Raw genomic sequence first — 57,041 nt, 5'->3', positions numbered from 1 at the left:
GCTGGCGCAATAGAGCTGGCACGGGAACTGGGGCCGGGCAAGCGGATCGTGACGATCCTTGCCGATACGGGTTTTCGTTATCTTTCCACCCTATATAACCGGGAATGGCTGGAACAGAAGGGCTTGACGGTCTTTCCCTGGCTGGAGAAGAAGGACTGAACGTTCCTGTCTGTGCCCGCTGAGCATGAAGAAAGGCTCACATGATGCCCGATAGCCACCGGAAGGAAGCCATGCAGCGGATTCAGATCGGGCTTACCGGTCTGGCGGGTGTCGTTCTGCTTGTCGGGCTGGCCAATATCGTCATTCAAAAAGCCGGTGTGGATGACGATGTAGCGGCGACTGCTGCCGATGGCGCTCCACCACAACTTGTGGTGACCGACAATACGGTAGCGACTGCTCCAGACTCTGCACCTTCGCCAGCGCCGGAACCTCTGGCCGAACTGGGTGTGACTCCGCCTCAGCCGGAGAAGGCGACGGCACCCGAACAGGACAAGAATGTTCCTGGCCAGGTCGTGCCCGATCTTAAGCCAAATCCCGCCCTTAAAAAACCGATGGATCGTGAACCTTGATACCCGCCTGTTTGGCAGGATAATTGTTCAAGAGTGATGTGCTGTCCACGGCTGGGAAAGCGTGGGATCGATTGGGTAAATCGAGTCGCCTCGTGGGAATATTGCACTCTATTGGGAACATAATGGAAACAAATGCATGTTTATTCGGAAGATGTCTAAATAATAGCTGCCGAATTTGCTCGTTTTATCACAATTTCCCATAAAATCCCAAATTATCCCCTTTATTCCCATGCCGTCCCCTGATAGACTTTACTTCTATTGGGGCAGGCACGCCGTATGCGATTTTGTGAACCCTGGGGGCGGCAATGAGGCTGCTTCCTGGAACGGACGAGTCTGGCCTTGGCGATTAAAGGGGCAGGCGAGCAAATGTTGGAAGTCGGGTTATATTCCGGTCCTGCATTTACCGCGATGGACGGCAAGGGCCGTTTTTCCATCCCTGCATCCATGCGCCATGTCGTTCAGGCCAGCAGTGGCGGCCAGAACCGCCTTTGCCTTACCAAGCATGAAGATTTCAATTGCGTCATCGGTTTTGGTCACAGCTATCAGCAGGCCATGCGCGCCGACATCGATCGCGAGGAGCAACTCGCGTCGGCCCGGGGCGAGGGGTATAGTCGCGCGGCGGCGATGCAGCGCAAATTCGGCCTGTTGGAGGATGTGCCGTTCGATGAAGGCGGCCGCTTCTTCATTTCTCCCTTTCTCAAGAAATTATGCGGGATTGAGGACATCGTCTTCATCAATGGTTCGGGCGACTATTTCGAATTGTGGAATCCCCATGCCCTGATCGCCACCGACGGTGTTTATGATGCGCTGAAACTGGCCGCCGAATTCGCTCTGGAAGAATGGGAAAAGAACCCCAAAAATGTGCGGGGGTCGAAATGATCTCTGCGGCGCCGCATATTCCTGTTCTGCTGGATGAAGTGCTTGATGCACTCGCCATTGTTCCAGGCGAAATTCATGTCGATGGCACATTTGGCGCTGGCGGATACAGCATGGCGATGGTTCATCGGGGGGCGCAGGTTTTTGCCTTTGACCGCGATCCTGACGCCATAGCGGAAGGACAGCCGCTTGCCGCGGCCCATCCGGGTGCGCTCACACTGATCGAAGGCTGTTTTTCCAATATGGAACGGCTGCTGGAGGAGCGGGGCGTTGCCAGGGTTTCGGGCGTCACGCTCGATATCGGCGTTTCTTCAATGCAGCTTGACCGGGCCGAACGTGGTTTTTCCTTTCAGGCGGATGGTCCGCTGGACATGCGGATGAGCCAAGCGGGAGAAAGTGCCGCGGATTTCCTCAACACCGCTTCTGAACAAGACATAGCGGATGTCATCTATCGCTACGGGGAGGAGCATCGGTCCCGCCGTATCGCCCGTTTCATCGTTGAAGCGCGTCCGCTCAGCCGCACAGGCGAGTTGGCAGCTGTGGTCCGCAAGGCCGTGGGGTATCGCGCAGGCGACAAGAAGGACCCGGCAACCCGCACGTTCCAGGCGATCCGAATCTATCTGAACGGTGAGCTGGATGAGTTGGAAAAGGGGCTTGAGGCGGCCGAAGCCGTGCTGGAACCGGGCGGCCGGCTGGCAGTCGTCACCTTTCACAGTTTGGAGGACCGGATCGTGAAGCAGTTCCTGCGCCGCCGGAGCGGCAGTGAAGGGGCTGGATCACGGCATCGTCCGGTCAATGACGACCTGCCATCAGTCAGCTTCGAAAAGCCCGCGAAGGCAGTTCGCGCGGGCGACAGGGAAATTTCAGTCAATCCGCGCGCGCGGTCGGCCACTTTGCGCAGCGCGGTGCGCACAGCGGCTTCAGCATGGAGAACAGGACAATGATCGCGGTCAAACGTCTGCAAAGCATTTTCTGGGTGCTGCTGGTGGCTCTTGGTGCCATTGCCGTCTATCTGGTCTCCCTCCGGGTCGCATCGGAGCGGACAGAACTGGCGCGCGTCGAAGCGCAGATCCTGTCGACGAAACGGGACATGCGTTATCTGGAAACCGAATTCGGGGCGCGCGCCAGTCTCCGACAACTGGAACGTTGGAATAATGAGAATTTCCGTTTCTCAACGCCGACTGTCGCGCAATATCTGAACGGCGAAAAGGCGCTGGCCAGCCTTGACGGCATAGCCCCCGGCCACCCCGGTTATGTCGCAGCGCCTGTCATGACCGCCATGGTGGAAACGGATGACGATCTGCCCGCCGCAGTCGCAAAACCGGCTGTCGCTCCGGCCGCTGCGCAGGTACACGAACCCGCTGCGGTTGCGCGGCCATCGGAAGAGAAAGCCGAGCCAGGGATTGTTCGTACGGCTTCGGCGCGGGTCGCGCCTGAACCGCGGCGTGTTGAGCGCATGGCGATGTTGGAGCAAACATTGCTGGATGATCATACATTGGGTGACATTGCCCGCCTTGCAGCGCGGGAGAATGGGAGGATGATGCGCCGATGACGACGCTCGTCGCGCGTCCCGAACGAGTAAGAACGGCCAGTCAGCGCTATCAGTTGACGGCCGTTGCGCATTACCGCCTGATGCTTCTTCTTCTGCTGTTCCTCGCCGCCATCATGTTGGTGGGTGGGCGATTGCTATGGTTGGGCCTTTTTGCCGATGCAGCGCACGGGCGGCACGGGCCGGTCAGCCTGATTCCGATGCGGGCGGATATTGTAGACCGTAATGGCGTGCCATTGGCGCGAACGATGGATGCCTATTCGATCGCTGTCCGGCCCAGGGTGCTGCTGGGCGATCCCATGCAACTTGCCAAAAACCTTCATGACATTTTCCCCGATGAATCTGTTGCCCGATTTTATGCCAAGCTGACCAGCAAGGCGCGGTTTACCTATTTGCGTACCCGTGCGCTTCCCGAAGAGGTGAGCGCGGTCAATGCACTTGGCGAAATCGCCATCGAATTTCCGCGGGAGAAGGACCGACTTTATCCGCAGCGCACGCTGGCCGCCCATGTGCTGGGATTTGTTAATCGCGACGGCAAGGGTGCAATGGGTGTCGAGCGCGCCTTCGACAAGCGATTGACAGATGAAAAGTTGCGTTCGACGCCACTTGCTCTGTCCATTGACAGCCGGGTACAGGCCGCGCTGGAAAGCGAACTCTATTCCGGGATGAAAGCGCATCGCGCCCTGGGTGGCGCTGGCCTGATCCTCGACGTCAACACGGGTGAAGTGATTGCGATGGCATCACTGCCGGTGTTCAACCCCAACAAGCTGCGCAAGGGCAACATGGAGGCCCGTCGCAATGACGTGACGCAGGCGGTCTATGAACTGGGATCGACCTTCAAACCGGTTTCCATCGGGGCGGCCATGGATGCGGGCGTCGTTACCTCAATGAACAAGCGCTACGATGCGACCAAACCGCTTGCCATTGGCGGTTTTCATATTCGAGACGACCACCCGATGAAGCGGTGGCTCAATGTGCCTGAAACACTGGTGCACAGCTCCAATATCGCGACTGCCCGGATTGCCGATGACATGGGCCCTCAACGGATGCAGGATATATTCCGCAAGCTGGAATTCGATCGCCGCCCATCTATCGAACTGATGGAGCGTGGTTCGACCATCTGGCCGGCGAGTTGGGGGCGGCTTACCAATATGACGGTGTCCTATGGCCATGGCATTGCGGTCACGCCGCTGCACCTTGCCAGTGCCTATGCGGCGCTCGTCAATGGCGGGATCTGGCGCCCGGCGACGATACAAAAGGTGCAGGATGGGGAAGCGGCCAAGGGACGCCGGGTTTTTACCGCCGCGACCAGTGCGAGGATGCGGCAATTGTTGCGTATGATCGTGGCAGCCGGTACAGGGAGAAGCGCCGATGCGAAAGGATTTCGGGTCGGCGGCAAGACGGGTTCGGCTGAAAAGCCATTTCAGGGCGGATATGCAAGAAGTTCACTCGTGACGACATTTGCCGCCGCCTTCCCGATGGAAAATCCGAAATATATCGTCCTGACCATGCTGGACGAACCCAAAGGAACGCCAGAGACGTTTGGTCTGCGCACGGCGGCCTGGACGTCCGCCCCGATCGTGAAGAAAGTGATCGAACGAGCTGGCCCGATGCTGGGCGTCTATCCCGACCTGAACCGTGATGTGGATATTTCGGAACTCATGCCCTTGCTGTGGAAACCCAAGGAGGGGGAAGAATAATGCGCCTTGGCCAGATTGCGGGCGGCCGGATTGTTGGGGACGTGTCTGGCGATGTACAGGACAGCGTCGTGACGGGCTTTGCCATCGATCATCGCAAGGTCGCGCCTGGTACGGTATTCGGCGCCTTTGAGGGTGCTCGCTTCAATGGTGAGGACTTTATAGATGACGCCATTGCAGCAGGCGCCGTTGCCGTCGTCGCCCGACGGCAGGCGGAGGTAAAAGGTGCGGCTCATTTGGCCGACGATTGCCCGCGCCGCCTGTTCGCGCAACTGGCCGCAAAATTTTTTGCGCCCTTCCCCAAGACGGTTGTCGCGGTCACCGGCACCAACGGCAAGACGTCGACGGTTGAACTGACCCGGCAAATCTGGCGCATGATGGGTGAAAAAGCGGCCTCTATCGGTACGCTGGGCGTCACGACATCGGTGGATCAGGTGTCCACCGGCCTGACTACCCCCGACATTGTGACCTTTTTATCCAACATGTCGGGCCTTAGCCGTGAAGGCATTACTCACGCCGCGTTTGAAGCGTCCAGCCATGGACTTGCGCAATACCGGACCGAGGGTCTGCCGGTTCAGGCGGCGGCTTTTACCAATTTGAGCCGCGATCATCTGGATTATCACGGCGACATGGACAGCTATTTCGAAGCCAAGATGCGGCTGTTCGAAGAGGTGGTCGAACCGGGTGCCGCTGCTGTCATCTGGGCCGATGATGCGCGGTCGAACGATGTTATTGAACGAGCGAAAAAGCGCGGTCTGATCATTTGGACCATTGGTGAAGCGGGTGAAACGCTGCAACTTTTATCGCGCACGCCTACCCATTTGGGTCAGGTGCTGATGATCGAGGCGGAGAGCAAGACACATCGTGTCAACCTGCCCTTGATCGGCGCGTATCAGGCGGCCAATGCGTTGACCGCTGCTGCACTTGTTTTGGCGACGGGCGGAAAGCTGGAAGAGATTTTCGACTGTCTGGAGCGTCTTCAGCCGGTGCGCGGGCGTTTGGAGCGCGCGGCCATAAGCAAGGCTGGTGCGCCCATTTATGTCGATTATGCGCACACGCCCGATGGCCTGAACGCCGCGATCAAGGCGCTTCGTCCGCACACCAGGGGCCGTCTTATTGTCGTTTTCGGGGCCGGGGGCGACCGTGATACCGGCAAGCGCGCGGAAATGGGCAAGGTCGCGGTGGAGCTTGCCGACTATGTCATCGTGACTGACGACAATCCCCGATCGGAAGACCCTGCCGCCATCCGCAAGGCGATCATGGCGGCAGCGCCGGGCGCGATTGAAATCGGCGGACGGCGGGAAGCTATCGCCGCTGCAATTACACAGGCAGGTGCGGACGACATCGTTTTGCTGGCGGGCAAAGGCCATGAGCAGGGGCAAATCGTAGGAGCCGGAGAAAATCAGCGCGTTCTGCCCTTCGACGATGTTACCGTGGCGCGGGAATGCGCGGCATGAAGGCGGCTTCAAACAGGAAGGGGTTGGCATGATCGACCTCTGGACCTCATCGGAAATCGCGCAGGCGACTGGCGGCGCGGCTTCCGCGCCGTTTGGCGTTACCGGGGTTGCTTTCGACAGCCGGGAAGTGGGACCGGGCGACCTGTTCATTGCGCTTTCGGGGGAGGCAACCGATGGCCATCGCTTCGTCGAACAGGCATTCGCGTCGGGGGCGGCGGGAGCGATCGTCAGCCGTCCGGTCGAACATCCTCACATACTGGTCGTCGATACGACAGCTGCCCTGAATGCATTGGGCGTGGCAGCGCGTGCGCGAACACAGGCCAAGATCATTGGCGTGACGGGTTCTGTTGGCAAGACCGGAACCAAGGAGGCGCTTTTTCAAGCTCTTGATCGGTGCGCGCCGGGCCGGGTGCATCGTTCGGTCAAAAGCTATAATAATCATGTCGGCGTGCCGCTCAGCCTGGCGCGGATGCCGCGTGACGCGCTGTATGGCATTTTTGAAATGGGCATGAATCATGCTGGCGAACTGTCTGCGTTGACGGCTCTTGTGCGTCCCGATGTCGCCATTATCACCGCGATTGCCCCCGCCCATCAGGCCTTTTTCGAGAGCATGGAGGCTATTGCCGACGCAAAGGCGGAGATTTTCGAGGGGCTGGAGCCGGACGGAACGGCGATCATTCCCGCTGACAGTCCTTATGTGGAAAGGCTGACCGGCGCGGCGGAACATCATGGTGCAAAGATAGTGACTTTCGGTTTCCGCGAAGACGCGGATGTGCGCGCTGTCGATCGTGTAATATCGGCCAATGGCGGTACGCTGGTGACGGTCAAGCTGCCCGATGGAGAGCTTTGCCTGACCATCGCCGCACCGGGCGAACATTGGGTGTCAAATGCGCTGGCGGTATTGGCAGCGGTGGAGACTGTGGGCGGTGACCTCGCGGTGGCTGGTTTGGCGCTTGCCGAATTGCCGGACCTGCCCGGGCGTGGTGCACGAACGCGGATACCATTTGCAGATGGTGAAGCGCTGTTGATCGATGAAAGCTATAATGCCAATCCACTATCGATGGCCGCGACCTTGAAACAGCTTGGCCGCGAACAGGCTGTCCGTCGTCTGGCCGTGCTGGGCGCGATGAAGGAGCTGGGCGCAGAGAGCGAGGCATTCCATGCTGGTCTGGCCGAGCCACTGTGCGCGGCCAATGTCAATTTCGCCATTCTTGTAGGGCCGGAGATGACGCCGTTGGCGCAGCGGCTTGAAGGCAAGGTCGGTTTGGCGCATGTGGCGGATGCGGACGCGGCGACCACGCGCCTGCAATCGGAATTGCGCGCCGGTGACGCCGTGCTCGTCAAAGGATCGAACAGTGTCGGATTATCGCGCCTTGTCGCCGCGATGACCGGCGGAGGGAAATAATGCTATATCTGCTGGCCCAGGCACTGGACTTTGAAGGCGTTTTCAATCTGGTCCGTTATCTCAGCTTTCGCACTGGTGCGGCGGTGGCGACGGCGCTTTTTCTTGGCCTGCTGGTCGGTCCGAAATTCATTGGCTGGCTGCGTGTGCGTCAGGGGAAAGGGCAGCCGATTCGTGAAGACGGACCGCAAAGCCATTTTGCCAAGCGCGGCACGCCAACCATGGGCGGGTTGATGATCCTGACCGCGATTGCGGTGTCGGTGTTCTTATGGATGGATTTGTCGAACATCTATGTGTGGGCCTGCGTCTTTGTGACGCTGGGGTTTGGGGCTATCGGATTTCTCGACGACTATGACAAGGTCAGCAAATCCAGTCACAAGGGGGTGCCGGGCCGGGTTCGCCTGCTCGCGGAATTCCTGATTGCGGGTGGCGCCGCGTGGTTGATCATCAGTCAGACGGGCACTGCGCTCTATGTGCCATTCTGGAATGGCCCGGCGATTGATCTGGGTCCGTTTTATTATGTTTTCGCGGCCTTCGTGATTGTGGGCGCCGGAAATGCCGTCAATCTGACCGACGGACTTGACGGATTGGCGACCATGCCGGTGATCGTCGCCAGCGTCGCCTTCATGCTGATCGCCTATATTGTCGGCCGGGCGGACTATGCGCATTATCTGGGCATTCCGCATGTGCCGGGTGCGGGTGACCTGACCATCTTGCTGGGCGCGATTATCGGAGCGGGACTTGCTTTTCTTTGGTATAATGCCCCGCCTGCCGCCGTTTTCATGGGCGATACAGGCAGTCTTGCCCTGGGCGGAGCGCTGGGTGTGATCGCTGTTACGGTCCGGCATGAAATCGTTCTTGCCATCGTCGGCGGTTTGTTCGTGCTGGAGGCCGCGTCGGTCATCATTCAGGTCTTTTTCTTCAAACGCACGGGCAAGCGCGTTTTTAAAATGGCTCCGATCCATCATCATTTTGAACAGCTTGGCTGGTCGGAACCAACTGTGGTGATCCGTTTCTGGATCATTTCCATCGTTCTGGCGCTTGCGGGCCTATCCACGTTGAAGATCCGGTGATCGTCAGCCCCGCCTTTGCCGGAAAGAGATATGCCGTTCTGGGCCTTGCCCGCTCCGGCCTTGCAACGGTGGAGGCACTGGCGGCCAGTGGCGCGCATGTCGTTGCCTGGGACAATCGCGAAGAAGCGCGGCTGAGCGTTGTCGGCAAGGCGGAGATCGCTGATCCCCTCACCATGGACCTTACCGGTTTCGATGGCGTGGTTGTTTCCCCCGGCGTACCCCTGAACCGCCACCCGATTACGGGCAAGGCGCGGGAAGCCGAGGTGCCCGTCATTGGCGACATCGAACTGTTCGCGCTTGCCCGACCCAGCCTGCCGCCACATCATATTGTCGCTATCACCGGCACCAATGGCAAGTCGACATCGACAGCGCTTATCCACCATATCATCGGTGCCGCCGGTATCCCGACGATGATGGGTGGCAATATCGGCCTGCCGATCCTTGGCCAGGACCCGTTGCCCAAAGGCGGTGTCTACGTTCTGGAACTGTCGAGCTATCAGATCGATCTGACCTACAGCCTTGACGCGGATGTTGCCGTTCTGCTGAATATCACACCTGATCATCTGGACCGCTATGACGGCTTTGATGCCTATTGCGCCTCGAAGGAGCGGCTGTTTTCGATGCAATCGCCGCAGCATGTCGCCGTGATCGCGATGGAAGATGACCCAAGCCGCCTCATTGCCGCGGGGGTTCAAAGCCGCCTGGTGCCGGTCAATTCCGGCATGATCGCCGCTGCAGATCAGGCGCAATGGCCCGCCTTGCAGGGGCCGCATAACGCGCAGAATGCTGCTGTCGCCCTGGCCGTCGCGCATGCATTGGGGATCAACGATGCCGATGCCCGATCCGCGCTCAAAACCTATTCCAGCCTGCCGCATCGCATGGAACGCATCGCGGAAAAGAATGGCGTCCTGTACGTCAATGATAGCAAGGCGACCAATCCGGCCTCTACCGCGCCTGCGCTTGCAGCCTATCCGCCTGTCGATGGGCGTGCGCGTATTCACTGGATATTGGGCGGCCTCGCCAAGTCTGACGATCTGGATGAATGCGCGCCCTATTTCGCCAATGTCGCCAGTGCATATACGATAGGCGAAGCGGGACCGCTTTTTGCCGACATTCTGCGTCCGGTCATGCCCGTCGACGACAGCGAATTGCTGATTACCGCGGTACGCCGCGCCGCGCGGGTGGCGCGGTCGGGAGATGTCGTCCTGTTGTCGCCTGCCTGTGCCTCTTTCGATCAGTTCCGCGATTTTGAAGCGCGTGGCGATGCATTTCGCGCCGCCGTGGAGGCCATTGACTGATGGCTGAGGGCGATCCTGATATGACCGGCAGCATCAGTCAGGCAACTTCGATCGCGCCGCCGCCGCCGTTTGTGCGCCCCCGACGCGGGATCACGCTGCCACGCGACCGCACGCCATTGGGCCTCTGGTTCTGGGAAATCGACCGGGTGTTGCTTTTCCTCATCAGCATCCTGATAGCCATCGGCCTTGTCGCTGTGGCGGCGGCATCGCCCGTTGCTTCGCAAACGCTTTCGACGGACAGGGTCAGTCTTGACCCGCTTTACTATTTTTACAGACAGCTTCTCTGGGTCGGGCTGGGGGTGCCGGTGATGCTGGTCATATCGATGCTGCCCCGGATGCAGGCCCGCCGTCTGGCCATTTATCTGGCAATCCTGTTCACGATATTGCTGATCATGGTGCCGCTGGTCGGAACGACGGTCAACGGCGCGACGCGATGGCTGGGGAGCGGTATCTTCCGATTTCAGCCGTCGGAGTTTCTCAAACCCGCTTTTGTCGTCAGCCTCGCCTGGCTATTGTCGTTACGTAGCAAGGACAGGACCTTGCCCGTGATACCGATTTCGGCCAGCCTGACTGCTTTCATCTCCTTTCTTTTGATGAATCAGCCGGACCTTGGGCAGACGGTTATTTTCTGTTCGGCATGGCTTTCACTCATGCTGCTTGCCGGCATGTCGGCGCGGTGGATCAGTTTTCTCGTTGGGGTGGGTGTCAGCGGCCTGGTTGCGGCCTACCTCTTTTACCCGGTGGCGACGCAGCGCATCAACACCTGGCTGTTGGGGCAGGGCGATGCCTATCAGGTCGAAAGCGCCCGCACCGCAATAACCGGCGGCGGGCTGTTGGGGGTTGGACCTGGCAGCGGGGTCGCCAAATTCCGCCTGCCTGAAGCCCATACCGATTATATCTTTTCGGTGATTGGCGAAGAATTCGGCTTGCTTGCCTGCATTGCCATTGCCTGTGTCTACCTTGCCATCATTGTGCGAGTGTTCCTGAAACTTCTGGACGAAGAGGATAATTTTATCATTCTTGCCACTGCCGGTCTCGCCACGCAATTTGGGCTGCAGGCGATCATCAACATGGGCGTCAATACCCAGATTTTTCCGTCAAAAGGGATGACGCTGCCCTTTATCAGCTATGGGGGTTCCTCTATGATTGCCCTGTGTATCGGTATCGGGTTGTTGCTGGCGTTTACGCGGCGCAACCCCTATCTGGTGCGTTCTCCCTATGTCGTCAAATGGAGCGGACGATGACCCTTTCCCGCCACTATGTGCTGGCAGCCGGAGGAACCGGCGGCCATATGATCCCGGCACATGCGGTCGCGGTGGAATTGATGGAGCGCGGCCATCACGTCGCCTTGGTCACTGATGAACGCGGCGCAAAGATCCCCGGCATATTCGACCGTGGGCAAACGCACATCATTCCCGCCGGGCGGATGGCGGGCGGTCCGGTCGGCTGGCTGAAGGGATTGCGCAATATCAAGGCCGGACGTGATATGGCCCGGCGTCTTTATGAAACTTTTGAGCCTTCGGTCGTGGTCGGTTTTGGCGGCTATCCCGCGCTTCCCGCGCTATTGGCCGCATTGAAAGAGAATATCCCGACGGTTGTGCACGAGCAGAATGCCGTGCTTGGCCGGGTCAATCGTTTGCTGGCGCGCAGGGTCAATGCCATTGCGACCGCCTATCCCGATGTTGAACGGCTGGCCGACAAGTTTATGGACAAGGTGCATCTGGTCGGCAATCCGGTTCGTGAGGCGGTGCTGGCGTTGCGTGACGAGGCTTTTCCCACGTTCAACGAGGATAGTGTTTTCCGCTTGCTGGTGACCGGAGGCAGTCAGGGGGCCAGCATATTGTCAAGTGTCGTGCCGGAAGGACTTGGCCTTTTGCCCATCGCGCTGCGCCGCCGGTTGCAGGTGACACAGCAATGCCGGGTCGAGGACATTGAAAAGGTACGTGAACGCTATGCGGAGCTGGAAATTCCGGCCGACCTTGCCACCTATTTGCCCGATCTGCCCGAACGGCTTGGCTGGTCGCATCTGGTCGTCGCACGTGCGGGGGCATCGACCATTGCCGAATTGACGGCCGCTGGACGCCCCGCCATTCTGGTTCCGTTGCCCAGCGCGATGGATGATCACCAGACCGTGAATGTCCGCGAAATGGTCGCCAGCGGCGGCGCGCGGTCAATTCCGCAATCGAAATTCACCCCTGTGGAGCTTGCCAAACAAATGCAAAAACTGGCGCTGGAACCCGGCGCGCTTCAAAACGCCGCGCGGCGCGCAAAAAACTGCGGCCGTCCCAATGCGGCGCGCGATCTTGCCGATCTGCTTGAAAGCATTGGCTCTGCGCCGATCATGAACGATCCATTGCGTGTTCGTACACAGAAAATACGGCCTGCCATCAACATGCAGGGAATTCCGGCATGAGGGGCGTTGCGACGGACATAGGCACCATTCACTTCATCGGTATCGGCGGCATTGGCATGTCGGGTATTGCCGAAGTGATGCACAATATGGGTTACAAGGTGCAGGGTTCCGACATTGCCGAAGGGTATGTGGTGCAAGGCCTGCGCGACAAGGGGATCAAGGTGATGATCGGCCACAAGGCCGAAAATCTGGGCGATGCCACTGTTGTCGTCACTTCAACCGCGATCAAGCGCGGCAATCCTGAGGTCGATCTGGCGCTTGAAAACCGCATTCCGGTTGTTCGCCGCGCCGAAATGCTGGCTGAGCTTATGCGCCTTAAATCGACGGTTGCGATTGCGGGCACGCATGGCAAAACGACCACCACGTCGATGGTTGCCGCCTTGCTGGATGCAGGTGGCATCGACGCCACCGTCATCAATGGCGGGATCATCAATCAATATGGTTCCAATGCGCGCCTGGGTGCGAGCGACTGGATGGTGGTGGAAGCCGACGAAAGCGACGGCAGTTTTCTGCGCCTCGATGGCACCATTGCGGTGGTGACCAACATCGATCCGGAACATCTCGACCATTATGGCAGCTTCGACAAAGTAAAGGATGCCTTCGTCGAATTCGTCGAAAACGTCCCCTTTTATGGCGCGGCTTTATTGTGCCTGGACCATCCGGAGGTGCAGGCAATACTGCCGCGCGTGCAGGATCGCCGGATCGTGACTTATGGTTTTTCAGCACAGGCCGATATTCGCGGTGAAAATGTGCAGCCGGTTCCCGGCGGCAACCGCTTTGATGTCGTGATCCGCGAGCGCGACGGCTCCATGCGACGGATCGACGGCATCGAAATGCCAATGCCGGGTCGCCACAATGTCCTCAATGCCATGGCTGCGGTCGGCGTTGCGTTGCACATGGGCATTGACGATGTGACCATTCAGAACGGCTTCGCGCAATTTGGGGGCGTTAAGCGACGCTTTACCAAGGTCGGCGAGATTGACCTGCCCGGCGGCAAGGTGTCGGTCATCGACGATTATGGTCATCACCCCGTCGAAATCCGCGCCGTGCTGGCCGCTGCACGTGAAGGCGCGCAGGGTCGGGTGATCGCGGTTGTCCAGCCACACCGCTATACGCGCCTCCACGACTTGATGGCTGAATTCAAGCAGGCGTTCAACGATGCGGACATTGTTTATGCCGCGCCCGTCTATGCGGCGGGCGAAGCGCCTATTGAGGGTGTCGATTCGGCAGAGCTGGTTGCGGGCCTGCGACGGCGGGGTCATCGTTCGGTGGCGACTATCGAGAATGTCGACGATCTGGCGGAAAAGCTCGCGGCGCAGATTGAACCCAACGACATGATCATTTGCCTTGGCGCGGGCGATATCACCAAATGGGCAGCGGGCCTTGCCGACGCCATCAAGGCGAAACGGGGCGTTCCCGCATGATGAATGGCCTTGCCACCCTTCCTCGCCTTCATGGCAGTATAGAGGAAAAGGGCAGCCTTGCCGACTTCATCTGGTTCCGCACCGGCGGCCCGGCGGAATATCTGGTGCGGCCAAAGGATGTTGACGATCTGGCGGGGTTCCTTCGGGACCTCGATCCTTCCGTTCCGGTCTTGCCGGTTGGGGTCGGGTCCAATCTGATCGTTCGCGATGGTGGCGTGGCTGGTGTGGTTGTTCGCCTGCCCAAAGCCATGGCCAAGGTGGTGGTCGAACCCGGCAATCGCATCCGTGCGGGGGCCGCCGCCATGGGCATCAGCGTGGCGAGCGCCGCGCGCGATGCGGGGATCGCGGGCCTTGAATTTCTGCGCGGCATTCCGGGCACCGTCGGTGGCGCGGTGCGGATGAACGCGGGTGCTTATGGCCGCGAAGCCAGCGACATCCTGATCGAATGCACGCTGGTTCTACGCGATGGCCGGATTGAGACTTGGGAAGCTGATCGTCTTGGTTACAGCTATCGCCATAGTGAGCTTCCCCAAGGATGCGTCGTTGTCGAAGCGCTGTTTGAAGGGGCGCCCGGTGACTCAGCGGTGATCGGTGCGGAAATGGACCGCATCGCCGCCGAACGCGAGGCATCCCAACCGCTGCGTTCGCGCACGGGCGGATCGACCTTCAAGAATCCGGACGACGACAAGGCATGGCGCCTGATTGATGAAGCGGGTTGCCGGGGCCTGACCAGAGGCGCGGCGCAGGTGTCGGAGAAACACTGCAATTTCCTTTTGAACCTTGGCGGCGCAACGAGTGCCGACATTGAGGCGCTGGGCGAGGATGTGCGCGCAAGAGTGAAGGAAAAGAGCGGCATCACGCTGGATTGGGAAATTCAGCGCATCGGGGTGAAGAGATGAGTAGCATATCCCCTGCCACATATTCTTCGTCATCCCCGCGAAGGCGGGGATCCATCTCCCGACTGCGCGTCTGGCGGATGGGTCAGGGGATGGATTCCTGTCTTCGCGGGAATGACGAACCTCATGGAGTATTTTTATGAGAGGCCCCTGGCATGTCGCGGTGCTGATGGGCGGCTGGTCCGCTGAACGCTCCGTTTCGCTGATGAGTGGGGAGGGCGTGGCTAGGGCGCTTGAAAGCCGGGGACACAAGGTTACGCGCATCGATATGGGCCATGATGTCGCTGCCCGGCTCGCCGAAGTCGCGCCTGATGTCGTTTTCAACGCGCTGCATGGCGTCCCGGGTGAGGACGGCACTGTTCAGGGCATGATGGACCTGATGGGATTGAAATACACCCATAGCGGTCTTGCCGCCTCGGTCATCGCCATCGACAAGCAGCTGACCAAGCAGACGCTCGTCCCTCACGGTATTCCGATGCCCGATGGCTTGATTGTGGAGAGCGAAAGCCTCTATGCCGCCGATCCGCTCCCGCGCCCCTATGTGCTCAAGCCGGTGAACGAGGGGTCTTCTGTCGGTGTCGCCATTGTGACGGAGGATGGTAATTACGGGGCGCCTGTTGGCCGCGATGTCGCAGGGCCGTGGCAGGAATTCGATCATCTGCTCGCCGAACCCTTCATCCGTGGGCGTGAGCTTACCACGGCTGTTTTGGGTGGTCGGGCCTTGCTGGTGACTGAACTGTGCCCCAAGAGCGGTTTTTACGATTTCGACGCCAAATATACTGACGGCATGACGGATCATATTTGCCCGGCAGAGATTCCTGATGACATAACAGAGGCTTGCAAGGCGATTGCACTCAAGGCGCATCAGCTTCTGGGCTGCAAGGGGACGTCCCGGTCGGACTTTCGCTGGGACGATGAACGCGGCCTTGCGGGTCTTTTCCTGCTGGAAGTCAACACTCAGCCGGGCATGACGCCGCTCAGCCTCGTCCCCGAACAGGCCGCAAGGCTTGGGATCGATTACGCCGAACTGGTCGAGCAGATTGTGGAGGAAGCATTATGAGCGCGGCAACGATCAGGCGCGGCGGTGCAACCAGTCGCAAGGGCAAACGCAAGTCGCCCGGACGCTCTCTTAAGCGCCGGTCGCGGGTCGATCGGTTTTTGGCTGGTTTGCCGTTCAGTGATGTAACGCTTCACAAGATCGGGACCTGGGCAATCATGTTGCTGATCGCTGCATCGCTGGGCGGTCTTTCCTGGTTCATGGGCCTGCCCGGCATAGCGCATCAGGAATTTTCCGATTTGGCCCGCAAAGCTGGCTTCGAAGTTAAAAAGGTGGAAGTGCGCGGCATCGAACGGATGGACGAACTGCCGGTGTATGCCATCGCCCTGGGTCAGCATGAACGCTCCATGCCCTCGGTCGATCTTGAGAAGTTGCGCAGCGACCTGATGAAGCTTGGCTGGGTGGAGGATGCGCGCGTATCCCGCCGCCTGCCCGACACACTGGTCATCGACATTGTCGAACGCAAGCCGGTGGCGGTCTGGCAAAACAAGGGAAAGCTGAGTCTGGTGGACGTGCGCGGTACGGTGTTGCAGCCGGTCGATCTGTCCAGCATGCCCGATCTGCCGCTGGTCGTTGGACCCAATGCCAATATGCACACAGCGGCGCTCAATACATTGATGGCGGCGGCTCCGGCCCTGAAGCCGATGCTGGCTGGTGCGACATGGGTGGGCAATCGCCGCTGGGATCTGCGTTTCCAGACTGGCGAGACGTTGTCCCTGCCCGAAGGTAGCGGGGAGGCGTCGGCGGCGCTGGTCAATTTCGCCCGCATGGATGGCGTCAACCGGCTGTTGGGGCGCGGGATTGTACGTTTCGATATGCGCGATCCCGACAAGTTTGTCTTGCGCCTACCCCAGACGCAGGATGCCATGGCTGTAAAAAGCAAGGACGAGGCCGTGACGCCTGAAAACCTGGCGGATGGGGAGGGTTAGGCCATGGCACAGCCGCGATATGACAAGCTGATTACCGCGCTTGATATCGGGTCATGGAAAATTTCCGCCCTGATCGCTGGTGTCGGCGACAAGGGTGAACTCATCGTTCTTGGCACCGGCCAGCGCGAAAGCCGGGGGGTGCGGCGCGGCTATATTGCGGATATGGAGCGGACCGAACAGGCCGTGCGCGAAACGGTTGAACAGGCGGAGCGCATCGCTGGCACCAATATCGAGGATGTGTGGGTCAATTTTTCGGCAGGCGGACTGGCCAGCGACATTGCCAGCGTGGAGGTCGAACTGGGCGGCCACCGCATCGAGCAACAGGATATCGACGACCTGCTCGAAGCGGGCCGTCAGAGCATCGACCCTGATGGCCGGATGGTCCTGCATGCGCAGCCGACGCTTTATACGCTTGATGGTTTGACCGGCGTGAAGACGCCGCTGGGCCTTCACGCCGACCGGCTTGGCGTCGATATCCACGTCATTCTTGCCGACGGCAGCCCGTTGCGCAATCTCGATATGTGCGTGCGTTCGGCGCATCTGGAAGTGAACAGCATTGTCGCCTCGCCTATCGCTACCGGTGTGGCGTGCCTGTCGGATGAGGAACGGGATCTCGGCGTCGCGCTGGTGGAATTGGGCGCGGCAGTGACCAATGTGTCGCTTTTTGCTGGCGGCATGTTGCTTGGGCTTGCCTCTCTGCCCTATGGGGCGGCGGATATTACGGACGATATCGCCTCGGCCTTCGGTGTACGGCGCAGTCAGGCAGAACGGATGAAATGCTTTTACGGATCGGCCAATCAGTCGCCGCGCGACCACCGCGAGATGATTGAGATCGCGCCCATGTCAAGCGATGGCCAGAGTTTAGAGGGAGGCCGCATCACCCGCGCGCAGCTTGTCGGTATCATCTGCCAGCGACTCGATCATCTGATGGGCGAAATCGGCAAGGTATTGACGGAGCTTGGCTTTACTGGTCCTGTGGGACGTCAGGTAGTGCTGACCGGCGGCGGTGCCGAACTGAAAGGTATCGCCGATTATGCCCAGAGCGCGCTTGGCCGGGCAGTGAGAATCGGGCGTCCGCGCGGTCTGACAGGCTTGCCTGAGGCGCATAGTGGTCCAGCCTTTGCAACGCTCTCCGGACTTGCGCTGTACGGGGCGTCCAATCCGGTTGACCTGCGGTGGCTGCCTTCCTCGCGGCAGACAGTGCACAAGGCACCCGGTTCGGCAATACTTCAAAGGCTTATCACCGCATTTCGGACGAATTACTGATGAAATATGGTTAATGCTTAGTTTTAAGATGATTCGCCAAGTCAGATAGTGCATGAGTTACATCAAGGTTATGCTTCACGTCGAAGTGAGGCACAGGGAGCAAGTTTATGAGCATTGAAATCGGCCCTCCGCATGTAGATGAGCTGAAGCCCCGGATCGCCGTAATCGGCGTCGGCGGAGCAGGTGGAAACGCGATTGCCAACATGATTGCCGCGCGGGTCGAGGGGGTCGATTTCATCGTCGCCAATACCGATGCGCAGGCGCTCAATGCCTCTCCTGCCGAACGGCGCATTCAGCTCGGTCCGAAAATTACTGAAGGGCTTGGTGCGGGATCGCGCCCGGAAATCGGTCGTGCGGCGGCGGAAGAAACTATCGACGGCGTCGAAAGCGCCCTGAATGGCGCGCATATGTGTTTCATTGCAGCGGGCATGGGCGGCGGAACCGGCACAGGTGCTGCGCCCGTCATCGCCAAGGCCGCGCGCGACAAGGGCATTTTGACGGTTGGCGTTGTCACCAAGCCTTTTACTTTTGAAGGATCGCGGCGTTCCAAATCGGCCGAAGCGGGCATCGTCGAACTGCAAAAGCACGTTGACACGCTGATCGTTATTCCGAACCAGAACCTGTTCCTGATCGCCAACCCGAACACGACTTTCAAGGAAGCGTTTCAGTTGGCCGATGAAGTGTTGCAGCAGGGCGTGCGCGGGATCACCGATTTGATGGTCATGCCGGGTCTTATCAACCTCGATTTTGCCGATGTCCGCTCGGTCATGGGTGAAATGGGCAAGGCGATGATGGGTACAGGCGAAGCCGAAGGCGATGGCCGTGCGCTGGAAGCCGCCGAAAAGGCGATTGCCAACCCGCTGCTCGATGGCGTCAGCATGAAGGGTGCGAAGGGCGTTATCATCTCCATCACCGGTGGCGAAGATATGCGCCTGATGGAAGTCGATGAAGCGGCCAATCATATTCGTGAACTGGTCGATCCCGATGCCAACATCATATGGGGTTCCGCGTTCAACGATGCGCTTGAAGGCAAGATCAGGGTTTCCGTTGTCGCTACGGGTATCGACAATGAGGCGGACACCGGCCAGTCGCACACGCAGGCTTTTACCTTTCCGGGCCGCGCCGCTGCGCCGCAGCCAGCCGCACTGACTCCCGATATCGATTCACTGAAACCGCCGGAATCCGTTTCTGCGAGCATGCAAAGCGCGCCGGGATTTGAATCCTATGCGCCATCGCAGGAAGCTGCGGCTGAGCCTGTTTCCACGGGCGCGGAAGAGGTGGATGAGGATGAATTGCTACTGAGTTCTATTGCCGAAGGTCCGGATGAATCAGAGGCCGCAGCCATTGAGCCTGAACCTGCACCGGCAGAGGTTGAAACGCCTCCCGAACCGATTCGCCCGGCACCGCGTGTGGCGAGCGGAGGAGGCACCCTGTTCGAACGCATGTCCAATCTGTCGCGCGGCAGCTCTCGTGCAGCAGCAAGCGAAGATGAGGATGACACCAAGTCGGACCTGGACATTCCGCGTTTCCTGAATCGGCAGAACAACCAGTAACAGTCTGGAAAACTTGCGCTGAATTGGGTGGAAGGCGGCATTTGGCGCGCCTGCCGCTCATTCCATCCTGTGCGTCTTAACAGTCTGTTTCCTATTCTGCTCAGGGCTTGCTATTGACCGCTTTGTGAAACTGTTATCGGTAAAATTCGTTGCATTGGCGGCCGTACTGTCCGGTTCAATGCTCACCTCGCCACTCCTTGCCCAGAACAAGTCGGCAGAAAGCAATGCGGTGCTTGGGGTGCCCCCATCCTCCGACGCCGATAGCCTTGGCCGTTATCTGAGTAGGCTTGCGTCCAATCCACGCGATGTCGATGCGTTGATCGGAGCCGGGGAGGTTGCGCTGAGGCTTGACGACCCCCGTGCTGCAACGGGATTTTTTGCGCGGGCTGAAGACGTTTCGCCCCAAAATGGCCGGGTGAAGGCGGGCTTGGCGCGTGCGATGCTGGCGCTGGAAAATCCGACCGAGGCGATCCGCTTGTTTGGTCAGGCGACGCGTTATGGCGTCAAGGATACGGATATTGCGGCTGATCGGGGACTGGCATTTGACCTCGTGGGTGATACGGATCGGGCGCAGCATGATTATAAGCTGGCGCTTGAGCGCAGCCCCAATGACCCCAAAATCCTGCGGCGGTACGCCGTATCGCTGGGCATATCGGGCAAATGGCAGGAGGCGGAGCGGGTCCTTGACCCGTTGCTGCGCAAGAGTGACAAATCCGCATGGCGAGACCGCGCCTTCATTCTGGCGATGAACGGGCAGGCGAAGCAGGCACGGAATATTACGCAGGTGATGATGCCCAAATCGCTCGCTACGGCGATTCAGCCCTTCATGGACAGAATGCCTATGCTGACAGCGGCGCAACGTGCGGCCGCCGTACATTTCGGCAATTTTCCATCGACAGCGGCGCAAGCTTCCGTCCCGTCAGCCGGGGATTCAAAGCCGGATACTGCACTCGTGCCCAGCGGCCAGCCGTTGGGCCGCACAGCAACGGCGCCCTCTGCTTCGGCATCGAAAAAGAAAGCGTCCCGCAGCAAAAAAGGCAAGCAATCCTGGCCTACCGAACCGGCCAGGACGGCAATGGTTCAACCGGTGCCAGCTGCTGATGCCGCCGTCCCGACATCGCCCCCAGCGACAAGCGCTGACCGCAGCAGCCATAGTCGCAACGGTGATCTGGTTGGTCCTCCGTCATCTCCTGCGACTAAACGCCTTCAAGCGACAGCGCCGCAGCCGGGTTTTTCCAGCACACCCACACGCCCAACTCCGCCAGTCCCGGCTCCAGCGCCCCCTCGGCAGGTGCAGGCGGATGGACGCAGCCTTGCGGACATCATGAGCGGTGTCACCATCCCTGCGGCAGAGCGCACCCGAACCGTCGCACCTGTCGATCTGGCTGAAATTGCGCGTATTCAGGCGGAAAAGCGCAAGACGGCGGAAGCTGCTGAAGCGAAGGCAAAGGCACGCGCAAAGGCCGACGCGGAAGCGAAGGCGAAAGCTGAAGCGAAGGCCAAGGCAAAGGCAGAGGCCGATGCAAAGGCGAAAAATCCCGCGCGTACCTGGGTCCAGATCGCCACTGGCCGTGACCTGAAGGCACTCGCCTTCGACATGGGCAAGATGCGCAAGAAATACGGGGCAGTGCTGAAAGGCAAGGACGCATGGACATCCGCCTGGGGCTCGACACGCCGCATGGTCGTCGGCCCGTTCGCCAGCGAAAGCGCCGCCAAGGATTTTTATTCCGACTGGATGAAAGCGGGCGGTGATGGCTATATCTGGCACAGCACCGATGGGCTGCAAGTCGAAAAGCTTGACGAATGAAAGGATATCAGGCGTCCTATGCTTGTGATCCTAACAAGAGCCGAGGCCGCCAGCATGTCGAACCGGGCGGTGGAACACGTGGTCCCCGCGATGCTTTCCAACGTGATCGTGACCGGATCATCCACTCGATCAGCTTCCGTCGCCTGCGCCACAAGACGCAGGTGTTCGTTCAACCGGATGGGGACCATTATCGCGTTCGCCTGACCCACAGTCTGGAAGTGGCGCAGATTGGTCGCACTATTGCCCGCGCGCTCGGTTTGAATGAAGACCTGACCGAAGCGCTTTGTCTGGCGCATGATATCGGCCATCCGCCCTTTGGTCATGCGGGCGAGGAGGGGCTTCAGACAGCGCTCAAGGCGCATGGCGGATTTGACCATAATGCCCAGACCCTGCGCACGCTGATGCTGCTTGATTCTCCTTATCCGCGATGGCCGGGCCTCAATCTGAGCTGGGAAATGCTGGAAGGCCTTGCCAAGCACAACGGCCCGGTCATTGATCCCGGCTGGGCGATGCGCGAAGTCGATGGGCTGTACCCGCTTGACCTGCATGGATGGTCTTCGCTGGAGGCGCAGGTGGCCGCCATCGCCGATGATATTGCCTATGACAATCACGACATTGATGACGGTATCCGCGCTGGCCTGCTCAGCATCGACCAGTTGATCGAGGTGCCCTTTGTCGCTGCAAGCTGGAAACAGGTGAGGGCGCGTTACCCTGACCTTTCCGTCGATCGGCTGGTGCCCGAATTGATCCGCGACCAGATTGGTCTGATGGTCAACGACGTTATTGAAAATACGCGGGCGAATGTCGCTGCGGCGGGTATCAGAACCGTTGAGGATGTTCGTGCAGCGGGCCGGATGCTTGGCGGTTTTTCGCCTGCGCTTGCGGAAGCGGAACGTCATTGGAAACGGTTCATGTATGCGACGCTTTACCATCATCCAAGGCAGATCGCCGCATCGGCAGCTGCGCAGAAAATAGTCAATGAGCTTTTCCTGGCCTATCATGCCAACCCTGCCCTGATGTCCGACAGCTGGGTTGCTCATTGCGATACATCCGAGCCGGATAAAAGCCGCCATATCGCCGATTTCATTGCCGGCATGACGGATCGCTATGCCCTTTCGCGCCACAGTGAAATTTACGGGGCGACCCAACTGCCCGAAGGGTTTGTCCTCTGATTGCTGCACTGCCGCGATTGACAGAATCGATCAGCTAAGCGAAGACTTGGATGTCGCTGCCCGGATTCGGGCAGATGACGATGCGGGAGAGCGTCAGTCGTGTCGGAAACGATGCGAATGTCCGCCGAAGGAGCAACCGCCCCGGAAACTCTCAGGTCAAAGGACCGCATCGTCAGGTGGCACTCTGGAAAGCGGGTGGAGAAATCCATCCCACCGAAGGTGTAAGCCGCGCGGAATCCACACCCGCCGGTCAAAGCTCTCAGGTTTCGTGACAGAGGGGGTGATGGAGCAAGGCACGTTCGCGGGCATTCTTCATCTATCCTTACTTGAAAGGCGAAGCCGGATATGAGCGACACGGAATATAGCGAAACCGATATGGACATCGCCGATGCGCTGTTGCCGCTCGATGAGTGGCATCGAGCGCAGGGCGCACGAATGGTCAGTTTCGCGGGCTATGTCATGCCGATCCAGTATGAAGGCATTATGGCCGAACACCTGTGGACCCGGCAACATGCGGGTCTGTTCGATGTCAGCCATATGGGGCAGCTCCTCTTTTCGGGCGAAGGTGTGGATGCCGCACTGGAAACGCTGCTGCCCGGCGATGTCATTGGCCTGAAAGAAGGGCGGATGCGCTATTCGCTGCTGCTGGACGCTGACGGCGGCATATTGGACGACCTGATGGTCACACGGCGAACCGATGGCATCTACATGGTCGTCAATGGCGCGACCAAATATGACGACATTGGTCATTTGCGTGAAAACCTGCCTGATGAAATCACGATCAACCATATGGAGGATCAGGCGCTTCTGGCGCTTCAGGGACCTGAGGCGGCAGGGGCGCTGGCAACGCTGATTGCGGATGTTGATACCCTCTATTTCATGCAGGCGGGGGCTTTCCGCTGGCACACATATGACCTTTGGATCAGCCGTTCCGGCTATACCGGCGAGGATGGCTTTGAGATCAGTTTGCCGTCAGAGGCAGTAGCGGCATTTGCCGACGCACTCTGCGCATCGGAAGCAGTCAGGCCTATTGGGCTGGGCGCACGTGATTCCCTGCGGCTGGAGGCCGGGCTGCCACTTTATGGCCATGACCTTGATGAAAATATCGATCCCGTGACGGCGGATCTGGGCTTTGCCATTTCCAGGCGGCGGCGAACGGAAGGCGGCTTCCCGGGTGCGGAGCGGGTATTGAAACTGCTTGCGAACGGGGCGCCGGTAAAGAGGGTCGGCTTGCTGCTCGTCGGTCGCCTGCCCGCACGCGAAGGCGCAAAACTGTTTTTCGGCGGCGAAGAGGTGGGCAGCGTCACTTCTGGTGGCTTTGCGCCCAGCGTAGGCACGCCGATCGCCATGGCCTATGTTCCGTCCGCCGCCGCCACGCCCGGCACGATGGTCGAGCTGGAGGTGCGCGGCAAGCGCCTTCCCGCCACCGTTACGGCGATGCCTTTCATACCCCATAGCTACCATCGTCAAGGAGCCAAATAATGAGCCGATATTTCACCGATGAACATGAATGGATCGACGTCGAGGGCGAAATCGCCACCGTCGGTATTACGGACTATGCCCAGGGCCAGTTGGGCGATATCGTCTTTGTCGAACTTCCCGCCGAAGGTGCGGTTTTCGAGAAGGGCGACGATGCGGCCGTGGTTGAATCGGTCAAGGCTGCCTCGGACGTCTATGCCCCCATTTCAGGGGAAGTTGTTGAGGTGAACGGCGATCTGGAAGGCGAACCGGCACTCGTCAACAGCGATGCTGAAGAGGATGGCTGGTTCTTCAAACTGCGCTTGACCGATGCGTCTGAGCTTGAGGGTCTGATGAACGAGGCGGCCTATAACAGGTTTGTCGCGGCGCTTTAAGCTACAGAGTTAGGACAGAAGATGCGCTACCTGCCACTTACCGACGCCGACCGGAATCAGATGCTGACCCGCATCGGCGCTTCGTCCATCGATGATCTGTTCGCCGATGTGCCGGTTGAGGCACGCCTTTCGCAAAAGATCGCGGGCCTTCCCGATCATGCCAGCGAACTGGCGGTTGAACGTCATCTTTCGGCGCTTGCCCGGCAAAATATGGCGGCGGGTGAGGTGCCTTTCTTTCTGGGCGCGGGCGCATATCGTCACCACGTTCCGGCCAGCGTCGACCACCTGATCCAGCGCGGTGAATTCCTGACCGCTTACACGCCCTATCAGCCTGAAATTGCGCAGGGTACATTGCAGGTCCTGTTCGAATTCCAGACGCAGGTCGCACGTCTTTTTGGCTGCGATGTGGCGAACGCCAGCATGTATGATGGGTCGACCGCTTGTTGGGAGGCCATCGTCATGGCCCGCCGGATTACCAGGCGATCAAAGACCATTCTTTCATCGGGCTTGCATCCGCATTATGTGTCGGTTGCAAAGACTATGGCGCGCTTCACCGGTGACGAGCTGGTCCATGAAGCGCCGCGCCTTGAAGCGGCAACCGATATAGATGATTTGATTGCTCGCATAGACAGGGACACAAGCTGCGTCGTTGTTCAATATCCCGATATATTAGGACGTATCAGTGACTTAAGCGATATTGCTTCTAAGGTGCATGAAGCAGGCGCTCTTTTAATCGCTGTTATAACCGAACCGTTGGCGCTGGGTGCCCTCACGCCTCCGGGCGAGATGGGTGCGGATATCGTTGTGGGCGAGGGACAGTCGATCGGCGTCGGCTTGCAATTTGGCGGGCCTTATCTGGGCCTTTTTGCCTGTCAGCAGAAATATGTGCGCCAGATGCCGGGGCGCCTGTGCGGTGAAACCGTCGATGCCGCAGGCAAGCGCGGTTTCGTCCTGACGCTTTCGACGCGGGAACAGCATATCCGGCGTGAAAAGGCGACGTCCAACATCTGCACCAATAGCGGGCTATGTGCTCTGGCATTTTCAATTCACATGACGCTGTTGGGGGAAAAGGGGCTGCGCGAATTGGCTATGCTTAATCATGGCCTTGCGGTGCAAGCGGCAGACCGTCTTTCGCACGTGTCCGGTGTGAAACTATTAAATGACAGTTTTTTCAATGAGTTTACTCTCATTCTTCCGCAAGATGCGAGGCATGTCGTTCGGCAGCTTGCCGACCGGAATATCCTGGGCGGGGTATCTTTGGGACGCCTTTATCCCGATGCGCCGGGCATCGGCCATGGCATTGTCGTTGCTGTCACCGAAACCACGACGGACGAGGACGTCGAGGCTTTGGCAACAGCGCTTGAGGAGATATTGGCATGAACATGCTCAGCGAAGGTCGTCCGACACGCCCTGACCATATGGAAACGGCTTCGCCCGCCACGGCCACCGGCAACCGCGCGCTGATGCTGGAAGAAGCGCTGATCTTTGAAATCGGGTCCAGCGAAACCACCGGCGTTGATTTTGCTGTTGCTCCCAAGGTTTCGTCCCGCCTCGGCGGTTTGGAACGAAAGCGGCCTATCGGTCTGCCGGGCCTGTCCGAACAGGAGACGGTGCGTCACTATACCCGGCTGAGCCGTCAGAATTACGCCATCGACCTTGGCCTGTTTCCTCTCGGCTCCTGCACGATGAAGCATAATCCGCGCCTTAATGAAAAGGTTGCGCGGCTGCCCGGTTTTGCCGATCTCCACCCGCTTGCTCCGGTCAGCACGGTGCAGGGCGCATTGGCCGTCATCGACGAACTGGCCCATTGGCTCAAGACGCTGACAGGCATGCCCGCCGTGGCGATGAGTCCCAAGGCGGGCGCGCATGGCGAATTGTGCGGGCTGCTCGCCATCCGTTCCGCGCTGGAGGCCCGGAACGATCCCCGTGCGGTAGTGCTGGTCCCAGAAAGCGCGCATGGCACCAATCCGGCCACGGCGGCATTTTGCGGATACAAGGTGGAAAATATTCCCGCCAATGCAGACGGCCGCGTTGATCTGGCAGCACTCACGGCGCGGCTTGGTCCGGACGTGGCGGCGGTGATGATCACCAATCCCAATACCTGCGGCCTGTTCGAACGGGATATGAAGAATATCGCTGATGCCGTTCATTCTGCTGGAGCATTTGTTTACTGCGACGGTGCGAACTTCAACGCTATTGTGGGGCGGGTGCGTCCCGGCGACCTTGGCATCGATGCGATGCACATCAACCTGCACAAGACGTTTTCAACACCCCATGGCGGTGGCGGCCCCGGCAGTGGCCCTGTGGTGTTCAGCGCCGCTCTGGCCCCCTTTGCGCCCTTGCCCTTCATCGAACGGGCCGATGACGGCTATCATCTGGTGGAGGAAGAAACGGCGGACGAGCATCATGGCGCAAGCTTTGGGCGCATGGTCGCCTTTCACGGCCAGATGGGCATGTTCACGCGCGCCCTTGCCTATATCCTGAGCCACGGCGCCGATGGATTGCGGCAAGTCAGCGGGGATGCGGTCCTGAATGCCAATTATATCCTCCGCAGTCTGGAGGACGTACTTGATGCGCCCTTTGGAGCAAGCGGCCCTTGCATGCATGAGGCATTGTTGGGCGACAAGGGTTTTGCCGAGGGCTTCACTACGCTGGACGTCGCCAAGGGCCTGATTGACGAGGGCTTTCATCCAATGACTATGTATTTCCCATTGGTTGTGCATGGCGCGATGCTGATCGAACCGACGGAGACGGAAAGCAAGGCAGCACTCGACCAGTTCATCATGGCGTTGCGCAGCGTTGCCGGTCGCGCGAAAGCGGGTGATCCCACGCTTCGGTCTGCCCCGCATTTTGCCCCGCGCCGCCGCCTCGATGAAACGCTGGCCGCACGCAAGCCGGTGCTGGTATGGGAGGACCCGGCCCTTCGGGAAGCCGCCGAATGACCGATGGGCCGCAGCCCTGGTTTGCCAGCAAAGCAGAAGGGGCGGAAAAGCGCCATGCCCCGGCAGCGTTGCGCAACCGGGATGCTATCGCCGCGGTTTTGCGTGACATACTGCCAGAGCGCGGCCTTGTCCTTGAACTGGCCAGCGGCAGTGGCGAACATATTGTGCATTTCGCTGGTCTTTTTCCAGCGCTTGAATGGCAGCCGAGCGATCCTGATGCTGCTGCCTTGTCCTCCATCGCTGCGTGGTCGGGAGAATCCGGATTATCCAATATTCGGACACCGTTGGCCATTGATGTACAGGCCGACAATTGGGGTATGGACCGCGCCGACGCGATCCTGTGCATCAACATGGTGCATATCAGTCCATGGGAAGCGACTGTCGGGCTGATGCAAGGCGCGGCGCGTCTGTTGCCATCGAACGCGCCATTGTACCTCTATGGACCTTATTTGCGCTCGGATGTGGCGACTGCGCCAAGCAACCTTGCCTTCGATCAATCACTGCGCATCCGTAATCCTGCCTGGGGTTTGCGCCGTGTCGACGATATGATGGATCTTGCGCAGGAAAACGGTATGCTTTTTTGCGATCTGGTGGAGATGCCGGCCAACAACATTTCGCTGATTTTTAGCAAATCCTAAAGCGTCGCGCAGATACCCGGCTTGCTCTATGCTGGCTTTTAAATAGCTTTGGCTCTGATCCGCTCCCTCCAGGCGATGTACAGACCGCTGCCTATGATCAATGATGCTCCGGCCCAGGTCGCTCCACCGGGCCAGTAATCCCAGATGAGCCAGCCGAGCAGCGTTGCCCAGATGAGGCTGGAATAATCCATGGGCAATACCACCGATACCGGCGCCCAACGTAGTGCGCCTGTCAGGCAAATCTGTCCTGCGCCGCCGGCAAGACCAACGACAGCCAACAGGCCCCACGTGAACAGATCATGGGCTTGTCCGAAGAATATCAGGCCGATGGCGAGCGGCGGAAGCGATAGAACCGTGTACCAGAACACGGTTGTTGCAGTGGCTTCCGTCCGGCCAATCTGGCGAACCAATATGCTGACCACTGCGACTATCATTGCCGCGGCGATGGCGACGGCAAGCCCTGTCGTCGGAAAATGGTTCGCATCGGGGCGCACTATCACCAGCACACCGCAGAAACCGACTATTACCGCCGTCCAGCGATGAATGCCGGTCGCTTCTTTCAGAACGAGCGCAGACAATATTGTCGCAAATATCGGAACTGTGAACCCTATCGTGGTCGCTTCGGCCAGTGGTAGCAGCATGACCGACAGAAAGTTCAATATCATCCCTGCCATGCCCACTGTGGCGCGGACAGCATGGGCGCCAAGGCGAGCGGTTCGGACCGATGTGAAACCCGGTCCCAACCACAGCCAGCCCAATATCAAGGGCAATGACAGGAACTGCCGGTAGAACAGCGTCTCCACGACATGAACGCCGCGTTGTCCCGCGATCTTGACTGCCGCCAGCATGACGGCGAGACAAGCTATTGCAATGATCCGCAGGCCAATGGCCAACATGCGCCGTTCCTCCCGCACGGGCGGCAGGAATGGCGCATCGGATATGGCGTTTTGGCAGGCAGGCGATGTCGTCACCTGGTAGGCTTTAGAGCAGCCATAGGCCCATGCAAGCTGTGGTCATTGTGGATCAGCGGTTTGGTTTGCGAAATTTCAACGTCATGCGATCGCTTTCACCAATCGCCAGATATGTATTGCGATCAGTTTCGCCTCCCTGCAGCGTAGGGGGTAAGGTCCAGACGCCGCCGGGCCAGTCATGACTGTCCTTTGGGTTGGCATTTATGTCGCTTTCCCCAACAAATTCGAAACCAGCGTCCTTGGCAAACGCGATGACTGAACTTTTCTTCATATAGCCGCTCTTTTCTTCAAGAGCGCTGTCCATTTCCTCGGGTAAATGGTGGTCGACCACGCCCAGAGCGCCGCCCGGTTTCAGCATGGCGTACATCTGTTTAAAGGCGTTTGCCGCGTTATCGATCCCGCCAAAGCGCCAGTTATGGGCATTGCGGAAGGTCAAAACCACGTCGGCTGTCCCATCGGGAACCGCCAGCGCGCCATCGTCATTGGGAAAAACCGCAGCCATTGCGTGGGACAGCCCCGGCCGGGCCGCGATCTTTTCCTTAACGCTTGTCAGACCGCGCTCTGGAGCCGCCAGATAAAGTTGGCCCTGACCCTGTGTCAACGGCCCCAAAATTTCGCTATACCAGCCGCCGCCAGGCCAGATTTCGACAATGGTGTCGGTGGGTTTAACCCCAAAAAAGGACAGGGTTTCTGCAGGATGCCGGTAGACGTCGCGTGCGCGGTTTGCCTCCTGGCGTCCGGCATCAGCGATGGCCGCCGCGATCGCCTGTTTGGGAGCGTTCTCACTCGCATATGTTGCGGAGGGCACGGCTGCCGCAGCGATAGTGAACGACATTACAGTCGTCATGAACGTAAGAACTCGCATAAGCTTTCTCTCCTCGCCGTGCAGATCGTCGCCGATCTTGCAGGTCGAAAGGTGCCGATGCAAGTGCGCTGGTAATCACAACGCAATTCATGGGTCCTGACCCTAAAGTTACAGGCAGGCTTCCAGGAATGCCTGATCGAAGCCGAATTGCTTTGCTTTTTCCAGCGTATAGGGGCGTAGGCCCATCGATCGATATTCGCCGATGATCTTTCCGTTTTCGTCCTCGTCATGATATTCGAACTTGAACAGTTCCTGGGTGACGATGACATCGCCTTCCATGCCGATGACTTCGGTAATATTGGTGACGCGGCGTGAACCGTCGCGCAAACGTTTGACCTGAACGATCAGGTCGACCGAATCCGCGATCTGGCGTGAAATTGCTTCCTTGGGAATCTTGATGTCGCCCATCAGGATCATGTTTTCCATACGGCCCAGACATTCACGAGGGCTGTTGGCGTGAAGCGTGCACATGGATCCGTCGTGGCCAGTGTTCATGGCGGCCAGCAGGTCAAAACATTCCGCGCCACGAATTTCGCCCAGAATGATCCGGTCGGGACGCATACGCAGGGCGTTCTTGACGAGGTCGCCGATGGTTATTTCGCCTTGCCCCTCCAGGTTGGCTGGACGGGTTTCCAGTGGCAGCCAATGGGGTTGTTGCAGACGAAGTTCTGCCGCATCCTCGATGGTCAACACGCGTTCGCCCGGATCGATCATTTTGGACAAGGCGTTCAACATGGTCGTTTTACCCGACCCCGTACCGCCGGAAATAACGATGTTGAACCGGCACGCCCCCGCGATTTTCAGCGCAGTGCACATCCGTTGGTTCATGGCATTCCATTGGGCCAGATTGTCCAGTGTGATCGGCTTGGCGGAAAATTTACGAATGGAAATGGCGGTGCCACGCAACGACAGCGGCGGCACGATGACGTTGACGCGGCTGCCGTCCTTCAGGCGAGCGTCAGCGAGCGGAGTCGTCTGATCGACGCGGCGACCGACCTGATTGACGATGCGCTGGGCGATCTGGAACAGATGCTCTTCATCGCGGAACTGGATAGGCGCGATTGTCAGCTTGCCCTTTTTTTCGATATAGGTCTGATCAGGACCGTTGACCATGATGTCGGTCACGTCCGGATCGGCCAATAATTCTTCAAGCGGCCCCAGACCCAGAAGCTCATCGACCAGCACTTTTTCCAGCGCGAACTGTTCGCGCCGGTTAAGCGTCAGTTTCAGTTCGGCCAGCACCTCCAGGATGATAGGCCGGAACTCTTCGCCCAGTTCTTCCTTGGTCAGTGTCGCTGCGGCTTCCGGATCAACGCGTTCCAACAGGCGGGGGAGCACCTGTTCCTTGATCTTGTGGACAGACGCTTCAAATCCTTGCGCCTTTTCCTGAACATGTTCGGCATTGGCACGGTCGGAAAGGCGCGCCATCGCGTCGTCATTCCGGTTGGGGGCGGCCTGAGGCAGATCGGAGCCGGGCAGGTTAGCCGGGTCAAGCGGCGGAAATTGTTCGCCGCCGGACGTTTCGCTGTCGATGTCGGTCTTCGGAAGCGGGCCTCCGCCCTGCATGGGGCGGGCGACGCCAAAGGCGGGGCGTCCACCGCCGAGCCCGTTTTTCCGTCCAAAAGCACTCATAATTGTCCGCCACCTAATGGGTCGAATTCAAGAAATACTATGTTGTCAAAGCTGGTGAATAAGGGAGAAACTTTGACAAATCGCTAATAGGCCCGAGCAATTTGGCATTCTGGTGGTTGACAGTGCACCTTGCGAACGATAATCAATCGCAACGATTTATCGGAGCTTAATAATCGCTTCTTTCGATCAGTCATATTTAGATTTCTTCTTAGGCGGCTGACTGCGGCTGGTCTAACCTGTATGCGCTGTTGAGGGTTTGCGGCATCATGTCGCGCGCCTGGATTCAATGTCGCAATTCAAGGAGACATGCCATGGAACTCACGGGTTCGAAAACCGAAGACAATCTGAAAGCCGCCTTCGCGGGCGAAAGTCAGGCCAATCGCCGCTATCTTTATTTCGCTCAGCAGGCGGATATCGAGGGCTATAACGATGTGGCCGCTGTTTTCCGTTCGACCGCAGAAGGCGAGACCGGCCACGCGCACGGCCATCTGGAATTTCTGCAAAGCGGTGGCGGCGATCCGGCGACCAATATGCCAATCGGCGACACGTCATCCAACCTGAAGTCGGCCATCGCGGGCGAAACCCACGAATATACCGACATGTATCCGGGCATGGCGAAGACCGCCCGTGAAGAAGGCTTCGACGAAATCGCGGATTGGTTCGAAACGCTTGCCAAGGCGGAAAAGAGCCATGCCGGCAAGTTCACCAAGACGCTGGATGGCATGGAAGCGCTCGCCTGATAGGGCAGTGACACCATAAGTCCGTTTGTTTCGAGCTTGTCGAGAACCGCCGTCGAGAAAAGCCCTGGAGCATATGCTCCGGTTCTCGATGGGTATATCTCGACAAGCTTGAGGCCTGTTCTGGGCGTCTGTTATAAGGAACAATCCGAATGAAAGAAGGCAGCCTGGAGGCGCCGACCCGTCACCCGATCGCGTGGCAGGACGAGAGTTTCTACGATGAGAAAGCGTTGGACGCCGAACTGCGCCGCGTGTTCGACATTTGCCACGGCTGCCGACGCTGTTTCAACCTGTGTGACAGTTTCCCGACGCTCTTCGATCTGGTCGATGAGAGCGAACATGAGGATGTCGAGCATCTCGACAACAAGGATTTCAAGAAGGTCGTCGATGCATGCACGCTATGCGACATGTGCTTCATGGTGAAATGTCCCTATGTGCCGCCGCATGAATGGAACGTCGATTTTCCACATCTGATGCTCCGCTATCGCGCCGTCGAGCACAAAAATGGTGTCACCGGCCTCGCCGACAAGGAGTTGGCCAAGACCGACCGCAATGGCAAGCTGGGGACGATGTTCAGCGGACTTGCCAATATTGCCACCAGGGAAAATGGCCCGGCACGGGGCGTGATGCAGGCGACTTTGGGTATCGACAAACGCGCGCATCTGCCGGCCTTCGCCGACGCGCCGCTGACGAAGAAAGCCGCGGATCGCATCCCTGCGCCCAATCCCGACGCGCTGGGGTTTGGCAAAAAGGTGGTGCTCTATGCCACCTGCTACGGCAATTTCAATGATCAGACGCCGGGCGAGGCAGCGATGAAGGTGTTGGCCCACAATGGCGTTCAGGTGCGGATCGAGCATCCGGAATGTTGTGGCATGCCCAAGTTCGAAAATGGCGACCTGAAAGCCGTGGCGGACGCTGCGGAGCGGATTTCCGCCTATTTCGCTCCAATGATCGCGGATGGTTATGACATCGTGCCGCTGACGACCAGTTGCTCGCTGATGCTGAAATTCGAATGGCCGCTGCTCAATCCAGGTCATGAGGGAATCCAGACATTGAGCGAGAGCACTTATGACCTGAGCCAGTATATGGTGGCCTTGGCCAAGGAATGCGGGTTAGCCCCGATCGATGAAATGCCTTCCAGCGTAGGTGTGCATTTCGCCTGTCATAGCCGGGCGCAGAATATGGGGCCAAAGGCATTGGAGATGCTGCGCCTCATCCCCGGCACGAAGCCGGCATTGACCGATCGCTGTTCGGGGCATGGCGGTAAATGGGGTATCTTCAAGCAGAATTTCGACACGGCTATCAAGGTCGGCCGCCCCGCCGCGCGGAACCTGGAAAAGGGCGCGCCGGATTACATGGTCAGCGAATGTCCGCTCGCCGGCCAGCATTTGCGGCAGGTGATGGCGTTGTCCGGTTCGGAAAAGGTGCCGGATCGGATCGGGCATCCGATCGAGCTTATGGCGAAAGCTTATGGATTTTAATCGGAGCTAGTGTGGAGTTGATGAACATGCCTCGCCAACAGCGCATCATTACTGCCGAGGATATCATGGACCTTGGTACGTTTGAAACCATCCGCGCGGAGAAGCGGCAGGAAAACCTTGTCCGCAAACGGTTTCGCCGGTTGTCGGTGGGGCCGCATGTGACGGTGCACTTTGAAAACTGGGATACGATGTGGTGGCAGATTCACGAAATGCTGCGCATTGAAAAGGGTGGCGAGGAGCAGCTCAAGGATGAGCTTGCCGCCTATAATCCGATGATCCCGAATGGTAGCGATCTGACGTGCACATTGATGTTCGAAATCGATGATCCCAAAATTCGCGCGCGCGTGCTGGGTCAGATTGGTGGGGTTGAGGATCATATCTTCCTCAGCATCGATGGCGAAAAGATCGCAGGGGTGCCTGAAGGCGATGTCGAACGCAGCACGCCAGAGGGCAAGGCATCGAGCGTTCATTTCCTGCATTTTCCCTTCACCGACGCGCAAATTTCCGCATGGAAGAGCGGAGAGGGGCAGGCGATGTTTCACATCGATCACCCCAATTATGGGCATATCGCTCTCATCAATGATGAGGTGCGGCGCGAACTGGCCGGGGATTTCGCATAAAAAAGCCCGCCGCGAGTTTCCTCGCGGCGGACAGACTTTCCTCCCCAGGAAAGATCGTTGAGCCTTGTGTTGCGAACCGGTTTTCAGGCAGCGAATTGGTTCATAGTGTTGTGGGTGCCGCCAGCCTTCAGAGCGGCTTCACCTGCGAAATATTCCTTGTGGTCGTCGCCGATGTCGGAACCAGACATGTTCTGGTGCTTCACGCAGGCAATTCCTTCGCGGATTTCCTTGCGCTGCACGCCTTTGACATAGCCTAGCATGCCTGCGTCGCCGAAATATTCCTTAGCCAGATTGTCAGTCGACAGCGCGGCGGTGTGATAGGTCGGCAGCGTGATCAGGTGATGGAAGATGCCCGCGCGCTTGGCGGCGTCACGCTGGAAAGTGCGGATCTTGTCATCGGCTTCGGCGGCAAGATCGGTGCCATCGTAATCCACGCTCATCAGCTTGGCGCGGTCATAGGCCGACACATCCTTGCCCGCCGCTTCCCAAGCGTCATAAACCTGCTGGCGGAAATTCAGCGTCCAGTTGAAGCTGGGTGAGTTGTTGTAAACGAGCTTCGCATTGGGAACAGCTTCACGGATGCGGTCGACCATGCCTGCGATCTGCTCGATATGCGGCTTTTCCGTCTCGATCCAGAGCAGGTCAGCGCCGTTCTGGAGCGACGTGATGCAGTCGAGAACGCAGCGGTCCTCGCCGGTTCCGGGACGGAACTGGTAGAGGTTGCTGGGCAGGCGCTTGGGCCGCATCAGCTTGCCATCGCGATTGATGATGACGTCGCCATTTGCCTGCGCGATGTCATCGATCTCTTCGCAATCGAGGAAGCTGTTATACTGGTCGCCAATATCGCCCGGTTCCTTGCTGTAGGCGATCTGCTTGGTAAGGCCGGCGCCGAGCGAGTCCGTGCGGGTGACGATGATACCATCCTCGACCCCCAGTTCCAGGAAGGCGTAGCGGCAGGCGCGGACCTTCGCCAGAAAGTCCTCGTGCGGAACCGTTACCTTGCCGTCCTGATGGCCGCACTGCTTTTCGTCGCTGACCTGATTTTCGATCTGCAGGGCGCAGGCGCCCGCCTCGATCATCTTTTTGGCAAGCAGATAGGTCGCCTCGGCATTGCCGAAGCCTGCGTCGATGTCCGCGATGATCGGAACGACATGGGTTTCGTAATTGTCGATGGCGTGCAGCAGGCGCTGCTCCTCCATCTGGTTGCCGCTTTCACGCGCCGTGTCGAGCTCGCGGAACATCATGCCCAGTTCGCGGGCATCGGCTTGCTTGAGAAAGGTGTATAGTTCACCGATCAGCGCAGGCACCGAAGTTTTCTCATGCATCGACTGGTCGGGCAGGGGGCCAAAGTCGCTGCGCAGCGCGGCGACCATCCAGCCGGAGAGGTACAGATAACGGCGCTTGGTCGAACCGAAATGCTTCTTGATGGAAATCATCTTCTGCTGCGCGATGAAGCCGTGCCAGCAACCCAGTGACTGCGTGTAATTGGCGGGATCGGCGTCATAGGCGGCCATGTCCTCGCGCATGATCTTTGCGGTGTATCGCGCGATGTCGAGACCGGTGCGGAACCGGTTTTGCAACTGCATACGCGCGGCAGATTCGGCGTCAATGCCGTCCCAAGTGCCTTTATATCCCTTGATAACATTGCCCAGTTGGGCGATCTGATCGGCATAGGTCACTGGAAACTCCTCAAAATATTGTGAGGACCCACTGCGAAACCGCGAGTTCCGCAGCGGGTCAACTTTCCTCCCCAGGAAAACGAAGGTTTGTCAGGCCAGACGGCCCAAACGGTGATACAGGGCGCTAAGCTTGCTGGACTCTGGCCGGTCCTGCATTTCCTTCAGATAATGCGCCACGGCCTGCTTCATGAGTCCGAAGTCTTCGGTGGAGAAGACTGCGCGTGGTCGGGCTTGCTGTTCAGTCATGATCATTCTCCTTGCTCAGTGTGCATGGGCTTCTGCTTTCCATGAGAAAGCGTTGCGTCAGTTGTGCTGCACCACGGCGATTCATGCTATGAATTTTGTAAAAAATTGTGGAGAATTGGTCGGCGATTTGCGAATAAAACTTGTAATAGTGTAAATTTATTTACTAATGGGTCCGACGCAAGCGGATGAAATGCTATGGCTGACCAGAAACTTTTTGCGGGACACGCTATCAAACGGTTACGGCGGCGGGCGGCAATGACGCAGCTGGCGCTGGCTGGCGCGCTGGATATTTCGCCAAGTTACCTGAACCTTATCGAGCGGAATCAGCGGCCATTGAGCGCGGCGCTAATGCTGCGGCTAGCCGAACGGTTCGACTTCGATCCCAGAAGCCTGACCGACGATATACCTGGGGGCGGCATTGACGGCCTTAAGCGCCGATTGGCCGATCCGCTGTTTGCCGACCTGCAAATCGACCGGACGGAGATGGAGGAATGGCTGGCCGCGGCGCCCGGCAGTGTAGAGGCATTTGCCCGTTTGTTCGACCGGATGGCGGAAGGCGGCGCGGTTGCGGAGGGCGCGGTGGAAGCAAAGCCGGTCACGATGGTCAGGCGGGAAATAGAGCGCTGGCGTAATCATTTTGCCGATCTGGACGCACAGGCGGAGGCATTGGCCGATGAATTGCGGTTGGGAGCGGGCGATCTGTATGGCGCAATTGCCGAACGGTTGCGCGTCAAGCATCAGCTTTCCATCCGTATATTGCCCGCCGATGTCATGCCCGACCGCTTGCGTCGATTGGACTTGCATGCGCGGCAGTTGCAGCTTTCCGAAATGCTGGATCCCGCATCACGCACTTTTCAGGCGGCGTTTCTGCTGGGCCAGATCGAGGCTACGCAAGAGATCGAGGCTCTGGTCGGCGGTGCGGGACTTGCCGAGCGAACGGCAGAGCGGTTTTTCCGGCGCCATTTGACCAGCTATTTCGCTGCGGCACTGATGATGCCCTATGCGCGTTTCCTGCGCGCTTGTGAGGGGAGCGGATATGATTTGTTGCTGCTCCAGCGGCGCTTTGGTGCGGGATTCGAGCAAGTGGCGCATCGTTTGACGACGTTGCAGCGGGTGGGCGCACGAGGCTTGCCGTTCTTCATGTTACGTATCGACCGGGCAGGGCAGTCGTCAAAGCGCTATGCGGGCGCTTCGGGGGCGCTGCTGGTTGAGGCGGAGGGACGTTGTCCGCTATGGTCCGTCCATGCCGCGTTCGATCAGCCCGGCGAAATACAACGGCAACTGGTGGAACTGGAGGGCGGCGAACGCTGGTTCACGCTGTCGCGCACGGTGCAGGGACAGGGATTTCGCGCAGGTGGAAAGGCGATGTTCGCCGTTGCACTGGGCGTCAATGCGGAGCTGGCCACACCGATTGGCTATGCGCGCGGACTGGATCTTGAGAGCGGCGCGGCGACACCTATGGGGCTTGGTTGTGCGGCCTGCACGCGCGCCGGCTGTGCGCAGCGGTCTGCCCCACCCAAAGGACGCACGCTCAGCTTCAATGAGCGGGAGCGCGGGCTGACGCCGTTCGAATTTGCGGCGGATTAGAGCGGGCCGAACGGCTACCCGGCGAGGAACGCCAGTCCCGCGCCGGACGCCGCGACGCTGGCAAACAGTGGCATAGCGGCGCGCCAGCCCTTACGCCCCGGTGCGATGATCAATGCCAGCACACCCTTGAAAGCAGTGTTCACGAGCACAGGACCTGCAAGAATGAGCCCCGCATCATGCGGTGAAAGCGTTCCGGCCGGTAACCCGGACATCGAAAGGACCGCAGCATCGACATCGGCAAGACCCGTGATCGACAGGAGGATAGCAACGCCGGCATCGCCAAATTGCGTCTCTGCCCATCTTACGGCGACGGTAACGCCCGCAACCATGGCAGCAAGGATCAGCGCGGGAATAAAATCAAGCGGATTGCCAAGCTTCACGCCATTGCCGGGCTGACCATCTTCGGCGCGGCGTAATGCCAGGGCTGCGAACAGAATGGCGGTGATTGTCGCAGGCACCATCGCCAGTGCGAGCGAGAACAGGACAGACGGCATCAGGACAGCCGTCAACAGCATCACACGTATGAACATGATGAGGGAAGCGATGGCTATACCCGCGACCAACGCACCTTCACCCGGCACATCAGCTTTCAGCTTGCGGGAAAAAGCTATGGTGACGGCGGTGGAGGATACGATGGCGCCACACGCTGCAGTAACCAGAAAGCCGCGTTCCGGGCCAATCCGCCGCGACAATACATAGCCGGTGAAGGACAGCCCCGATACCAGCACGACCACCAACCAGATGTTGCGGGGATTCAAGGCGTCATAGGGGCCCATCGCTCTATCGGGCAACAGCGGCAGGATGACCAGCGCGATCAGTGCAAAGCGGGCAATGGCCTCGACTTCAACGGCGCTCATCCCTTTCAGCCAGCCGTGGAACTGATGCCGCATCGACAGCAACAGCGTGGTGACGGCCGCGGCTGCCAATACCTGTATCCCGAACCCCAGCGTTGCGGCAACACCCAGACCAAAGGTCAACAGTCCGGTAATGGTGTTGGTCACACTCACATTGTCGTCATGCTCGGTCGACCGCAAGTAACCGGCAACCAGTGTCGCGGCAACGCCGCCAGCCAATATGACCATGAGCGGCACTGGCAGAAGCCCAGCAACGCCCCCTGAAAGGCCGAGCAGCCCAAATGTGCGAAAACCGCTCACACGTGATCCGGCGGGATTTTTGCGATATTGCCAACCGCGCTCCAGACCGATCAACAAGCCGGCGGTCAGCGCGATCGCCAGCGCCTGTATGACGTTCATTTCAGCGCCGCCCATGCAATTCACCGCCCCCCTGCCATCCCGAATATATGCATGATCGATCGATGATGCGAGGGGACAGAGCCGCATCAATCCATGATGTGATCGATTTTGGCCGCGACCACTGGCCTTTTATATTGTTCGCCCCCATATAAACCCGGAAATGGTTGGCCGTACTACCGTTAATGGGGAGGAATATTGGCACATTCAGACAGGGCTGGTGATGGCGACCTCGTTGAGTCGCCGACCAAAATTCCGATTCCAGAAGAGGTGCAGGATGCGATCCGTACATTGATCCGATGGACGGGCGACGATCCTTCACGCGAAGGTTTGCTGGACACGCCCAAGCGGGTCGCACGCGCATGGAAGGAATATTGTCGCGGCTATGGTGAGGACCCCGCTCATCATTTGAGCCGCGTATTCGAGGAAGTCGGCGGTTATGACGAAATTGTCCTGTTGAAGGACATCCCGTTCCAGTCGCATTGCGAGCATCATATGGCGCCAATCATAGGTGTCGCGCATATCGCCTATCTGCCGCGCGATCATGTTGTTGGCATATCCAAGCTTGCCCGCGTGCTGAACGCTTATGCCCGACGATTGCAGGTGCAGGAACGACTGACGGCGGAGGTAGCGGATTGCATCTGGACTCATCTAAATCCGCATGGCGTTGCTGTGGTGATTGAGGCGACGCACGCCTGCATGACTGCGCGCGGAGTGCGCACGCCCGGCGTTACCATGAAAACCAGCCGTATGATGGGCACTTTCCGCGAGGATGAGAAAAGCCGCGAGGAAGTGCTGGCGCTGATGGGTGTCGGATAGGATGGAAGCGCCCGCCGGCAACGTGCTGGTCACGGGGGCGGCGCGGCGGATCGGCGCGGCGATCGCCCGGGATCTGGCGGCCCATGGCCACGGCGTTGTCATTCATTACCACAAATCCGGCGACGAGGCGAAAACGTTGCAGGCAGAGATCGTGGCTGCCGGGGGGCGCGCCGTGTTGTGCGAGGCCGATCTTGCAAAGGCAGGGGAGGCCGAGGCGCTGATCGACAGGGCGGGGATCGCACTGGGCGAACCGCTTACCGCACTGGTCAATAATGCATCACTGTTTGCGTTCGACCGCGCCGCCGATGTGACACGCGATGCGCTGGAGCGGCATTATCAAATCAATGTCATCGCGCCCGTTATCCTCGCGCGGGATCTGGTGCGGCAGCTTCCTGATGGTATGCAGGGGGTGATAGTCAACCTGCTGGACCAAAAGCTTGCCAATCCCAATCCGGATTTTTTCAGCTATTCGCTCAGCCGTTATGCCATGGCGGGTGCGACTATGTTAATGGCACAGGAGTTTGCCGGACGGTGTCGCGTCAATGGCGTTGCGCCGGGGATCACCCTGCCCAGTGCCGACCAGAGCGATGCGGCGTTTGCGGCGGTGGCGCGGGAAAATCTGCTTGAGCGGGTCTCCAACGCGCAATATCTGGCGGATGCGGTACGGATGCTGTTGCGCAACGATGCGATCAACGGCCAGTGCCTTTGGGTGGACGGAGGGCAACGATTCATGAACCAGCCACGCGACGTGATGTTCATGGAGCAAGGCGCGGCATGAGCTTGCTGTTCCGTTTTCTGCCCGACGACGCGAATATCGCTCATGCCTATGTCACACGGCTGGACAATTACCGGGTCGACATGTTCCTGGGCGTGCATGCGCATGAATTGGACAGCCCGCAGCCGGTGATGGTGACGGTCGAAATGCTCTCGCTCTACGATCATCCGGTGGAGGACCAGATAACCGAAGTCGTCGATTACGACTTCCTGCGCCTGGAAATCGGCAAGCTGGCCAAGACCCAAAAATTCGCGCTGCAGGAACATTTTTGCGACCGGGTGGCGCAATTATGCTGGGCCTTTGCGCCCGTCACAGCAGTGGCGGTGGAAAGCTGCAAGACGGATATTTATCCTGACGCGGCAGTGGGATGCCGGATCGTGCGGTTGCGGAAGCGGGAGGGGTAAAAGCGGTCATTCATCGGACAGGAAACTTTCGATTTCCCTAAGGAAATCATCGTGTCGATCATGATGAACCCAGTGTCCGGCATTTTCATAAAGTGACACCCGGGCATTTCGAAAATGGCGTGCACGACCGTCCTGAGCGGGATTCGACGCCCAGCTTTGCGCCCCGTAAACCAGCAATGTTGGGCAACGAATGCGTTGCCGTAATATCTCGATATCCGCCTGAGACAAATCGACCGGCGATTGAGCACGAATATAATTGTCGAACTTCCAGCTGTAACTGCCGTCTTCATTCTGGCTCATACCATGCACAGTCAGATGTCGGGCACGTTCGGGAGAAAGGTGGGGATTTTCCTGCATCATCCGCTGCAGGGCATTCTCAATAGTGTGGTAGCGACGGGGTTGACGGCTGCTGAGTGCACGCTGTTCATCAATCCAGTTGCGCATCTGTTCAACCATCGGAATTTTCATGCGCTTGGCCATCAGGGCCGGTGCATCGCCAAGTCCCTCTATGGCAACCAATCGCCGTACGTTTTCGGGATAGAGTCCGGTGTAACGAATTGCGATATTCCCACCCAGCGAATGGGCCACGATGTTGAGAGGGGCTAATCCCTGTTGGTGAATGAGCTGTGCGAGATCATACACATAGGCATCCATCGTATAGCGGCCATCGGACGAATGGGAGCTGTCACCATGGCCGCGAAGGTCCGGTGCAATTACGTGCCATTTGTCACACAATTCCTGCGCGATCCAATCCCAATTGCGACAGTGGTCGCGGCCGCCATGAAGCAGCAGGAGCGGAGGTGCCTCTGGATTGCCCCAGTCGACATAGTGAAGACGAAGTCTCTGGGATATATAGGTGCGCGAGGCTGGGCTGGACAGGAAGTCTTTCATAGATGTTCCTTAGCGAATCCGATCAATGTCTGCTATGGGGAGATTACGTCACGCCCCTTCACATGAAGGCGTGATCGACATGGGCTTTCCTCCAAAGTCTGGGGAAGACCCCTTGGGAACCCGCCCCCGCCTCAATACACAAAAAAGCCGCCCATCATGTGATGGACGGCTTTTTTGTTCGGTACTCCAAAAAAGATCAGGCCTCTTCGGCGCCTTCTTCTTTTTCTTCTTCGGCGGTTTCTTCGAACGTGTCCGCGGGTAATTCGCCCGGTTCCGCGTTGGGATCGTAATCCTCGGTGAAGCCTGCCTCGTCCTTTTCGAAAAGGTCAGCCATCACATTGACGCCAGCCTTCTGAAGCTCCGCTTCTTCGGGTGAGCGAGCGACGTTGACCTGGATCATCACGGCGACTTCGGGGTGCAGGGCGATGCGGACGTCCGCAATACCCAGCGACTTGATCGGCCGTTCCAGAATGACCATCGACTTGGTGACGGCGGTGACGCCATCAGCTTCCAGCGCCTCGACAATATCGCGGACCGATACGGAGCCATAGAGGTGGCCGGCGTTGGATGCCTGACGGATCAGGACGATCTGGCGGCCTTCGACGTCCTTCGACGCGCTTTGTGCATCGGCGCGCTTGGTGGCGTTGTCGGCTTCGATCTGCGCGCGGTTGGCCTCAAAGACTTTCTTGTTGGCCGAATTGGCGCGCAGCGCCTTGTTGTTGGGAAGCAGGAAGTTGCGCGCATAACCGTTCTTCACGGTGACGACGTCGCCGATGCTGCCCAGCTTCTCGATGCGTTCGAGCAAAATGATTTCCATGATTTCGCTCCTTACTTCACGATATAGGGAAGCAGGCCGATATGGCGTGCGCGCTTGATGGCCTTGGCCAGTTCACGCTGCTTCTTTGCAGACACCGCGGTAATGCGGCTGGGGACGATCTTGCCCCGCTCGGATACGAAACCCTGAAGCAGGCGGACGTCCTTGTAATCGATCTTCGGCGCGTCCTTTGCGGCGAAGGGGCAGCTTTTGCGGCGGCGGAAAAATGGGCGTGCCATGTGTCTTTACTCCTCGCTCAATCTTCGTGGCTGCTACGGTCGCCGCGAGGCGCCCGATCACCACGGTCTCCGCGATCACCACGGTCTCCGCGATCGCCACGGGGGCCACGATCTCCGCGGTCGCCACGATCACCGCGGTCGCTCTTGCGCATCATGACCGAGGGTTCGGATTCCAGCGTATCGACCTTGACGGTCATATAGCGGATCACGTCTTCGTTGATCGCGGTCTGGCGCTCCAGTTCCGCCACAACGCCAGCGGGGGCGTCGATGTTCAGCATGACATAATGCGCTTTGCGGTTTTTCGCGATTCTGTAAGCGAGGCTGCGCAGGCCCCAATTTTCGGTCTTTACGACCTTGCCTTCATTGCTTTCGACAATTTCCGTCGCCTGCTGCGCGAGCGCGTCTACCTGGGCCTGGGCCAGATCCTGACGCGCAAGAAATACATGCTCGTACTGCGGCATGGTTTCATGCTTTCTATGTTGGCCGATTGCTGACGCCGCACCATGCGGTCGCCCCTCCGGCTATCGTCTTCAATATAATCAGGGGCGAAGAGTCGGACTCTTCACCCCGGATGGCAGCGCCTATGACCGATTGCGGTCCGAAAGGCAAGGGGGTGTGAGAAAAGGCCTTTGTTCCTCTCCGTTTGTCCTGAGTAGCCATTTCGACTGCGCTCAGCCCCTACTCAGGGCAAACGGTGGTGAGGTGCTATTCGTGGCGTAGCGCATCGATAGGGTTTAGGGACGCGGCGCGCTGGGCCGGGAAAAAGCCAAAGATAACACCAATGGCGGCGGAAAAGACAAAGGCGAGCAGATTGATCTGCCAGTCGAAGGTAAAGGGCACCTGAATGATCGGAGCCAGGACGAGGCTGGCTATCAGCGCGATCAGGATGCCCAGCAAGCCGCCGAGGCAGGCGAGCACAACCGCTTCGACCAGAAACTGCATCAGCACTTCACGTGCGACCGCGCCGATGGCGAGACGGATACCGATTTCCCGCGTTCGTTCGGTCACGGACACCAGCATGATGTTCATGATACCGATGCCGCCGACGAGCAGGCTGACCGCCGCCACCGCACCAAGCAACGCCGTCAGTATCTGCGTCGTTCCGGACAGGGTGTCGCTGATCTGCTTGGTGTCGAAGACTGTGAAGTCATCTTCCTTGCCCGCGGTGATATGCCGGCGTTCACGCAGCAGGTTTTCGATCGAGGACTGAACCGTTGCAGTGTCGTAATTGTCATCGACCGCGACCATGATAGAATCCACGTCCTGATTACCCATGAACCGGCGCATCACGGTTTTGATGGGCATGATAGCGATGTCGTCCTGGTCGCTGCCAAAGCCGCTTTGCCCGCGTGTCGAAAGGACGCCGATCACTTCGCAGCTTACATCCTTGAGGCGGAGTCGCTTGCCGACCGGATCTTCTCGTTTGAACAGGTTGCTGCGTACCGTATTGCCGATGATGCAGACCGATTTGCCCGCCTGCTCTTCCTTGGCCGTGAAGACGCGACCTTCTGTCAAATTCCATTGCTGAGCAGTGAAATAGGCTGATGTCGTACCATTGACGGTCGTTGTCCAGTTGGCCGCGTTGCGCACTGCGACGACCGAGGTCTGGGTCTGCGGGGCAACGGCTTTGACGCCCGCAATCTGTTGCCTGATGACGTCTGCGTCAGCAAGCTTGAACTCGGGTGGACGCGGACCGCCGCCACCACGACCAAAGCCCCGGCCGGGGCGGATTTGCAGGATATTGGCGCCAAGGCTGCTGATCTGTTCCTGCACCGCCGCCGTCGCGCCATTACCCAGCGTCACCATGGTCACGACGGCGGACACGCCGATGACGATGCCCAAAATGGTGAGGAAGGACCGCAGAAGATGCCGCCTGATTTCCCGGATGGCGAGGATGATGGTGGTGCCCAGCATCAGTGTTTCACCCCGTTGACTTCATTACGTTCCACAAGGCCATCGCGGAAATGGATCACGGTGCGGGCAAAGGCCGCCATCTCCTCTTCATGCGTCACCATCAATATGGTGATGCCGTTGTTGCGATTGAGATCGGTCAGCAGCGCCATTATCTCCATCGATGTGGCCGTATCGAGATTACCCGTCGGTTCGTCGGCAAGCAGCACATCGGGGCGGGTGACGATAGCCCGGGCAATGGCGACGCGTTGCTGTTGCCCGCCGGACAATTCGGCCGGGGTATGATCCCACCAGTCTTTCAGTCCCACCTTGTCGAGCGCGGCCATGCCGGTCTCATGCCGTGTGGCACGATCTTCGCCGCGATAGAGCAGGGGCAGTTCGACATTTTCCAATGCGGTGGTCCGCGCCAGAAGATTAAACCCCTGAAATACAAAGCCCAGATATTTGCGGCGGAGCAGCGCTCGCTGGTCGCGGTCCAACCGTTCGACATGGACGCCATGAAAGGTGAAATGACCGCTGGTCGGCACGTCCAGACAGCCCAGGATGTTCATCGTCGTCGATTTTCCTGATCCCGAAGGCCCCATGACGGCGACAAAATCCCCCTGCGCAACGTCCAGGTCCACGCCCTTGAGCGCCTGAAACGCCGCTGGGCCGGTTCCGAACGTTTTTGTAACACCGCGGAGGGATATGAGAGGCGGGTGGGCCACAGAGTCAGTCATTCTTGCTGGCGAGTTGGCCAGTGATCAGGTTCATGCCCGGTTTCAGGCCCTTTCCGGTTACGACCGTCTGATTGCCATCGCTATTTCCGACTTGAACCTCGATCGGATCGGGTTGGCCGTCATCGCCCAGAACATAGATGGTCTGGCGGCTTCCCCGAGTAATTCCGACTTCCTGCCCCATCCGCTTCCGGCGGCCTGATCGCTGCGGTATGATCATGCTGGTAACGCCGCTCGATCTTTCTCCGCGACCGGCACTTTCAGGCGAAAAGCGCAATGCCGCATTGGGCGCCAGCAGCGCGTTCTTTTCCTCGCGCGTGACAATTTCGGCGGTCGCCGTCATGCCGGGACGCAGGTTAAGCTTGCTGTTATCGACAGACAGGACAGCGGTATAGGCGACGACATTCCCGGTCGACGTCGTGGTGGAAGAGGATGAACTGCTTTCGGTTGAATTGGACCCGACATTCACCCGCTCAATCCTGGCCGGAAAGGTCTGTCCGGGAAAGGCATCGACTGTAAAGGTGGCCCGCTGCCCCATACTCACTTCGCCGACATCGGCTTCATCCACCGCAACCTGCAACTCCATCTGCGACAAATCCTCAGCGATAATGAAAAGGACCGGAGCGTTCAGTGACGCCGCAACCGTCTGACCCGGTTCAATGTCACGTACCAGCACGACGCCATTGACGGGAGAAACGATGCGCGCCTTGCCAAGGTTGGTTTGCGCAGTGGCGAGTTGAGCCCGGGCCTGCAGGACCTGGGCCTGTGCGGACCGGACAGCAGCTACCGCACGACTGTAATCGGCGCGGCCACTATCAAGTTCCGTTTTTGATGGCACTTTGCCGCCTGACAGTTTGTAGACCTGTTCCAAGCGCGCCAGATTGGATTGCGTTTGCGAAGCCGTAGCCTGTGCTTCGCCTACCCCGGCCAGTGCAGCGGCAAGGGCTGCCTTGTTTTGATTCACCGCGTCGACGAGGCGGGAGGTGTCCAGTGTGGCGAGGGCCTGACCCTTTGTAACCTTGTCATTCACATCGACATAGACGTTAGTGATGAGGCCGGATTGTTCGGAGCCTACGTCGACCTGATTAATCGGTTTCAAATTGCCCGTGGCCGACACTGTGACGGTCAGATCGCCACGTTCCAGATCCTGCGTCGCATATTGGGCGCGGTCGCTGCCCGTAAAGCAACGGGACAGGAGCAGCAGGAGAATGAGCAGCAGGACGCCGACGCCGCCGCGGACGGCCCACTTCTTCCAGGGCTTCTCTGGTTTTACGCCGAGAAAGTCGTGAAGGTCGACGCCTTCCTCTATCTCGGTCGTGGAAGTGTTTTCATTGTTCATTGGGCATTTCCGTCCATAGTCTGCCATCCGCCGCCCAGAGCGCTATAGAGCTGCGCGACGGCCAGTGCCTCGTCAGCGCGGGCATTGGCGCGCCCATCGCTGGCTGAGAGCAGCGATTGTTCCGCGGTTAAAAGCGTCTGAAAATCGGTAACACCCGCTTGATACTGGCTGCGGGCAAGGAGAGCGCTGTTGCTGGCAGCATCGAATGCAATGGTGAACTGTTCGGTCCGGCCTCGTGCCGACTGCACGGCGGAAAGAGCGTTTTCCACGTCTTCGAGCGCGGTCAGCACGCTTTGTTTATAAGCGGAAAAAGCCGCGTCGGTCGCTGCCCTTTGTGAGCGGACCTCCGCCGCGCGGGCGCCGCCATCGAAAATTACCTGCGCGATGCTGGCAAATAAACCGCCGGTCACGATGTCGGTCAGCTTGCCAAGCGACAACGCGCTGGTCCCCACATTTCCGGAAATCTGCAAGGAAGGCAGCAGATTGGCCTTTGCGACGCCGATGCGCGCCGTTTGCGCCGCAAGCTGGCGTTCGGCGCTGCGGACATCGGGACGCTGGCGCAACGTGTCGGCGGGAATGCCGGTAACGATCATGTCGGGTGCGACTGGTATCGGTGCTGTTTGTTCCAACGCAGCGGTCGCGATGCCCGGAGCCTGTCCTGTCAGGACCGCGATGCGGTTAAGCGCGCCGCGATATCCTGCTTCGAGCGACGGAATGGCGGCGGCGGTTTGGGCACGCTGCGCCCGCGCGCTTTCTTCATCGAGCGAGGATGTCAGCCCTGCCTGCACCCGCCATCCGGCAATGTCGAGATTGTCGCTCTGATACTGCAATGTATCGCGGGCGATGCGCAATCGTTCCTGCGCCAGACGTGCCTGTATGTAATTGGTCACAGTTTCCGCGATGATCGCAGTGCGCACGCTGGCAAGGTCGTAATAGCTGGCCGCCGCATCTGCCCTGGCGGCTTCAACGGAGCGGCCGATGCCGCCAAACAGATCGATTTCCCAAGCCGCATCCGCGCCAATCGCGTAGCTGCTGCTGTCGGGACGGTCACTATCGAAATTACGCCCGCCACTTGCCGATCCCGTGGCGTTGGGGAGATAAGCTGCGCGCGACTGTACCAGCGCCGCCCGCGCTTGCCTCAACCGGGCCTGTGCCTGCGCAATGTCCAGATTGGCGTTTACTGCCTGTTCGACCAGGGCGTTAAGGGTGTCGTCGCCCAGAATGGTCCACCAGTTCGCCAGCTGTTCATCCGATGCTGTTTCGCCCTGCGCCTGATAATATTCGTCAGGCACACCAAGGGCGGCGGTTTGCGGCGCACGATAGTTCGGCCCCGCTGCACAACCGCTGGCTGCAAGCGCCAGTCCAAGCGACAGGATCATGGTGTTACGCACTAATGCTCTTGCTCCGGCAGGTTGGATCACATTTTTAGGCGGCAACGCTTGCCTAGCGGCGTTTGCCTATCTAGTCCCTGCCCAAATCCATCTTTCGCTACAATGAATATCGTGTCGTAAAGTGTAACAGCCGTTTGCGGCAAAGGGAGAAACAGGGCCATGCGGGCATTCATCTTTCCAGGACAGGGCAGCCAGTCGGTCGGTATGGGCAAGGCGCTTGCCGATGCAAGCACCGTTGCGCGCGAAGTGTTTCAAGAGGTCGATGAGGCATTGGGCCAGCATCTCTTTCGCGTCATGTGCGAAGGACCGGAAAGCGACCTGACACTGACTGAAAATGCACAGCCTGCCATTATGGCCAACGCGATTGCGACATTGCGCGTCATGGAGAAGGAAGGCGGTATCCGCCTGGCCGACAAGGCGGATTTCGTCGCGGGTCACAGCCTCGGCGAATATACAGCCTTATGTGCTGCGCAAGCGCTGGACCTCAGCACAGCGGCCCGCCTGCTGAAGCTGCGCGGCCGTGCCATGCAAGCCGCGGTTCCGGTGGGTGAAGGCGCAATGGCTGCACTGCTGGGCGCTGACATCGAAAAGGCACAGGCTCTTGCCGATGCTGCGGCGGAAGGCGAAATTTGCACGGTTGCCAATGACAATGATCCCACGCAGGTGGTGATTTCGGGACATCGCGGCGCCATCGAGCGGGCAGTGGCCATGGTCAAGGATCACGGCATCAAGCGAGGCGTGCTGCTGCCGGTGTCGGCGCCTTTTCACTGCCCGCTGATGCAGCCTGCCGCCGACGCAATGGCGCAAGCACTGGCGCAGGCAGAGATGCGCGGCCCCCTGGTCCCGGTCTATGCGAATGTGCTGGCGGCACCGATTGCCGCGCCTGACGATATTCGCGCCAGACTGGTTGAACAGGTGACCGGCCGCGTGCGATGGCGCGAATCGGTGATGGCCATGTTCGACGCCGGCGTCACCGAATTTGTCGAACTGGGCGGCAAAGTGCTTGGTCCAATGGTAAAGCGCAGCGCCCCCGATGCGACTGTTACCAGTATTATCACGATGGATGACATCGAAGCCGCTTTGGCCGGGTTTTGACGATGGCGGATGCAGCCCGACGTTCAAAGGCGAATAGGAAAGGATGACCATGTTCGATCTTACAGGCATGACTGCCCTTGTCACCGGCTCTACCGGCGGCATCGGGTCCGCCATCGCAAAGGCGCTGGCCGCGCAGGGTGCGACGTTGGCGCTTTCGGGCACGAGTGAAGATAAATTAGCGGCGTTCAAGGGCGAACTGGGCGGTGATCATGTCATTCTGCCCTGCAATCTTGGCGATCCGGCTCAGGTGGATGCCTTGGTTCCTGCGGCCGTCGAAAAGCTCGGCAAACTCGACATCCTCGTCAATAATGCAGGCGTTACGCGTGACAATCTGGCCATGCGAATGAAGGATGAGGAATGGGATCAGGTGATCCGCATCAACCTGGAGGCCGCATTCCGCCTTGCTCGTGCGGCGTGCAAGCCGATGATGAAGGCGCGCTTTGGCCGGATCATCTCCATCACATCGGTCGTGGGTGCAACCGGTAATCCGGGGCAGGCCAATTATGCCGCATCGAAGGCAGGGCTTGTCGGCATGTCAAAGGCACTGGCTGCTGAACTGGCCAGCCGTAACATCACCGTTAATTGCGTGGCGCCGGGCTTTATCAAATCGGCGATGACTGATGTGTTGCCCGATGCGCAAAAGGCGGCGTTGCTTACCAAGATCCCGGCGGGCAAGCTGGGTGAGGGTGAGGATATCGGAGCAGCGGTGGCGTATCTCGCCAGCAGGGAAGCCGGGTATGTCACTGGATTGACGCTGCACGTCAATGGCGGGATGGCGATGTTGTGATCTTCCGTCGAGTTTGAGTGGCTTCAGGCTGGTCGAGAAGGCAACTCGGGAAGTTGGTGGCGCGGAATCTCTCGACTTCGGTTCTCGATGGACTTGAACCTGGGCTTGATACAAACGGATTGGCCCTGCAAATAGGCTTGCGAAGCCTTTAATCAGCTACTAGGGCAAATGCCGACCAATGAATTCATAATCCCAACCAGAAGGATCTCTCATGAGCGAGACAGCCGACCGCGTAAAGAAAATCGTCGTTGAACATTTGGGCGTTGAAGCCGAAAAAGTGAATGAAGAGGCGAGCTTCATAGATGATCTGGGTGCTGACAGCCTCGACATTGTCGAGCTGGTCATGGCTTTTGAAGAAGAATTCGGCGTTGAAATTCCTGACGATGCGGCCGAAAAGATTGGCACCGTCAAGGATGCGATCGACTATATTGAAGCCAATAAAGGCTGAATTGGTCGCGACTGACCTCCGGCGGATGTGATGCCGGGCCGATGATTTGAAAGCGGCTCTCCGGCCCGGGCGCATCCCGCGGAAGGAGGGCCGCTTTGCGTAGTGCGTTGATAATGGAGCATGTTATGCGTCGTGTGGTTATAACCGGTTTGGGCATGGTGTCGCCTTTGGGCGGTGACGTTGAAACCAGCTGGAAGAACATTTTGGCGGCCAAATCGGGCGCAGCCACGATCACGCGTTTCGATGCCAGCGACTATGCATGCAAGATCGCGTGCGAGGTAAAGCCAGCCGACCATGAATATGGCTTCGATCCGATGAAGCGTGTGGATCACAAGGTCCAGCGGCAGGTCGACCCGTTTATCATCTTTGGTATTGATGCTGCGGGACAAGCGCTGGAAGATGCGGGCCTTACCGACATGAGCGAGAAGGAACGTCTGCGCGCGGGATGTTCCATCGGTTCGGGTATCGGCGGTTTGCCAGGTATTGCGAGTGAATCCATCGTATTGCACGAAAAGGGTCCACGCCGTGTCTCTCCCCACTTCGTGCATGGCCGCCTCATCAACCTGATTTCCGGGCAGGTTAGCATCAAATATGGTCTGATGGGGCCCAATCATGCCGTCGTCACCGCCTGTTCGACCGGCGCGCACAGCATTGGCGATGCTGCCCGCATGATTGCGATGGACGATGCTGATGTCATGCTGGCCGGTGGCGCGGAAGGCGCGATCTGTCCGCTCGGTATTGCCGGTTTTTCGCAGGCGCGGGCGCTTTCGACCAATTTCAACGATACGCCGGAACGTGCATCGCGGCCCTATGACATCGACCGTGACGGTTTCGTCATGGGTGAGGGCGCGGGCGTCGTCGTGCTGGAGGAATATGAACATGCCAAGGCGCGCGGTGCGAAAATCTATGGCGAGGTCATTGGCTATGGTTTGTCGGGCGATGCCTATCATGTGACGGCGCCGCATCCCGAAGGTTCGGGGGCGTTCCGTGCAATGGAAATGGCCATGCGCAAGTCGGGTCTGGCGCTGTCGGACATCGACTATGTCAATGCGCACGGCACCTCCACGCCATTGGGCGACGAACTGGAACTGGGCGCGGTGCGCCGCCTGTTCGGCGATGCGATCGGCACCATGTCGATGTCGTCGACCAAGTCGGCCATCGGTCATTTGTTGGGCGGCGCGGGTGCGGTCGAGTCGATTTTCTGCCTGCTTGCAATGCGTGATCAGATCGTTCCGCCGACGCTCAATCTTGATAACCCGTCCGAAAATTGCGTCGGTGTCGATCTTGTCCCGCACAGGGCGAAGGAACGGAAGGTGAAGGCCGTGCTCAATAACAGCTTTGGCTTTGGCGGCACCAACGCCAGCCTGGTGATGAAAGCGCTCTGATCGCATGCGGCGGCTCGGCTGCCTTGTCCTTATCGCCGGTCTTTGTATCGCCGCGTTCCTGACGCTTAATTTCGTGCGCGGATGGATGGGCGATGGGCCTGCCGAAAAGGACACGACCGTAATCATTTCCGAAGGGATGACCTTGACGCGCGGGGCGCGGGATATGGAAAAGGCGGGCGTGATCTCTTCTTCCCAAGCGTTCCTGTCGCGTGCAAAGATTTTTGCTTCGGATGCGCCGATCAAGGCGGGTGAATATCTGATCCCCGCTCACGCCAGCAATCGCGACATATTGAACCTGCTGCAAAGCGGGAAGGTCGTGGCGCGGCTGGTGACGATCCCCGAAGGGATGCCGTCCATATTGGTGCATGAAAAACTGCTGTCCGAGAAATATTTGACCGGCGATGTCGCTGTGCCGCGTGAAGGGTCGGTATTGCCTGACAGCTATAGCTATGAGCGGGGGGAGCGTCGTCAGGCCGTGCTGGACCGGATGCAGAAAGCGATGAAAAACACGCTCGACGAACTATGGCGCGCGCGTGCCAAGGATGCAGTTGTGAAGACGCCGGAGGAAGCGTTGACCCTGGCCAGCATTGTCGAAAAGGAAACCGGCGTTCCGTCTGAGCGGCGGACGGTCGCGGGTGTTTACAATAACCGGCTGAAAATCGGCATGCGGCTACAGGCGGACCCGACGATCATCTATCCTATCACGCAGGGCAAGCCGCTTGGCCGCCGTATCAAGCGGTCTGAAATAGAGGCGGTAAACGGGTATAATACATACGCCATGGCGGGGCTGCCAAAGGGACCGATCGCAAATCCCGGCCGCGCATCGATTGAAGCCGTATTGCACCCCGCCAAGACCAAGGCGCTGTATTTCGTGGCTGATGGCAAGGGCGGCCATATCTTTTCCGACACGCTGGAAGAACATCAGGCCAATGTGAAGAAGTGGTTTGCCATCCGCCGGGCGCGGGGAGAGTTGTAAGCTCGGCTTATTCGGTGATCAGCGTGAGTGCGCGGAACAGCGTTCTTTCTATCGGGGCATCGAACCGGCATCCGATATTGTTGTCACTGCACCAGACCGCCGTGGCGGCAACAGGGTTACTTCCTTCGAATCTTAGCCAGAGCCGGTCATTGGCATTGAATTTGACTTCTGTGGCAACGCGACAACCATAGATGGAAAGATCCAGGAGCTGAGCGTCATGGGCTAGCGCTGCATGACGCCGGACCGTTGCACGTTGTTGCAGCACAACAGGGTGCCGAAAGGCTTTGCGTTGTTCAACCAGCGCGGGCGCCGGGCTGCGATATCGTGAATTGCGCAAACTCATTCCTGACCTCCCTCTCGAGCGGAATGCTAACACCCATTGTTCAATAATCGGTTAAATTGGAGGCGTAACGATTACCCTTCGCGCAGACGCTTAATTCTTGATGCCAACGCCGAACAGGTCATGTTCATCGGCATCTTCGATCAGCACGTCGATGATGTCGCCTGCCTTTAGCCCCGACGTATCGCGGAGGTGGACCTCGCCATCTATTTCGGGCGCATCGGCCTGTGATCGGCCGGTCGCGCCGCCCTCGTCATCGGCGATGTCGATTATAACCGGCAGGGTACGACCGATCTTGGCCTGCAGCTTGGCAGCGCTGATCATGGCTGTCTTTTCCATAATGCGCTGATAGCGGTCTTCCTTGACCTCTTCCGGCACCGGATCGGGCAGGGCGTTGGCAGCTGCGCCTTCTACCGGTTCGAAGCGGAAGGCGCCTACGCGGTCAAGCTGCGCTTCGTCGAGCCAGTCGAGCAGATACTGGAAATCCGCTTCGGTTTCGCCGGGAAAACCGACGACAAAGCTGGATCGGATGGCGATATCCGGGCAGATATCGCGCCAGTTGCGGATGCGCTCCAACACCTTTGCCTCATTGGCGGGGCGTTTCATGGCTTTGAGTACCGAGGGCGCGGCGTGTTGGAACGGAATGTCGAGATAGGGGGTAATCAGCCCCTCGGCCATTAGCGGAATGACGTCGTTCACATGCGGATAGGGATAGACATAGTGCAAACGCACCCACGCGCCGAGGCTTCCGAGTTCACGGGCAAGATCGGTCATGTGGGCGCGGACTTCCCGGCCTTTCCACTGGCGTGGCTGGTGCTTGATATCCACGCCATAAGCTGATGTGTCCTGGCTGATGATCAGCAGTTCCTTCGTGCCTGCCGCAACCAGCTTTTCCGCTTCGCGCAGTATCGCGTCGGGGCGGCGGCTGACAAGATCACCGCGCAGCGAGGGGATGATGCAAAAGGCGCAGCGATGGTTGCAGCCTTCGGAAATTTTCACATAGCTGTAATGCCTGGGGGTGAGCTTTAATCCTCCCTCGGGCACCAGATCGACAAAGGCATTGGGGACAGGCGGCGATGCTTCATGCACCGCGTTTACCACTGCCTCATATTGGTGTGCGCCGGTGATCGCCAGCACATCGGGGAAGCGGGCGCGAATGGCTTCTGCCTCATTACCCATGCATCCGGTCACGATGACACGGCCATTTTCGGCCATCGCTTCGCCAATAGCGTCGAGGGATTCCTCCTTGGCCGAATCGAGGAAGCCGCAGGTGTTGACCAGAACGACGTCGGCATCGTCATAGTTTGCCGACAGATCATAGCCATCGGACCGCAATTTTGTCAGGATACGCTCACTATCGACCAGCGCCTTGGGGCAGCCAAGCGACACCATGCCAATCTTTGGCGCAAGGGGGAGAGTTGTGACCATGCGCGCGAAATAGGGATGAACGCGGGCAATGTCACCTGTTTTGCGCCGCCATTCCGGAATGTGCCCCGGAATGGCGGCGATCTTGCTATTCGCCGCCCTCGACGATCTCGACTATCGTGTCGCCCATCTGCAATGAACGCGCGCCTTCTTCCCAGAAGCCGATAGCCTTGCCACCGCGATAGATGCGGACGCCAAGGCCGGTTGTAATGGCGGAAAGAGGATTACCGCACTCGGCGGAGGTTGCAGGACGTTCGTTGAGCTTGACCCTGCCGTGGACCGACGCCAGATCGGCCAGATAATCGCTGATATGCAGGCCGTGACAGGACCCGGCAAGCAAGAGTCCGGCAAAACTCACGGGATTGATCACTGTTGTTGCGCCCGCTTGCCGTGCGGGAATTTCGTTGTCCTCGTTGCGCACTGCGACGCTGATCGCGACGTTGGGCGCCAGGTGTCTGGCTGTCAGCGTTACGAGAATTGATGTATCATCCCGTCCCGCCGAGATTATGAGCGCGCTTGCGCGGCTGACCCGGACGGCCTCCAGCGTCTTGTCACGCGTCGCATCGCCACACAGGATATTGCAACCGAGCGCTTCGGCGTCCTGCAGCGCTCTTTCGTCCGGATCGACAACGACGATCCTGTCAGCCGGCGTGCCGCGTGCGATCAGTTCATGTATTGCTTCCGATCCGCTGGTGCCGAAACCGGCGGCGATGATGTGATTGTCGAGGTTTTTCTGAATACGGGCCATGCGCCACCTGTTGAATGTGTTCCGGATGACGAAATGATAGGCTGTACCAAGGAAGATCAGCCAGACGAATAGCCGCACCGGCGTCACGATCAGGGCTTCGAACAATCGAGCCTGTGGCGTGACCGGCACAATGTCGCCATAGCCCACGGTGGTTATGGTGACGGTAGTGAAATAGAGGATATCGACGAAATTGACATCGCCGTCCAGATTATCGCGCAGACTGTCCCGGTCCAGCCAGTGAACGAGCAGAACCAGGGCCATCAGCCCAAAAACGAGTGCAACCCGCCAGCCGATATCCGCTGCGGTGGAAAGGGAAGATCGGCGGCGGAGAAGCGCCTCCACCGGACCGCGCGGCGATTTGTCTATTCGCATTCTTGCGGAATAAGCATGATGGCGGCGGCTGTCACCTTGTTTGCTCAGATGCCAGCATGGAACAGCATCCGTATACTTGCGTAATTACCACGAGGCTGTCCTTGCCATAGGGTGCTGTCGCGTCGAGAGTCCTCGAAAAAGCTGAAGGAGACGGAAGATGAAATCGGTCTTGTTGCATGTCAATAACGACGACGGCCAGGAATCGCGGTTGCAAGCGGCGCTGGATCTGGTGCGGGCGCAGGAAGGGCATCTCACATGCCTTCAGGTAACCCCCGTCCAGCAATATGTGGCTATGGACCCTTTTGGCGGTTCCTTTGTGCTGCCGGCCAACCTTCAGGAATTGCGGGCGGAAGAAGCGCGGGAGCGTTCGGTCCTGGAGGAACGACTGGCCAGGGAGGACGTTGCCTGGGATTGGCAGCATTATAATGGCGATCTGGTCCAGACATTACTGAGCGTATCGCGCCTTGCCGACGTGACGGTCCTGACCCGGACGATGGCGGCACCCAAGGACATTGGTGCGCCGTTGCCTATTGCGGCGGATGTGGCCATTCACGCACATGGAGCCATATTGGCGGTGCCGCCTGAACTCAAATCCTTTGATGTTTGCGGGCGCGCGGTGGTGGCCTGGAACGGCTCTTATGAAGCGGCCCATGCATTGCGTTCGGCGGTGACATTGCTCGCCAGCGCGCAAGAGGTGAATATCGTCACGGTCGATGAGGATGCCAGCGGCTTTCCGGCGATCGATGCATCGGAATATCTGTCACGTCATGGCATTGCATCGGAACTGCATGAATGGCCGCGCAAGAACCGCACCGTTGAAGAATCACTGATGCACGCAATAGATGAGTTGAAGGGTTCTTATATGGTGATGGGTGCTTATGGGCGCAGCCGGTTGCGGGAGACATTGTTCGGTGGCGTTACCAAATATCTGATGGCTGAATGCCGCGTTCCATTATTGCTGTCTCATTGATTGCCTGCTCCATTGATTGCGTTGCGGTCGGGGGCAGGATAGATGGGTTGAATGGACAAGCCGAAGACATTGCAGTCGGAATTCAAGGCCGGATTGGAAGAAGCCGTTTTGCACTCCATTCTTTCGACCGTCCCTGATGCGATGATCGTGATCGATTCATCGGGACGTATATTGTCATTCAGTGTCCCGCTTTTTGGAGGAAACCCCCCGACTTCAGTCGGGAAGAGGCTTCAGCCGTTGCCTCGGGGAATAGTCTG

General features: G+C 58.8%; 55 protein-coding genes, 1 pseudogene and 1 riboswitch (1 of these 57 running past the window's edge). Of the genes and pseudogenes, 39 read left to right on the top strand and 17 right to left on the bottom strand.

Annotation, left to right across the window (positions count from 1 at the left end; genetic code table 11):
• The 25 genes from L3X40_RS06500 to L3X40_RS06380 form a co-directional block, all read left to right on the top strand.
• Positions 1–159 carry the 3' end of a cysteine synthase A gene (locus L3X40_RS06500; RefSeq protein ID WP_237364950.1) on the top strand. It extends 837 nt beyond the left edge of the window, so only the last 159 of its 996 coding nucleotides appear in the window; the start codon falls outside the window, past its left edge; the stop codon is at positions 157–159.
• 41 nt (positions 160–200) lie between these two features.
• The gene (locus tag L3X40_RS06495) at positions 201–569 is read left to right on the top strand and encodes a hypothetical protein (protein WP_237364949.1); all 369 of its coding nucleotides are present in this window, start codon (positions 201–203) and stop codon (positions 567–569) included.
• Between the two features lie 366 nt (positions 570–935).
• Positions 936–1,448: a division/cell wall cluster transcriptional repressor MraZ gene (locus tag L3X40_RS06490; protein ID WP_237364948.1), complete on the top strand. Its 513-nt coding sequence runs from the start codon at positions 936–938 to the stop codon at positions 1,446–1,448.
• Entirely contained in the window at positions 1,445–2,389 is a 945-nt protein-coding gene (gene rsmH, locus L3X40_RS06485) for a 16S rRNA (cytosine(1402)-N(4))-methyltransferase RsmH (protein ID WP_237364947.1), read from the top strand. The genes L3X40_RS06490 and rsmH overlap by 4 nt, the downstream gene beginning before the upstream one ends.
• On the top strand, positions 2,386–2,997 hold the full coding sequence (locus L3X40_RS06480) for a colicin transporter (protein WP_237364946.1): 612 nt from the start codon (positions 2,386–2,388) through the stop codon (positions 2,995–2,997). Before rsmH ends, L3X40_RS06480 begins: the two co-directional genes overlap by 4 nt.
• On the top strand, positions 2,994–4,694 hold the full coding sequence (locus tag L3X40_RS06475) for a peptidoglycan D,D-transpeptidase FtsI family protein (RefSeq protein ID WP_237364945.1): 1,701 nt from the start codon (positions 2,994–2,996) through the stop codon (positions 4,692–4,694). The genes L3X40_RS06480 and L3X40_RS06475 overlap by 4 nt, the downstream gene beginning before the upstream one ends.
• Positions 4,694–6,148: a UDP-N-acetylmuramoyl-L-alanyl-D-glutamate--2,6-diaminopimelate ligase gene (locus tag L3X40_RS06470; protein ID WP_237364944.1), complete on the top strand. Its 1,455-nt coding sequence runs from the start codon at positions 4,694–4,696 to the stop codon at positions 6,146–6,148. Before L3X40_RS06475 ends, L3X40_RS06470 begins: the two co-directional genes overlap by 1 nt.
• Before the next feature lie 28 nt (positions 6,149–6,176).
• Positions 6,177–7,553, top strand: a complete 1,377-nt coding sequence (locus L3X40_RS06465; protein WP_237364943.1) for a UDP-N-acetylmuramoyl-tripeptide--D-alanyl-D-alanine ligase — start codon at positions 6,177–6,179, stop codon at positions 7,551–7,553.
• The gene (gene mraY, locus L3X40_RS06460; protein WP_237364942.1) at positions 7,553–8,623 is read left to right on the top strand and encodes a phospho-N-acetylmuramoyl-pentapeptide-transferase; all 1,071 of its coding nucleotides are present in this window, start codon (positions 7,553–7,555) and stop codon (positions 8,621–8,623) included. The genes L3X40_RS06465 and mraY overlap by 1 nt, the downstream gene beginning before the upstream one ends.
• Positions 8,620–9,921, top strand: a complete 1,302-nt coding sequence (murD, locus tag L3X40_RS06455; RefSeq protein ID WP_237364941.1) for a UDP-N-acetylmuramoyl-L-alanine--D-glutamate ligase — start codon at positions 8,620–8,622, stop codon at positions 9,919–9,921. Before mraY ends, murD begins: the two co-directional genes overlap by 4 nt.
• A gap of 20 nt (positions 9,922–9,941) precedes the next feature.
• Complete coding sequence (locus L3X40_RS06450; protein WP_445177162.1) at positions 9,942–11,165, top strand: FtsW/RodA/SpoVE family cell cycle protein; 1,224 nt, start codon at positions 9,942–9,944, stop codon at positions 11,163–11,165.
• Positions 11,162–12,334, top strand: coding sequence for an undecaprenyldiphospho-muramoylpentapeptide beta-N-acetylglucosaminyltransferase (gene murG, locus L3X40_RS06445; RefSeq protein ID WP_237364939.1), 1,173 nt, complete (start codon positions 11,162–11,164; stop codon positions 12,332–12,334). Before L3X40_RS06450 ends, murG begins: the two co-directional genes overlap by 4 nt.
• Positions 12,331–13,758: a UDP-N-acetylmuramate--L-alanine ligase gene (murC, locus tag L3X40_RS06440; RefSeq protein ID WP_237364938.1), complete on the top strand. Its 1,428-nt coding sequence runs from the start codon at positions 12,331–12,333 to the stop codon at positions 13,756–13,758. The genes murG and murC overlap by 4 nt, the downstream gene beginning before the upstream one ends.
• On the top strand, positions 13,755–14,657 hold the full coding sequence (gene murB / locus L3X40_RS06435) for a UDP-N-acetylmuramate dehydrogenase (protein ID WP_445177160.1): 903 nt from the start codon (positions 13,755–13,757) through the stop codon (positions 14,655–14,657). The genes murC and murB overlap by 4 nt, the downstream gene beginning before the upstream one ends.
• Before the next feature lie 136 nt (positions 14,658–14,793).
• A complete protein-coding gene (locus L3X40_RS06430) occupies positions 14,794–15,714 on the top strand; it encodes a D-alanine--D-alanine ligase (RefSeq protein ID WP_237364937.1) in 921 nt (306 codons plus the stop codon).
• Complete coding sequence (locus L3X40_RS06425) at positions 15,711–16,640, top strand: cell division protein FtsQ/DivIB (RefSeq protein WP_237364936.1); 930 nt, start codon at positions 15,711–15,713, stop codon at positions 16,638–16,640. The genes L3X40_RS06430 and L3X40_RS06425 overlap by 4 nt, the downstream gene beginning before the upstream one ends.
• 3 nt (positions 16,641–16,643) lie before the next feature.
• The gene (ftsA, locus tag L3X40_RS06420) at positions 16,644–17,906 is read left to right on the top strand and encodes a cell division protein FtsA (RefSeq protein WP_237364935.1); all 1,263 of its coding nucleotides are present in this window, start codon (positions 16,644–16,646) and stop codon (positions 17,904–17,906) included.
• A gap of 107 nt (positions 17,907–18,013) precedes the next feature.
• Entirely contained in the window at positions 18,014–19,459 is a 1,446-nt protein-coding gene (gene ftsZ / locus L3X40_RS06415) for a cell division protein FtsZ (RefSeq protein WP_237364934.1), read from the top strand.
• Positions 19,460–19,583: 124 nt separating this feature from the next.
• Complete coding sequence (locus L3X40_RS06410) at positions 19,584–21,266, top strand: tetratricopeptide repeat protein (protein ID WP_237364933.1); 1,683 nt, start codon at positions 19,584–19,586, stop codon at positions 21,264–21,266.
• The gene (locus tag L3X40_RS06405) at positions 21,263–22,438 is read left to right on the top strand and encodes a deoxyguanosinetriphosphate triphosphohydrolase (protein ID WP_237364932.1); all 1,176 of its coding nucleotides are present in this window, start codon (positions 21,263–21,265) and stop codon (positions 22,436–22,438) included. Before L3X40_RS06410 ends, L3X40_RS06405 begins: the two co-directional genes overlap by 4 nt.
• Positions 22,439–22,511: 73 nt before the next feature.
• Positions 22,512–22,615, top strand: a riboswitch (glycine riboswitch).
• A 168-nt stretch (positions 22,616–22,783) separates the two neighbouring features.
• A complete protein-coding gene (gene gcvT / locus L3X40_RS06400; protein ID WP_237364931.1) occupies positions 22,784–23,920 on the top strand; it encodes a glycine cleavage system aminomethyltransferase GcvT in 1,137 nt (378 codons plus the stop codon).
• Positions 23,920–24,291 (top strand): glycine cleavage system protein GcvH, encoded by a 372-nt coding sequence (gene gcvH, locus L3X40_RS06395; protein ID WP_237364930.1) that lies wholly within the window; start codon positions 23,920–23,922, stop codon positions 24,289–24,291. The genes gcvT and gcvH overlap by 1 nt, the downstream gene beginning before the upstream one ends.
• A 21-nt stretch (positions 24,292–24,312) precedes the next feature.
• The gene (gcvPA, locus tag L3X40_RS06390) at positions 24,313–25,671 is read left to right on the top strand and encodes an aminomethyl-transferring glycine dehydrogenase subunit GcvPA (protein ID WP_237364929.1); all 1,359 of its coding nucleotides are present in this window, start codon (positions 24,313–24,315) and stop codon (positions 25,669–25,671) included.
• Positions 25,668–27,233: an aminomethyl-transferring glycine dehydrogenase subunit GcvPB gene (gcvPB, locus tag L3X40_RS06385; protein WP_237364928.1), complete on the top strand. Its 1,566-nt coding sequence runs from the start codon at positions 25,668–25,670 to the stop codon at positions 27,231–27,233. The genes gcvPA and gcvPB overlap by 4 nt, the downstream gene beginning before the upstream one ends.
• A complete protein-coding gene (locus tag L3X40_RS06380) occupies positions 27,230–27,871 on the top strand; it encodes a DUF938 domain-containing protein (protein ID WP_237364927.1) in 642 nt (213 codons plus the stop codon). Before gcvPB ends, L3X40_RS06380 begins: the two co-directional genes overlap by 4 nt.
• Positions 27,872–27,909: 38 nt before the next feature.
• On the opposite strand, the gene L3X40_RS06375 is transcribed toward L3X40_RS06380, so the two are convergent.
• From L3X40_RS06375 to L3X40_RS06365, 3 genes are all read right to left on the bottom strand, one after another.
• Entirely contained in the window at positions 27,910–28,767 is an 858-nt protein-coding gene (locus L3X40_RS06375) for a DMT family transporter (RefSeq protein ID WP_272907926.1), read from the bottom strand.
• Between the two features lie 127 nt (positions 28,768–28,894).
• Positions 28,895–29,707, bottom strand: a complete 813-nt coding sequence (locus L3X40_RS06370; protein WP_237364926.1) for a class I SAM-dependent methyltransferase — start codon at positions 29,705–29,707, stop codon at positions 28,895–28,897.
• Between the two features lie 108 nt (positions 29,708–29,815).
• Positions 29,816–31,339 carry a CpaF family protein gene (locus L3X40_RS06365; protein ID WP_237364925.1) on the bottom strand — a complete coding sequence of 508 codons (1,524 nt, stop codon included), beginning with the start codon at positions 31,337–31,339 and terminating at the stop codon, positions 29,816–29,818.
• Between the two features lie 311 nt (positions 31,340–31,650).
• On the opposite strand from L3X40_RS06365, the gene L3X40_RS06360 reads away from it, so the two are divergent.
• From L3X40_RS06360 to L3X40_RS06350, 3 genes are all read left to right on the top strand, one after another.
• The gene (locus L3X40_RS06360; protein WP_237364924.1) at positions 31,651–32,079 is read left to right on the top strand and encodes a rubrerythrin family protein; all 429 of its coding nucleotides are present in this window, start codon (positions 31,651–31,653) and stop codon (positions 32,077–32,079) included.
• 149 nt (positions 32,080–32,228) lie between these two features.
• The gene (locus L3X40_RS06355; protein WP_237364923.1) at positions 32,229–33,557 is read left to right on the top strand and encodes a heterodisulfide reductase-related iron-sulfur binding cluster; all 1,329 of its coding nucleotides are present in this window, start codon (positions 32,229–32,231) and stop codon (positions 33,555–33,557) included.
• Between the two features lie 20 nt (positions 33,558–33,577).
• Positions 33,578–34,177 (top strand): DUF3501 family protein, encoded by a 600-nt coding sequence (locus tag L3X40_RS06350; protein WP_237364922.1) that lies wholly within the window; start codon positions 33,578–33,580, stop codon positions 34,175–34,177.
• Positions 34,178–34,260: 83 nt separating this feature from the next.
• On the opposite strand, the gene L3X40_RS06345 is transcribed toward L3X40_RS06350, so the two are convergent.
• Positions 34,261–35,856, bottom strand: coding sequence for an isocitrate lyase (locus tag L3X40_RS06345; RefSeq protein WP_237364921.1), 1,596 nt, complete (start codon positions 35,854–35,856; stop codon positions 34,261–34,263).
• A gap of 90 nt (positions 35,857–35,946) precedes the next feature.
• A complete protein-coding gene (locus L3X40_RS06340) occupies positions 35,947–36,102 on the bottom strand; it encodes a hypothetical protein (RefSeq protein WP_237364920.1) in 156 nt (51 codons plus the stop codon).
• 195 nt (positions 36,103–36,297) lie between these two features.
• On the opposite strand from L3X40_RS06340, the gene L3X40_RS06335 reads away from it, so the two are divergent.
• Entirely contained in the window at positions 36,298–37,689 is a 1,392-nt protein-coding gene (locus L3X40_RS06335) for a helix-turn-helix domain-containing protein (RefSeq protein ID WP_237364919.1), read from the top strand.
• A gap of 14 nt (positions 37,690–37,703) precedes the next feature.
• On the opposite strand, the gene L3X40_RS06330 is transcribed toward L3X40_RS06335, so the two are convergent.
• Positions 37,704–38,957: an MgtC/SapB family protein gene (locus L3X40_RS06330; protein ID WP_237364918.1), complete on the bottom strand. Its 1,254-nt coding sequence runs from the start codon at positions 38,955–38,957 to the stop codon at positions 37,704–37,706.
• 180 nt (positions 38,958–39,137) lie between these two features.
• Here L3X40_RS06330 and folE point away from each other — a divergent pair, with 180 nt between their 5' ends.
• The 3 genes from folE to L3X40_RS06315 are packed head-to-tail and all read left to right on the top strand — an operon-like array spanning position 39,138 to position 40,937.
• Positions 39,138–39,758 (top strand): GTP cyclohydrolase I FolE, encoded by a 621-nt coding sequence (gene folE / locus L3X40_RS06325; RefSeq protein ID WP_445177159.1) that lies wholly within the window; start codon positions 39,138–39,140, stop codon positions 39,756–39,758.
• Between the two features lies 1 nt (position 39,759).
• A complete protein-coding gene (locus L3X40_RS06320; protein WP_237364917.1) occupies positions 39,760–40,536 on the top strand; it encodes an SDR family oxidoreductase in 777 nt (258 codons plus the stop codon).
• Positions 40,533–40,937: a dihydroneopterin aldolase gene (locus tag L3X40_RS06315; protein ID WP_237364916.1), complete on the top strand. Its 405-nt coding sequence runs from the start codon at positions 40,533–40,535 to the stop codon at positions 40,935–40,937. Before L3X40_RS06320 ends, L3X40_RS06315 begins: the two co-directional genes overlap by 4 nt.
• 6 nt (positions 40,938–40,943) lie before the next feature.
• Here the strand turns inward: L3X40_RS06315 and L3X40_RS06310 are convergent, their stop codons facing one another.
• The 8 genes from L3X40_RS06310 to L3X40_RS06275 form a co-directional block, all read right to left on the bottom strand.
• The gene (locus tag L3X40_RS06310; protein ID WP_237364915.1) at positions 40,944–41,828 is read right to left on the bottom strand and encodes an alpha/beta fold hydrolase; all 885 of its coding nucleotides are present in this window, start codon (positions 41,826–41,828) and stop codon (positions 40,944–40,946) included.
• A gap of 196 nt (positions 41,829–42,024) precedes the next feature.
• A complete protein-coding gene (rplI, locus tag L3X40_RS06305) occupies positions 42,025–42,645 on the bottom strand; it encodes a 50S ribosomal protein L9 (protein WP_237364914.1) in 621 nt (206 codons plus the stop codon).
• 11 nt (positions 42,646–42,656) lie between these two features.
• Positions 42,657–42,881, bottom strand: coding sequence for a 30S ribosomal protein S18 (gene rpsR / locus L3X40_RS06300; protein WP_237364913.1), 225 nt, complete (start codon positions 42,879–42,881; stop codon positions 42,657–42,659).
• 17 nt (positions 42,882–42,898) lie between these two features.
• Positions 42,899–43,342: a 30S ribosomal protein S6 gene (gene rpsF, locus L3X40_RS06295; protein WP_237364912.1), complete on the bottom strand. Its 444-nt coding sequence runs from the start codon at positions 43,340–43,342 to the stop codon at positions 42,899–42,901.
• Between the two features lie 244 nt (positions 43,343–43,586).
• On the bottom strand, positions 43,587–44,795 hold the full coding sequence (locus tag L3X40_RS06290) for an ABC transporter permease (RefSeq protein ID WP_237364911.1): 1,209 nt from the start codon (positions 44,793–44,795) through the stop codon (positions 43,587–43,589).
• A complete protein-coding gene (locus L3X40_RS06285) occupies positions 44,795–45,499 on the bottom strand; it encodes an ABC transporter ATP-binding protein (RefSeq protein WP_237364969.1) in 705 nt (234 codons plus the stop codon). The genes L3X40_RS06290 and L3X40_RS06285 overlap by 1 nt, the downstream gene beginning before the upstream one ends.
• Positions 45,500–45,503: 4 nt before the next feature.
• Complete coding sequence (locus L3X40_RS06280; RefSeq protein WP_237364910.1) at positions 45,504–46,847, bottom strand: efflux RND transporter periplasmic adaptor subunit; 1,344 nt, start codon at positions 46,845–46,847, stop codon at positions 45,504–45,506.
• Positions 46,844–48,238, bottom strand: a complete 1,395-nt coding sequence (locus L3X40_RS06275; protein ID WP_445177158.1) for an efflux transporter outer membrane subunit — start codon at positions 48,236–48,238, stop codon at positions 46,844–46,846. The genes L3X40_RS06280 and L3X40_RS06275 overlap by 4 nt, the downstream gene beginning before the upstream one ends.
• Positions 48,239–48,397: 159 nt before the next feature.
• Between L3X40_RS06275 and fabD the strand changes: the two genes are divergently transcribed.
• From fabD to mltG, 5 genes are all read left to right on the top strand, one after another.
• Entirely contained in the window at positions 48,398–49,333 is a 936-nt protein-coding gene (fabD, locus tag L3X40_RS06270) for an ACP S-malonyltransferase (RefSeq protein ID WP_237364909.1), read from the top strand.
• Positions 49,334–49,382: 49 nt separating this feature from the next.
• Positions 49,383–50,120, top strand: coding sequence for a 3-oxoacyl-[acyl-carrier-protein] reductase (fabG, locus tag L3X40_RS06265; RefSeq protein ID WP_237364908.1), 738 nt, complete (start codon positions 49,383–49,385; stop codon positions 50,118–50,120).
• A 211-nt stretch (positions 50,121–50,331) separates the two neighbouring features.
• The gene (locus L3X40_RS06260; RefSeq protein ID WP_237364907.1) at positions 50,332–50,568 is read left to right on the top strand and encodes an acyl carrier protein; all 237 of its coding nucleotides are present in this window, start codon (positions 50,332–50,334) and stop codon (positions 50,566–50,568) included.
• Between the two features lie 125 nt (positions 50,569–50,693).
• Positions 50,694–51,953, top strand: coding sequence for a beta-ketoacyl-ACP synthase II (fabF, locus tag L3X40_RS06255; RefSeq protein ID WP_237364906.1), 1,260 nt, complete (start codon positions 50,694–50,696; stop codon positions 51,951–51,953).
• A gap of 4 nt (positions 51,954–51,957) precedes the next feature.
• Positions 51,958–52,929, top strand: coding sequence for an endolytic transglycosylase MltG (mltG, locus tag L3X40_RS06250; protein ID WP_237364905.1), 972 nt, complete (start codon positions 51,958–51,960; stop codon positions 52,927–52,929).
• Positions 52,930–52,936: 7 nt separating this feature from the next.
• On the opposite strand, the gene L3X40_RS06245 is transcribed toward mltG, so the two are convergent.
• From L3X40_RS06245 to L3X40_RS06235, 3 genes are all read right to left on the bottom strand, one after another.
• The gene (locus L3X40_RS06245) at positions 52,937–53,272 is read right to left on the bottom strand and encodes a PilZ domain-containing protein (protein WP_237364904.1); all 336 of its coding nucleotides are present in this window, start codon (positions 53,270–53,272) and stop codon (positions 52,937–52,939) included.
• A 90-nt stretch (positions 53,273–53,362) separates the two neighbouring features.
• Positions 53,363–54,697 (bottom strand): 30S ribosomal protein S12 methylthiotransferase RimO, encoded by a 1,335-nt coding sequence (gene rimO / locus L3X40_RS06240; RefSeq protein WP_237364903.1) that lies wholly within the window; start codon positions 54,695–54,697, stop codon positions 53,363–53,365.
• An 85-nt stretch (positions 54,698–54,782) separates the two neighbouring features.
• Entirely contained in the window at positions 54,783–55,814 is a 1,032-nt protein-coding gene (locus L3X40_RS06235; protein ID WP_237364902.1) for a potassium channel family protein, read from the bottom strand.
• A gap of 157 nt (positions 55,815–55,971) precedes the next feature.
• On the opposite strand from L3X40_RS06235, the gene L3X40_RS06230 reads away from it, so the two are divergent.
• Together L3X40_RS06230 and L3X40_RS06225 are read left to right on the top strand one after the other, a co-directional pair.
• On the top strand, positions 55,972–56,784 hold the full coding sequence (locus L3X40_RS06230) for a universal stress protein (protein WP_237364901.1): 813 nt from the start codon (positions 55,972–55,974) through the stop codon (positions 56,782–56,784).
• Positions 56,785–56,835: 51 nt separating this feature from the next.
• Positions 56,836–57,041, top strand: a pseudogene (locus L3X40_RS06225) (hypothetical protein); the annotation flags it as partial.

This window comes from Rhizorhapis sp. SPR117, assembly GCF_021742065.1.
This window is presented reverse-complemented; position numbering and strand designations above follow the sequence as displayed.

Bases quoted from the DNA above. Each gene is read 5' to 3' on its own strand.
- L3X40_RS06480 (WP_237364946.1), top strand. From the start codon at position 2,386: ATGATCGCGGTCAAACGTCTGCAAAGCATTTTCTGGGTGCTGCTGGTG.
- L3X40_RS06470 (WP_237364944.1), top strand. From the start codon at position 4,694: ATGCGCCTTGGCCAGATTGCGGGCGGCCGGATTGTTGGGGACGTGTCT.
- L3X40_RS06365 (WP_237364925.1), bottom strand. From the start codon at position 31,339: ATGAGTGCTTTTGGACGGAAAAACGGGCTCGGCGGTGGACGCCCCGCC.
- L3X40_RS06260 (WP_237364907.1), top strand. From the start codon at position 50,332: ATGAGCGAGACAGCCGACCGCGTAAAGAAAATCGTCGTTGAACATTTG.
- L3X40_RS06330 (WP_237364918.1), bottom strand. From the start codon at position 38,957: ATGGGCGGCGCTGAAATGAACGTCATACAGGCGCTGGCGATCGCGCTG.
- murB (WP_445177160.1), top strand. From the start codon at position 13,755: ATGATGAATGGCCTTGCCACCCTTCCTCGCCTTCATGGCAGTATAGAG.
- fabG (WP_237364908.1), top strand. From the start codon at position 49,383: ATGTTCGATCTTACAGGCATGACTGCCCTTGTCACCGGCTCTACCGGC.
- L3X40_RS06335 (WP_237364919.1), top strand. From the start codon at position 36,298: ATGGCTGACCAGAAACTTTTTGCGGGACACGCTATCAAACGGTTACGG.
- ftsA (WP_237364935.1), top strand. From the start codon at position 16,644: ATGGCACAGCCGCGATATGACAAGCTGATTACCGCGCTTGATATCGGG.
- L3X40_RS06475 (WP_237364945.1), top strand. From the start codon at position 2,994: ATGACGACGCTCGTCGCGCGTCCCGAACGAGTAAGAACGGCCAGTCAG.
- gcvPA (WP_237364929.1), top strand. From the start codon at position 24,313: ATGCGCTACCTGCCACTTACCGACGCCGACCGGAATCAGATGCTGACC.
- L3X40_RS06245 (WP_237364904.1), bottom strand. From the start codon at position 53,272: ATGAGTTTGCGCAATTCACGATATCGCAGCCCGGCGCCCGCGCTGGTT.
- L3X40_RS06235 (WP_237364902.1), bottom strand. From the start codon at position 55,814: ATGCGAATAGACAAATCGCCGCGCGGTCCGGTGGAGGCGCTTCTCCGC.
- L3X40_RS06490 (WP_237364948.1), top strand. From the start codon at position 936: ATGTTGGAAGTCGGGTTATATTCCGGTCCTGCATTTACCGCGATGGAC.
- gcvT (WP_237364931.1), top strand. From the start codon at position 22,784: ATGAGCGACACGGAATATAGCGAAACCGATATGGACATCGCCGATGCG.
- L3X40_RS06230 (WP_237364901.1), top strand. From the start codon at position 55,972: ATGAAATCGGTCTTGTTGCATGTCAATAACGACGACGGCCAGGAATCG.
- ftsZ (WP_237364934.1), top strand. From the start codon at position 18,014: ATGAGCATTGAAATCGGCCCTCCGCATGTAGATGAGCTGAAGCCCCGG.
- L3X40_RS06360 (WP_237364924.1), top strand. From the start codon at position 31,651: ATGGAACTCACGGGTTCGAAAACCGAAGACAATCTGAAAGCCGCCTTC.
- L3X40_RS06350 (WP_237364922.1), top strand. From the start codon at position 33,578: ATGAACATGCCTCGCCAACAGCGCATCATTACTGCCGAGGATATCATG.
- L3X40_RS06315 (WP_237364916.1), top strand. From the start codon at position 40,533: ATGAGCTTGCTGTTCCGTTTTCTGCCCGACGACGCGAATATCGCTCAT.
- rpsF (WP_237364912.1), bottom strand. From the start codon at position 43,342: ATGCCGCAGTACGAGCATGTATTTCTTGCGCGTCAGGATCTGGCCCAG.
- murG (WP_237364939.1), top strand. From the start codon at position 11,162: ATGACCCTTTCCCGCCACTATGTGCTGGCAGCCGGAGGAACCGGCGGC.
- L3X40_RS06375 (WP_272907926.1), bottom strand. From the start codon at position 28,767: ATGTTGGCCATTGGCCTGCGGATCATTGCAATAGCTTGTCTCGCCGTC.
- rplI (WP_237364914.1), bottom strand. From the start codon at position 42,645: ATGGAAATCATTTTGCTCGAACGCATCGAGAAGCTGGGCAGCATCGGC.
- L3X40_RS06405 (WP_237364932.1), top strand. From the start codon at position 21,263: ATGAAAGGATATCAGGCGTCCTATGCTTGTGATCCTAACAAGAGCCGA.
- L3X40_RS06310 (WP_237364915.1), bottom strand. From the start codon at position 41,828: ATGAAAGACTTCCTGTCCAGCCCAGCCTCGCGCACCTATATATCCCAG.
- L3X40_RS06340 (WP_237364920.1), bottom strand. From the start codon at position 36,102: ATGACTGAACAGCAAGCCCGACCACGCGCAGTCTTCTCCACCGAAGAC.
- L3X40_RS06465 (WP_237364943.1), top strand. From the start codon at position 6,177: ATGATCGACCTCTGGACCTCATCGGAAATCGCGCAGGCGACTGGCGGC.
- L3X40_RS06355 (WP_237364923.1), top strand. From the start codon at position 32,229: ATGAAAGAAGGCAGCCTGGAGGCGCCGACCCGTCACCCGATCGCGTGG.
- L3X40_RS06430 (WP_237364937.1), top strand. From the start codon at position 14,794: ATGAGAGGCCCCTGGCATGTCGCGGTGCTGATGGGCGGCTGGTCCGCT.
- rimO (WP_237364903.1), bottom strand. From the start codon at position 54,697: ATGGTCACAACTCTCCCCCTTGCGCCAAAGATTGGCATGGTGTCGCTT.
- fabD (WP_237364909.1), top strand. From the start codon at position 48,398: ATGCGGGCATTCATCTTTCCAGGACAGGGCAGCCAGTCGGTCGGTATG.
- gcvH (WP_237364930.1), top strand. From the start codon at position 23,920: ATGAGCCGATATTTCACCGATGAACATGAATGGATCGACGTCGAGGGC.
- rpsR (WP_237364913.1), bottom strand. From the start codon at position 42,881: ATGGCACGCCCATTTTTCCGCCGCCGCAAAAGCTGCCCCTTCGCCGCA.
- L3X40_RS06450 (WP_445177162.1), top strand. From the start codon at position 9,942: ATGACCGGCAGCATCAGTCAGGCAACTTCGATCGCGCCGCCGCCGCCG.
- murC (WP_237364938.1), top strand. From the start codon at position 12,331: ATGAGGGGCGTTGCGACGGACATAGGCACCATTCACTTCATCGGTATC.
- L3X40_RS06380 (WP_237364927.1), top strand. From the start codon at position 27,230: ATGACCGATGGGCCGCAGCCCTGGTTTGCCAGCAAAGCAGAAGGGGCG.
- L3X40_RS06320 (WP_237364917.1), top strand. From the start codon at position 39,760: ATGGAAGCGCCCGCCGGCAACGTGCTGGTCACGGGGGCGGCGCGGCGG.
- rsmH (WP_237364947.1), top strand. From the start codon at position 1,445: ATGATCTCTGCGGCGCCGCATATTCCTGTTCTGCTGGATGAAGTGCTT.
- fabF (WP_237364906.1), top strand. From the start codon at position 50,694: ATGCGTCGTGTGGTTATAACCGGTTTGGGCATGGTGTCGCCTTTGGGC.
- L3X40_RS06425 (WP_237364936.1), top strand. From the start codon at position 15,711: ATGAGCGCGGCAACGATCAGGCGCGGCGGTGCAACCAGTCGCAAGGGC.
- L3X40_RS06370 (WP_237364926.1), bottom strand. From the start codon at position 29,707: ATGCGAGTTCTTACGTTCATGACGACTGTAATGTCGTTCACTATCGCT.
- gcvPB (WP_237364928.1), top strand. From the start codon at position 25,668: ATGAACATGCTCAGCGAAGGTCGTCCGACACGCCCTGACCATATGGAA.
- mltG (WP_237364905.1), top strand. From the start codon at position 51,958: ATGCGGCGGCTCGGCTGCCTTGTCCTTATCGCCGGTCTTTGTATCGCC.
- L3X40_RS06495 (WP_237364949.1), top strand. From the start codon at position 201: ATGATGCCCGATAGCCACCGGAAGGAAGCCATGCAGCGGATTCAGATC.
- L3X40_RS06280 (WP_237364910.1), bottom strand. From the start codon at position 46,847: ATGAACAATGAAAACACTTCCACGACCGAGATAGAGGAAGGCGTCGAC.
- mraY (WP_237364942.1), top strand. From the start codon at position 7,553: ATGCTATATCTGCTGGCCCAGGCACTGGACTTTGAAGGCGTTTTCAAT.
- L3X40_RS06290 (WP_237364911.1), bottom strand. From the start codon at position 44,795: ATGCTGGGCACCACCATCATCCTCGCCATCCGGGAAATCAGGCGGCAT.